Source organism: Planotetraspora sp. A-T 1434 (genome assembly GCF_025420585.1).
In the GTDB taxonomy this organism is placed as follows: domain Bacteria; phylum Actinomycetota; class Actinomycetes; order Streptosporangiales; family Streptosporangiaceae; genus JAOEGB01.
On record NZ_JAOEGB010000013.1, the window covers coordinates 172,292 to 214,790 of the forward strand.

The 42,499-nt window shown below is 69.8% G+C and carries 38 protein-coding genes (1 of these 38 only partly in view); 21 read left to right on the forward strand and 17 right to left on the reverse strand.

Translation table 11 applies throughout. The annotated features are described in order from the left end of the window. The 6 genes from N5079_RS18815 to N5079_RS18840 all read right to left on the reverse strand — a co-directional run. On the reverse strand, nt 1-747 hold the 5' portion of the coding sequence (locus N5079_RS18815) for a Cof-type HAD-IIB family hydrolase (RefSeq protein WP_261585227.1). The gene continues 66 nt to the left of window position 1, outside the view; 747 of the gene's 813 nt are visible here — the first part of the coding sequence; its start codon is at nt 745-747; its stop codon lies beyond the left edge, outside the window. Nucleotides 748-761: 14 nt separating this feature from the next. Then, nucleotides 762-2,084 (reverse strand): UDP-galactopyranose mutase, encoded by a 1,323-nt coding sequence (glf, locus tag N5079_RS18820; RefSeq protein WP_261585228.1) that lies wholly within the window; start codon nt 2,082-2,084, stop codon nt 762-764. Next, complete coding sequence (locus N5079_RS18825; RefSeq protein ID WP_261585229.1) at nt 2,084-4,165, reverse strand: glycosyltransferase; 2,082 nt, start codon at nt 4,163-4,165, stop codon at nt 2,084-2,086. The genes glf and N5079_RS18825 overlap by 1 nt, the downstream gene beginning before the upstream one ends. Before the next feature lie 100 nt (nt 4,166-4,265). Then, nucleotides 4,266-5,666 (reverse strand): MFS transporter, encoded by a 1,401-nt coding sequence (locus tag N5079_RS18830; protein ID WP_261585230.1) that lies wholly within the window; start codon nt 5,664-5,666, stop codon nt 4,266-4,268. A 185-nt stretch (nt 5,667-5,851) separates the two neighbouring features. Beyond that, the gene (locus N5079_RS18835; protein ID WP_410007807.1) at nt 5,852-6,241 is read right to left on the reverse strand and encodes a nitroreductase family protein; all 390 of its coding nucleotides are present in this window, start codon (nt 6,239-6,241) and stop codon (nt 5,852-5,854) included. A 386-nt stretch (nt 6,242-6,627) separates the two neighbouring features. Continuing rightward, a complete protein-coding gene (locus tag N5079_RS18840) occupies nt 6,628-7,245 on the reverse strand; it encodes a TetR/AcrR family transcriptional regulator (protein WP_261585232.1) in 618 nt (205 codons plus the stop codon). 124 nt (nt 7,246-7,369) lie between these two features. Between N5079_RS18840 and N5079_RS18845 the strand changes: the two genes are divergently transcribed. Continuing rightward, nucleotides 7,370-8,215 carry an enoyl-CoA hydratase/isomerase family protein gene (locus N5079_RS18845; protein ID WP_261585233.1) on the forward strand — a complete coding sequence of 282 codons (846 nt, stop codon included), beginning with the start codon at nt 7,370-7,372 and terminating at the stop codon, nt 8,213-8,215. 270 nt (nt 8,216-8,485) lie between these two features. Here the strand turns inward: N5079_RS18845 and N5079_RS18850 are convergent, their stop codons facing one another. From N5079_RS18850 to N5079_RS18860, 3 genes are all read right to left on the reverse strand, one after another. Beyond that, the gene (locus N5079_RS18850; protein ID WP_261585234.1) at nt 8,486-9,493 is read right to left on the reverse strand and encodes a tyrosine-type recombinase/integrase; all 1,008 of its coding nucleotides are present in this window, start codon (nt 9,491-9,493) and stop codon (nt 8,486-8,488) included. A gap of 187 nt (nt 9,494-9,680) precedes the next feature. Continuing rightward, nucleotides 9,681-10,157 carry a hypothetical protein gene (locus N5079_RS18855; protein WP_261585235.1) on the reverse strand — a complete coding sequence of 159 codons (477 nt, stop codon included), beginning with the start codon at nt 10,155-10,157 and terminating at the stop codon, nt 9,681-9,683. Nucleotides 10,158-10,287: 130 nt separating this feature from the next. Continuing rightward, the gene (locus N5079_RS18860) at nt 10,288-10,665 is read right to left on the reverse strand and encodes a hypothetical protein (RefSeq protein WP_261585236.1); all 378 of its coding nucleotides are present in this window, start codon (nt 10,663-10,665) and stop codon (nt 10,288-10,290) included. Between the two features lie 238 nt (nt 10,666-10,903). On the opposite strand from N5079_RS18860, the gene N5079_RS18865 reads away from it, so the two are divergent. The 13 genes from N5079_RS18865 to N5079_RS18925 all read left to right on the forward strand — a co-directional run bounded on the left by N5079_RS18865 (nt 10,904) and on the right by N5079_RS18925 (nt 23,001). Next, on the forward strand, nt 10,904-11,098 hold the full coding sequence (locus N5079_RS18865; RefSeq protein ID WP_261585237.1) for a hypothetical protein: 195 nt from the start codon (nt 10,904-10,906) through the stop codon (nt 11,096-11,098). Nucleotides 11,099-11,327: 229 nt separating this feature from the next. Further along, nucleotides 11,328-12,215, forward strand: a complete 888-nt coding sequence (locus N5079_RS18870) for an alkaline phosphatase family protein (protein WP_261585238.1) — start codon at nt 11,328-11,330, stop codon at nt 12,213-12,215. A 2-nt stretch (nt 12,216-12,217) separates the two neighbouring features. Then, complete coding sequence (locus tag N5079_RS18875; protein WP_261585239.1) at nt 12,218-12,664, forward strand: hypothetical protein; 447 nt, start codon at nt 12,218-12,220, stop codon at nt 12,662-12,664. Further along, nucleotides 12,661-13,677 carry a hypothetical protein gene (locus N5079_RS18880; protein WP_261585240.1) on the forward strand — a complete coding sequence of 339 codons (1,017 nt, stop codon included), beginning with the start codon at nt 12,661-12,663 and terminating at the stop codon, nt 13,675-13,677. The genes N5079_RS18875 and N5079_RS18880 overlap by 4 nt, the downstream gene beginning before the upstream one ends. An 81-nt stretch (nt 13,678-13,758) precedes the next feature. Next, nucleotides 13,759-14,046 (forward strand): Sec-independent protein translocase subunit TatA, encoded by a 288-nt coding sequence (gene tatA / locus N5079_RS18885; RefSeq protein WP_261585241.1) that lies wholly within the window; start codon nt 13,759-13,761, stop codon nt 14,044-14,046. Nucleotides 14,047-14,183: 137 nt separating this feature from the next. After that, nucleotides 14,184-15,560 carry a sensor histidine kinase gene (locus N5079_RS18890; RefSeq protein ID WP_261585242.1) on the forward strand — a complete coding sequence of 459 codons (1,377 nt, stop codon included), beginning with the start codon at nt 14,184-14,186 and terminating at the stop codon, nt 15,558-15,560. A 212-nt stretch (nt 15,561-15,772) separates the two neighbouring features. Then, nucleotides 15,773-16,948 carry an ROK family protein gene (locus N5079_RS18895; protein WP_261585243.1) on the forward strand — a complete coding sequence of 392 codons (1,176 nt, stop codon included), beginning with the start codon at nt 15,773-15,775 and terminating at the stop codon, nt 16,946-16,948. 67 nt (nt 16,949-17,015) lie between these two features. Continuing rightward, nucleotides 17,016-18,338, forward strand: coding sequence for an ABC transporter substrate-binding protein (locus N5079_RS18900; protein ID WP_261585244.1), 1,323 nt, complete (start codon nt 17,016-17,018; stop codon nt 18,336-18,338). A 6-nt stretch (nt 18,339-18,344) separates the two neighbouring features. Continuing rightward, entirely contained in the window at nt 18,345-19,322 is a 978-nt protein-coding gene (locus tag N5079_RS18905) for a carbohydrate ABC transporter permease (protein WP_261585245.1), read from the forward strand. Next, nucleotides 19,322-20,185, forward strand: a complete 864-nt coding sequence (locus tag N5079_RS18910) for a carbohydrate ABC transporter permease (protein ID WP_261585246.1) — start codon at nt 19,322-19,324, stop codon at nt 20,183-20,185. The genes N5079_RS18905 and N5079_RS18910 overlap by 1 nt, the downstream gene beginning before the upstream one ends. Next, a complete protein-coding gene (locus tag N5079_RS18915; RefSeq protein WP_261585247.1) occupies nt 20,182-21,444 on the forward strand; it encodes a 6-phospho-beta-glucosidase in 1,263 nt (420 codons plus the stop codon). The genes N5079_RS18910 and N5079_RS18915 overlap by 4 nt, the downstream gene beginning before the upstream one ends. Beyond that, on the forward strand, nt 21,441-22,451 hold the full coding sequence (locus N5079_RS18920; RefSeq protein ID WP_261585248.1) for an N-acetylglucosamine kinase: 1,011 nt from the start codon (nt 21,441-21,443) through the stop codon (nt 22,449-22,451). Before N5079_RS18915 ends, N5079_RS18920 begins: the two co-directional genes overlap by 4 nt. Nucleotides 22,452-22,662: 211 nt before the next feature. After that, the gene (locus tag N5079_RS18925; RefSeq protein ID WP_261585249.1) at nt 22,663-23,001 is read left to right on the forward strand and encodes a hypothetical protein; all 339 of its coding nucleotides are present in this window, start codon (nt 22,663-22,665) and stop codon (nt 22,999-23,001) included. Nucleotides 23,002-23,092: 91 nt separating this feature from the next. Here N5079_RS18925 and N5079_RS18930 read toward each other — a convergent pair whose 3' ends face one another. Together N5079_RS18930 and N5079_RS18935 are read right to left on the reverse strand one after the other, a co-directional pair. Next, a complete protein-coding gene (locus N5079_RS18930) occupies nt 23,093-24,766 on the reverse strand; it encodes a PHP domain-containing protein (RefSeq protein ID WP_261585250.1) in 1,674 nt (557 codons plus the stop codon). An 81-nt stretch (nt 24,767-24,847) separates the two neighbouring features. After that, on the reverse strand, nt 24,848-25,600 hold the full coding sequence (locus N5079_RS18935) for a DeoR/GlpR family DNA-binding transcription regulator (protein WP_261585251.1): 753 nt from the start codon (nt 25,598-25,600) through the stop codon (nt 24,848-24,850). A 622-nt stretch (nt 25,601-26,222) separates the two neighbouring features. Here N5079_RS18935 and N5079_RS18940 point away from each other — a divergent pair. Further along, nucleotides 26,223-29,501, forward strand: a complete 3,279-nt coding sequence (locus N5079_RS18940) for an AAA domain-containing protein (RefSeq protein WP_261585252.1) — start codon at nt 26,223-26,225, stop codon at nt 29,499-29,501. Between the two features lie 222 nt (nt 29,502-29,723). On the opposite strand, the gene N5079_RS18945 is transcribed toward N5079_RS18940, so the two are convergent. Next, the gene (locus N5079_RS18945) at nt 29,724-30,251 is read right to left on the reverse strand and encodes a hypothetical protein (protein ID WP_261585253.1); all 528 of its coding nucleotides are present in this window, start codon (nt 30,249-30,251) and stop codon (nt 29,724-29,726) included. A 175-nt stretch (nt 30,252-30,426) separates the two neighbouring features. Here N5079_RS18945 and N5079_RS18950 point away from each other — a divergent pair, with 175 nt between their 5' ends. Further along, nucleotides 30,427-31,035, forward strand: a complete 609-nt coding sequence (locus tag N5079_RS18950; RefSeq protein ID WP_261585254.1) for a flavin reductase family protein — start codon at nt 30,427-30,429, stop codon at nt 31,033-31,035. Nucleotides 31,036-31,059: 24 nt separating this feature from the next. On the opposite strand, the gene N5079_RS18955 is transcribed toward N5079_RS18950, so the two are convergent. Together N5079_RS18955 and N5079_RS18960 are read right to left on the reverse strand one after the other, a co-directional pair. Further along, nucleotides 31,060-33,150 (reverse strand): hypothetical protein, encoded by a 2,091-nt coding sequence (locus tag N5079_RS18955; protein WP_261585255.1) that lies wholly within the window; start codon nt 33,148-33,150, stop codon nt 31,060-31,062. 112 nt (nt 33,151-33,262) lie between these two features. Further along, entirely contained in the window at nt 33,263-34,036 is a 774-nt protein-coding gene (locus tag N5079_RS18960; RefSeq protein ID WP_261585256.1) for a hypothetical protein, read from the reverse strand. 400 nt (nt 34,037-34,436) lie between these two features. On the opposite strand from N5079_RS18960, the gene N5079_RS18965 reads away from it, so the two are divergent. Beyond that, on the forward strand, nt 34,437-35,291 hold the full coding sequence (locus tag N5079_RS18965) for a DUF4232 domain-containing protein (RefSeq protein ID WP_261585257.1): 855 nt from the start codon (nt 34,437-34,439) through the stop codon (nt 35,289-35,291). 161 nt (nt 35,292-35,452) lie between these two features. Then, nucleotides 35,453-36,358, forward strand: coding sequence for a helix-turn-helix domain-containing protein (locus tag N5079_RS18970; protein ID WP_261585258.1), 906 nt, complete (start codon nt 35,453-35,455; stop codon nt 36,356-36,358). Nucleotides 36,359-36,407: 49 nt separating this feature from the next. On the opposite strand, the gene N5079_RS18975 is transcribed toward N5079_RS18970, so the two are convergent. Continuing rightward, the gene (locus N5079_RS18975; RefSeq protein ID WP_261585259.1) at nt 36,408-37,220 is read right to left on the reverse strand and encodes an SAM-dependent methyltransferase; all 813 of its coding nucleotides are present in this window, start codon (nt 37,218-37,220) and stop codon (nt 36,408-36,410) included. Nucleotides 37,221-37,320: 100 nt separating this feature from the next. Further along, a complete protein-coding gene (locus tag N5079_RS18980; protein ID WP_261585260.1) occupies nt 37,321-38,028 on the reverse strand; it encodes an FkbM family methyltransferase in 708 nt (235 codons plus the stop codon). Nucleotides 38,029-38,384: 356 nt separating this feature from the next. On the opposite strand from N5079_RS18980, the gene N5079_RS18985 reads away from it, so the two are divergent. The 3 genes from N5079_RS18985 to N5079_RS18995 are packed head-to-tail and all read left to right on the forward strand — an operon-like array spanning nt 38,385 to nt 41,428. Beyond that, nucleotides 38,385-39,113, forward strand: a complete 729-nt coding sequence (locus N5079_RS18985; RefSeq protein ID WP_261585261.1) for a class I SAM-dependent methyltransferase — start codon at nt 38,385-38,387, stop codon at nt 39,111-39,113. Next, complete coding sequence (locus N5079_RS18990) at nt 38,995-40,227, forward strand: glycosyltransferase (protein ID WP_261585269.1); 1,233 nt, start codon at nt 38,995-38,997, stop codon at nt 40,225-40,227. The genes N5079_RS18985 and N5079_RS18990 overlap by 119 nt, the downstream gene beginning before the upstream one ends. Nucleotides 40,228-40,240: 13 nt before the next feature. Further along, nucleotides 40,241-41,428 (forward strand): glycosyltransferase, encoded by a 1,188-nt coding sequence (locus N5079_RS18995; protein ID WP_261585262.1) that lies wholly within the window; start codon nt 40,241-40,243, stop codon nt 41,426-41,428. Here N5079_RS18995 and N5079_RS19000 read toward each other — a convergent pair. Then, the coding region (locus tag N5079_RS19000; protein ID WP_261585263.1) for a tetratricopeptide repeat protein at nt 41,397-42,499 on the reverse strand (1,103 nt) is incomplete at its 5' end. The two genes, N5079_RS18995 and N5079_RS19000, sit on opposite strands and share 32 nt — an antisense overlap.

Genomic DNA, 42,499 nt, shown 5'->3' on the forward strand with positions numbered 1-42,499 from the left:
ACCCACCGCGTCCAGGACGGTCGGATGCGCGTTGGCGACGGCGTACGAGGTCCCGGCCCAGGCGAGCATGGGCAGGTCGTTGGGCATGTCCCCGAACGCGACGACCTCGTCGGGCGTGATGCCCAGGTCGGCGGCGAACCGGGTCAGCGCGTGGGCCTTGCTGACATCGGGGGCGATGGCCTCGACCAGGCGCAGGCCGTTCGAGTGGTAGACGGTGACCAGGTCGCCGATGGCGGGGGCGGCGAGCGCCAGCAGGTCGTCGGCGGAGAGAGTCGGGTGGCGGCCGACGAGCTTGGGGGCCGGGCGGCTCCACAGCTTGTCCTCGCCGGGCCGCTGGACGGTGATGTCGGCCTCCCAGTCCCATGGCTCGTACAGCTCGTCACCGGCCATCTCATGGGCGTACTCGACGGCCAGGCCGATGCCGGGGATCGCCTCGCGCAGGCGGCGGGCGGCCTCGGCGAGGGTGGCGGTGCCGATGGCGTACTCGTCGATGACGCTGTGGGTGTGCATGTCGTAGACGAAGGCCCCGTTGGAGCAGATCGCGGTGCCGTGCGAGCCGACCGCGTCCGCGACCGAGCCCATCAGACGGGGCGGGCGTCCGGTGACGAAGACGAACTGGGCGCCGGCCGGTTCGATCCGGGCGAAGGCCGCGGTGGTGCGCGCGGAGATGGTGCCGTCGCTGCGGACGACCGTGCCGTCCAGATCGGTCGCGATGAGGCGGGGGCGGGGATGCGTTCCAGCGGTCATATGCGGCGGTGTCCTCAGGGTCGTGGTCCGGTGGCGATGGTGGCGGGGTCCGGCAGCGCGGGGGCGGGGTCCGGCAGCGTGGGGGCGGTAAGAGACGCAGTCACTGGGCCGACCGGGGAATCGTATTCGGCTCCCGTCCGGCCGTGGTCCGCCGGGTCGGCCAGGTCGGCGGGATCGGGGCAGACGCCCCAGCGCGGGGCCAGGCGGTTCGCGTACAGCGACAGCGCGGAGGCGATGGCCATGTGCATGTCGAGATAGCGGTAGCTGCCGAGCCGGCCGCCGAAGTACACGTCCTTCTCCCCCTCGGCCAGGGCGCGGTAGCGCAGCAACCGGGCCCGGTCCTCCGCCGTGGCCACCGGATAGTACGGCTCGTCCTCGCGGCCGGCGAAGCGGGAGTATTCCCGGACGATGACCGTACGGTCCTCCGGATAGTGGCGCTCGGGGTGCAGATGGCGATACTCGTGGATCCGGGTGTACGGCACCGACTCGTCGGCGTAGTTCAGCACGGCGGTGCCCTGGTGGTCTCCCACGTCGAGCACCTCGGTGTCGAAGTCCAGAGTCCGCCAGCCCAGCACGCCCTCGCGGTAGCCGAAGTAGCGGTCGATCGGACCGCTGTAGACCACGGGGACGCCGGGCGGGACGCGGTCGTGGACGGCGGCGAAGTCGGTGTCCAGCCGCACGTCGATACGCGGGTGGTCGGCCATCCGGGTCAGCCAGGCGGTGTAGCCGTCCCGGGGCAGCCCCTGGTAGCGGTCGTCGAAGTAGCGGTTGTCGAACGTGTACCGCACCGGCAGCCGGGTGATCACGTCGGCCGGAAGCCGGTCCGGGTCGGTCTGCCACTGCTTGCGCGTGTAGCCGCGCACGAAGGCCTCGTAGAGCGGCCGCCCGATGAGGGAGATGGCCTTGTGCTCCAGGTTGTCGGCCGTCCGCGGGTCATACTCGGTGGCCTGCTCGGCGATCAGCGCCCTGGCCTCCTGCGGGCTGAGCTGCCGGTCGAAGAATCCGCAGATGGTGGCGAGGTTGAAGGGCATCGGATAGACGCGGCCCCGGTGCACCGTCCAGACCTGGTGGCGGTAGTCGGTGAACTGGGTGAAGCGGCGGGCGTAACGCCACACCCGCGTGTTCGACGTGTGGAAGAGATGCGAGCCGTACCGGTGGACTTCGATGCCGGTGCGCGGCTCGATCTCCGAGTAGGCGTTGCCCCCGATGTGATCGCGCCGCTCCAGCACCACGACCCTGCGGCCCAGTTCCTCGGCGACCCGCTCGGCGACGGTGAGGCCGAAGAACCCGGCCCCGACGACCACCAGATCCGCTCCGGCGAAGGGCCCGCGGCGCATCAGCGGGCTCCTTCCGGGGACGACCCGAACAGGCGGGCCCAGTTCTCCCGGCTGCTCAGCGCGGGCAACGCGGCCCGGTAGCGCTCGCGCACGCTCGGCCCCTCGCGCAGCAGCCGCCAGAGGACGGCGGCGGCCGCCCTGGTCAGCCGGGTCTGGCGGGCCGAGTCGTAGCGCCGCAGCCGGACCCCGCGCTGCGAGGCGTCGGTCACCACGGCCGCGCCCAGCGCAGCGACGTGCCACCAGTGGGCGTCGGCGTGCCGCACCGCCGCGTACACCCGCCCGCCCCGCCCCTCTCCCCCATCGCTCGGCAGGCCCGTCACACCGCGGGCCCGGCGTGCGGGCGTACGGCCCGGCGCCCCCAGCGCGGCGAGGAGCGGGGCGAGCAGACCCTTCAGGAGCGCGAGGTCGCGCAGGCGGGGGCCGGGAGCGGGGTCGGCGATGACGATCGCGTTGGAGGGCAGCCCCGGCACGTCGGTGGCCGGATGGCACTGGGTCTCGGGGTGCTCGGCGCGCAGCCGCCGCAGCCGGGTCAGCGCCTCCTGGCCGCCGTCGGCGAGCACCTCCGGCCCGGCCAGGAAGTCCTCCATGGCGGCGATGACGGTGGCGGCCGCGCCGTACTGCATGCCCAGCAGGTACGGCACGAGCTCGGCAACGAGCGTGCGGATCAGGGTGGGCAGCGGGAACCGGCCGTGCAGCGCCGAGATGATGGTGTAGTTGCGGACGATGAAATAGCGGTTGACCTCGTCGCGGTCCTTCCAGGCGAAGTCGGTGTGCCACAGCCCGGCTCCCGGCAGGGTGAGGGTCGGGAAACCGTGGGCGCGGGCCCGGTAGGAGTACTCGGCGTCGTCGCCCTGGAAGAACAGCGGCAGCGGGTAGCCGATGGCGGCCGTCACCTCGGCCGGGATCAGGCAGGCCCACCAGCCGTTGTAGCCCGCGTCCAGCCGCAGCTCCTGGCGCTCGGGGTGGCCCGTGCGCGGGTCGGGGGCGATCAGGTCGGCCTCGTGCGGGCTGTGCGGCATCAGGGCGCCGGGCCTGGCGCGGTCGAGGTCGGTGTACTCGGCCCCGGCGTGGAGCCTGCTCGGGTGCAGCAGGGTGAGCATCTGGCCGCCGATGATGAGCGGCTGCGCGGCGCTGGCGGCGAAGGCCGTCATGCGCACCAGCAGGTCGGGCTCCAGCAGCACGTCGTCGTCCATGAACAGCACGTCCGGCGGGAGTTGGCCGTCCGCCGCGATCCCCGCCACCTCGTACAGGCCCCGGCTGAAGCCGCCCGCGCCGCCGAGGTTGGGCTGGGTGAGGTAGCGCAACCGGCCGCCGAGGGCGAGCTCGGCCTCGGGAAACCCGGCCCGGTCGCGGACCCGGTCGCCGCCCTGGTCGACGACGTACACGGCCTCCAGCGTGGACAGCGCGGTGTGGTCGTCCGCGAGGGCGACGAGGTTGCCCAGACAGGCGTCGGGGCGGTCCATGGTGCAGATGGCCGCAGCCGTACGGCGCGGCCGGGCTGGGGCGGGGACGGTCCACCGGACGTCCGCCACGGTGAGCCGCTCTCCGGGGCCGGTGCTGACGTCCAGCCAGAGGGCTCCGCCGTCGAGGAACCGGTCGAGCTGGGTGGTCAGCGTTATCTCGGTGTCCGCGGCCTCGTTCACGGTGTGCGCGTCCACCGTCCGGGTGCCGCCGTGGGAGTCGGACGCGCCGAGCAGCAACCGGCCCGAGCCGGTGGCGGTCAGCCGTACGGTGACCTCGGGGATCCTGGTCCACCGCTGCCAGTGGGACGCGGGGAAGCGCCCGAAGTAGGTGTTGCCGCTCACCGTCGTGGCGGGCTCCAGCCGCATCCGGGTGCGCCCGAGCGTGGCCGCCCCCGGGCCGACCTGGGCGTACAGCGCGGGGTCGACCAGGTCGGAGGGGCCGCGGAACAGGCCCCGCATGGCCAGCAGGGCGGTGCCGGGTGAGCCTGCCGGGAGCGTCGCGGAATCGAGAGCGATGTCGGCGGGGATGTCGGCCGGGATGTCGGCCGGGATGTCGGCCGGGATGTCGGCCGGGATGTCGGCGGGGATGACTGGGACAGCCGGGCGGGTGTGGTTCAAAGAGACTCCCGTTCGGACTCGGGTCGGGTCGGCGTGACCAGGGCGTCGGCGGCGGTGGCGGTCTCAGTGACGTCTGTGCGGCGTGCCGGCGTCGGCGCGACTACGGCCCGGAGGTCGCCACGGGCGGCGAAGCGGCGGCGCTTGCCGGATCGGTGCTCATCGGACTTGTGCTCGCCGGACTTGTACTCGCCGGACTTGTACTCGCCGGACCGGTGCTCGCCGGACCGGTGTTCGCCAGATCGGCGGTGCCGGTCGGCTGGGCGGTGCTTGCGTGATCGGCCGGGGACGGGCCGTCACCGGCCGCCCGGCCCACCACGGAGGGACCGAGAAGACCGATGGCCAGCGCGAGGGCGGCGGGCAGCAGTAGAGCCGTGGTGAGCGAGGTCCGATCGGCGAGCAAGCCGACCAGACCGGGCCCGGCGAGCGCCCCGACGTAGGCGAGGGTGGTGACCCGGGACAGGGCGCGGCCGACCTCGCCGCCCGACCCGGCCGCGCTGAACAGGGTCGGCACGACGGTGGCCAGGCCGACGCCCACCACCGCCCATCCGGCGAACTCGACGGCCAGGCCCCCGGTCCGAAGGTGGGACGCGAGCAGCACCAGCACGTAGCCGGCGCTCGCGGTCGCCCCGGCCAGGGCGATGCCCCGGCGTGAACCCAGCCGGGCGCGGACGCGGTCGCCGACCAGGCGCGAGCAGGTGAGAGCGGCGGCGAAGACGGCGTAGACGAGGGAAGCCGTCGCGGGGCTCGCGTGCACGTCTCGAGTGGCGTGCAGAACGGCCCAGCTGTAGCCGGCGCCCTCCGTGATGAAGCCCGCCATGGCGAGCAGTCCCAGCATGAGGATGAGCCCTGACGCGAGCGGGGGCCGGCCCGCGGCTCGGGACGCCGACGGCTCCGCGTGCCCGGTCGCCCCGCTCCCGACTGCCGCGACGCCGCTCCCGCCGGCGACGGCCGCTCCGGCGGGGAGGCGGATGAGCAGCAGCGGTCCGGCGAACATCACGGCGCACAGAGCCCCGGCCGCGCCGAGCAGCACTCGAAGGTCGAGACCGGCGGCGAGCCCGGCGGCCACCGCCGCCCCGCCCGCGACCGCGCCCAGGCTCCACACTCCGTGGAACCCGGACATCAGCGGCCGGCCCTCCGCCGTCTCGACGACGACCGCCTGAGCGTTCATGGAAACGTCCAGCGCCCCGAGCCCGGCGCCAACCAGCAGCCCGGCGGCCAGCAGCGCCGGGTAGCCGCCCGCCGTCGCGGGGGCCAGCAGGCACAGCGCCGCCACCGGGGCGCACACTGTGACTACGGCGCGGCTGGAGAGGCGGTCGCACAGCCGTCCCGCGAGGGGCATCACCAGGATCGAGCCGAGACCGCCCAGCAGGAGGACCGTGCCCATGCGCCCCGGGCTCAGGTGAAGGTGCCCGATGAGCGTGGGCAACGCGGCGCTCCACAGTGCGCAGCACACCCCGGACAGCGCGAAGACACCCGTCACGCCCCACCGCGGCCTGGACACCGGCCCACCTCCCCAAGTGCCCTTGCCGGGCGCCGAATCGCTGTCGCCAGTGCCACCAGGCTAGTTAATAAACTTTTCTAACTAGTGACACGGAAAGGATCTCTTGGTGCTGGGCGACCGTCAAGGGGCTTTCGGATCCGCCGATAATGACGGGGTAGGTGGCGGCGTCAACCGGCTTCAGCGGGTCACCAGTGGTCCCAGTGCGTCACCGACTCCACCGGTTGCCGGGGCGCCCGGCGGAAGTCGACGCCGATCGTGTGCGCCACGGGGATCAGCGCCACCTGGGTCGTCTTCTCGTACGGATCGCCGATGATCTCGGCCATCTCCCGCTCGTACGGCAGATGCATGGTCGTCCAGGCCGCACCAAGCCCGCGCGCACGGGCGGCGAGCATGAAGCTCCAGGTCGCGGGCAGGATTCCGGCCCAGTAGGCGGCCTGCTCGCCCGCGGTGCGCTCGCACCGTACCTTCGCAATCGGGATCAACAGGTAGGGGACCCGATGCAGGTCTCCGCCAGGTGTTCGGCCGAACCGAAGACCCAGCAGCGGTTGGTGAAACGTCGGCGACGACGTCTCGATCTACCACTTGGGGGGCTTCTACCGAAAGGGACCGGGCTATGTCCATGCCGACCGTGATCCGAATCGTCTCGGACGAGGAGTACCGTCCCGAGTGGCATAAGACCAGCTCGGCCCCCCGCCGTGGCAGTTGCAGCTGGCACGGCGAACCGCATGAGATCACTCGATCCATGCGGCTCGAGGAACAGCGCGCGAACGGCGTACGGGTAACGCTGTACGGGGTGTGCGACGCGGCCCGCGCCGAGATCACCGAGCAGGTACGGCGGAACTCCGGCGGCTGAGCGGACGAGGGGCGATTTCCCACGGACGGAGCGAGCTGCGGATAGGTCCCGCTACGGGCTTCACCGGCAGTGGTACACCTGAAACGACGCGCGGAACGCCGTGTGGGATCAGCACTCGTCAGCCTTTGCGGTTGGCTGGAGGGGGCGGGCCGTCAGGCCTTCGATGAGGAGTGACAGGAACCGGTCCCCGGCGTCGGCTGTCCAGGATGCCTGGCGTGTTGCCCAGGCCATGGCGTTGACCGCGGCGAGCAGTTGGTCGGCGTCAAGGTCGGCACGTATGTGGCCGGAGCGCTGGGCGTGGGCCAGCAGGTCGCTGGCTGCGGCGCGGAGGCCGGCGCAGGAGGCGTGCAGGGTTGATTCCGGATCGTGCAGCGCGGCCATGACCGAGGCGGGAAGGCCGTCGTAGCGGGCCGATGCCACGGCCAGTTCCCGTATCCAGGCGGCAAGGGCCTGGCCGGGGTCGGGGGAGGCGATGAGGTCGGCCGCCCGGGCGCGCAGGGTGTCGAACCCGTGCCGCAGCAGCGTCTCGAGCAGCGCCTCCCGGGTGCGGAAATGCCGGTACAGGGTCGCGATGCTGACCCCCGCCCGGCGCGCTACCTCTCGGAGGGATGCGTCGGTCCCCTGCTCCGCGAAGGTCGCCTGGGCTGCGGCCAGGAGGTGCTCGTGGGTGCGCCGGCCGTCAGCGCGGACGGGAAGGCCGGCCGGCCAGGGGTTCACGTCGTTCATCTCAGGCTCTTTCCGGTTGCGGTGTTGCTAACCGAAGCGGTGCTACGGATAATAGGAGCACTGCTTCGGTTACGGTCGGAGCTTACCTGTGGACACGTCCATGAGCCAGCGAGGAGATGTGCAGATGCCCCAGGAACTCGATGAGTGGCATGCCCGGGCCGGAGGCTACGTGGCACGGCCGAGGTTTGAGACCTACGCCGAGAAGTATTCGCGCTACTTCGTCATGCGCCGCCGTGACGGGATCATCGAACTGCGCATGCACACCGACGGCGGTTCGGCCCACTTCGACTTCGCGGTGCACAACGCCTGGGCCCAGGCCTGGCAGGAGGTCGGCAACGACCCCGAAAACGAAGTGCTGATCCTCACGGGCACCGGCGACCTGTGGTTGGGCACCCCCGAGACCATTGCCGCCGATCCAGCAGAGGTGGCGAGCGGGCTGAGGAACAACCCGCGTCCCAAGGACTTCGCCTACGAGCACGCCTACTACGACGCCACCAAGCTGCTGGAGAACTTCGTCTTCGGCATCGACATCCCCACCATCGCGGCGATCAACGGGCCTAGCCTGGCGCACACCGAATTCGCGCTGCTGTGCGACATCACCCTGGCCGCCGAGACCGCGACCATCATCGACCCGCACCTGCTGGCCGGCACCGCGCCCGGTGACGGGCAGCAGCTCACCCTCCAGGAACTCATAGGCACCAAGCGCGCCGCCTATCACCTCTACACCGGCCAGCCCATCGGCGCACGGCAAGCACTCGAACTCGGCCTGGTCAACGAGGTGCTGCCCGCGGATCGTCTCCTGCCCCGCGCCTGGGAACTGGCCGAGGCCATCATGAAGGCCCCCCGCACCGCCCGCCGCTTCACCCACGCCATCGCCCAGCGGCCCTGGAAACGGCGCCTCGTTCAGGATCTCGGCTTCGGCATCGCCCATGAGATGTACGGCATTCACGCCGACCGACTCCTCGGCTAGTGACTGGTGTCCGTGTGACAACACGGTGGGGACGGCGCCAAGGCGTGTTGGACATTTCTCTCGTGCGCCAAGGTGATGCCTGTCCCAGGGTGCTGCACCGGGAGCGGCGTGATGCCGCCGCCCGCTGCCCCCACAACCGCCCCAACACCAGACATACTGCCTGAGATGATCGGTGTCATGACCGCGCCGCGCCCCGCGAAGGATCCGTACCGACCTATCGGTGTCGACGAAACGGCTATGACCAGCACGCAGGGTCGGACGGCGCACGGCTCATTTGGTGGTAGCGAGGTCTTCGGGGCGGGGCAGGGTCAAGGTGTCGATCGCGGCACGGCGCTGGCGGCCGGGCCGCCGGTCGTAGCCGGAGGTGGTGACGGGGGACGCGTGGCCCATGAGCTGCTGGACACGAGCGAGGTCGACGCCGTTGTCGAGCAGGTCCCCTGCGAACGTCCGCCGCAGATCGTGCGGTGACAGCCGGGGCAGCTCGGCCTCCCGGCGGCGGCGTTCCAGGGCCGCGGCGATGGCGTCCGATGACAGATGCCGTGCCCTGGCGTCGCCCCAGCGGTTCACCGGGGCGATCAGCGGCCCGCGAATGTGCTCGGTCGCGGCGAGCCACCGGCCCAGGTAGACCGCGGCGACCTCGTGGAGATAGACCTCGCGCGACTTTCCCCCCTTGCCGGTGATCGCCAAAGATCGGTCGCCGGGGTCGTAGTTCGCCCTGGTCGCCTTCGCCAGCTCGTCCCGGCGCATGCCCGTGGACTGCAGTACGGCGATCACCGCGGCGTCTCGGATGCCGATCAGGCCGCCGGCGGCCAGGCATGCCTTCAGCATCGCCGCGACTTCGTATTCGGCGATGTTTCGTCCGGCCTTGGCGCGGGTGCCGCCCTTGACGTTCTTCACGGCCTTTGCCCGCTGATAGTCCTCCGCGGTCATCTGCCCGAGCATCCAGGCGTGGTAGAGGACTTGGCGCAGCGCGCTCAGGTGCTTGTTCACAGTCGAGGGCGACCAGGGCGCTGCCTCGCCGTCGGCATCGATGCGGACCTGGTTCATCAGTTCGCTCCGCAGGGCCGTCGTGTGCTGGTAGCGGAGCAGCCCCCATGGGACGGCCTCGCCGGTCGGGTAGCCGAGGATCCGTGCGGTGCCGTCGAGACACGCGCCCATGGTCCGGCGCGACTGCTGACCCCCCAGGGATTTCAGATACACGAGGTAGGGATTCTGCGCCGGCGGGCGCGGTGCCACGTCGGGAAGGAAGGACGCCGCCGCCGGGATGATCTCTGACACGGCGACCATTCTAGTGATCAACTAGCGAGAATTTCCATTCTCGTAGGTTGAAGCTAGCTATCGCAGATCCGCTGGCTCGTGATCTCAGGGATCACAACGCAGTTGTTGTCCGGTGTCATGACAACTGGCGTGGTCTCACCGGAGTTGGCGCCGCCCTCGAATCCGTCTTCACTCGGTTGACGCGCTGTCAGGAGCCCGGCGCTGGATTAATGACGATATTCACCTGGGTGGCTTCCCTTGGTGGATCAAGAACTACCTCAATAACATATCGACCTGGGGAAATATTGAACTTCCGCGATTGGTCCCCGGTTGCATCGCCCACCCGTAGGATGCCGGTAGGGACTTCGATCATCCCGGAGTAGACAGGTTGACCGACGGCGATTTCCTCGCCGCGCCAAACGCGAACAGAGGTTGAGCCTTCTGCGGCGTGCATGGTGCGAACCACAAGAGCGGTAGCACTTGCCGTCACCAGCTCATCTTCTGAACTCAAATCCGGTATTTCGTCATCAGACCCTTCGTCAGTTACCAGTAGCAGCCCCCAAGGAAGGCCTGCAATGATTTCACCAAGCAGCATAACTAGAACGTCGCCTTCCCTAAATTTAATTAAGAAATGTAGCCTTTTCGGATGAGTTGAATTATATAAAGCCCTTGCTTGTTGCTGCACGGTAGACAGTGAGGATAGAGCCGTTGCGATGTTCCGTCAGGAACCGTCCGAGAGACAGGCTGGTGATCGGGAATGTAGTTGCCACTCTTGGTTCCGCGCGCCCATGACAACCACGCCGGCGAGCGTCGTGTCACGGCCCATGACATTCGACAGCGCCAGCAGCCGGACCACGGAGCAGCCGTATGCCCTCCGGCGACGGCTTCGGGATCCGGCCGTAGGCGTTGCGGGCGGCTCGGTCGTACTCCTCGGCCGCCCTCGCCAGGACCGGGTTGCCAAGCGCGGCGGCGGCAACGCGCAGGACGTCCGCGGCGGCCCGCGCGGCGTCGGCGGCCGAGGCCGGGTCCTGTCTGATCCGGGCTGCCGCGGCCGACGCCGCATGCGCGGCCTCGCCGTACAACGCCTCCCGCTCGGCCCGCGTCCATCCTTCCTCGGCGGTACGCCACAAGCGGCGCAGCTGGGGCAGGCTGAGCCAGGCGGCGGAAGAACTCCTCCTCGCCGCGCGCGTCACGAGCCGCAGCCGCGACCTTCTCCCGGAGTTCGTCCCGGGGCGTACGGCGCCAGCGGGCGTACAGCTTGGGCCAGGTCAGGTCGGCGGCCAGCGCCCCTCCCCTGTACCAGACGAGGGCGCCTCTCCAGAGTCTGCTGAGACTGACCACCCCGCTGCGGCGCCGACGGCGCCTACGCCACACCGCCGTCCCCCGCCACTACAGTCCATCACCCCGGGAAGCAGACCCGCAGGAGGTCATGTGAGCACGAACGACGGCGGCTCCACAAGCCGGAAGATGACGCCTGAGGCCGCCAGCCGGATCCAGAGCAGCGCCGACAAGCACCCGGTCGGCAAGACTGCGACCACCGGGTTCAAGCAGAGGGCGCAGTCGGCCGTCCATAAGTCCAAGAGCCAGTCGAAGCGCGGGCGGCGTTTATTTAGGAAACTTTCTTGATCGAAATTTAACCGCTGGGACAGTGGAGTCAAGACCCAATCGTCAGGGGCGCCTCGTAGGTCGCGCCCGTCGCGCCCTCGCTTCCGACGACCGGCGTAGGTCGCGCGGCGTCCGGACGCCTGCGGAAAGGGAACCTACTGTTCCGCCGCCATTAACCTCAGCTCACTGGAAGGTCAGTAATCGCGATCTACCCTGACGGAGCCTCTCAACCCCCTTACGGAGGACATCCATGGTCGTGTCCGCTGCGAAGTCCCGCATCCGCAGGAAGCTCGTCCCGATCGCGTCCGCCCTCGGCGTCACCGCCGCGCTCGCCCTGTGGACCGGGACCGGGGCGAGCTCAGCCGCCACTGTGCCGTCGCCGAGCCACGTCGTCGTGGTGATCCTGGAGAACCACGCCTACTCGCAGATCATCGGCAGCTCCAGCGCGCCGTACATCAACTCACTGGCCACCGGCGGGGCAAACCTCACCCAGTTCTACGCGGAGACCCACCCCAGCCAGCCGAACTACTACGCCTTCTTCTCGGGCAAGACCCAGGGCATCACCGACGACAGCTGCGTCACGATCGGATTCAGCTCCGCCGCCAACCTCGGCTCCGAGCTGATCGCGGCCGGGAAGACCTGGGGCAGCTACAACGAGGGCCTGCCCAGCCAGGGCTCGACGGTCTGCACCAACAGTGCCGGGAAGTACGCGCAGAAGCACAACCCCTGGTTCGGCTTCAGCAACGTCCCGACCTCCACGGCCTACACCTTCACGCAGTTCCCGACGGACTTCACCACGCTGCCGAAGGTCTCCTTCGTGGTCCCGAACCTCTGCAACGACATGCACGACTGCTCGGTCTCGACCGGCGACACGTGGGTGAAGAACAAGCTCGGCGCGTACGCCACCTGGGCCAAGTCCAACAACAGCCTGCTCATCGTCACCTTCGACGAGGACAACAAGCTCAGCGGCAACCGCATCGCCGCCGTCGTGTACGGCCAGCCGGTCATCCCGGGCAGCTCGTCGTCCACCACCTACAACCACTACAACCTGCTCCGGACGCTTGAGGACATGGCCGGGCTGACCACTCACGCGGGCAACGCGGCGACGGCCTCGGACATCACCGGAATCTGGAGCTGAGCTTGTACCTGGCTGAACGCGGCCCGGCCTCCGGGGCCACGTCCGCGGACGCGCCGCAGGACCGGGCCGGTCAGCCGGGCCGCGCCACGCGATCGATCCCCGGCACGGTCATCGCGCTGGGGACGGTCAGCCTCATCACGGACGTCTCCTCCGAGATGGTCACCGCGGTGCTGCCGCTCTATGTGGTGGCCGGGCTGGGGCTCAGGCGGCCCGAGGTCACCGTGCGGTCGGCGATGGCGCTGCTGCGGCGCCCTGACGTCCGGCGGCTGGCCGTCTGCGCGGCGCTGATCGGCACCGGACAGGCGCTCGCCCGGTTCTGCTGCTCGCCGGCCTTCGGCGCGGCGTGGACCGCGATCGGCGACCGGGCCGCGCTCATGGTCGCCGCGGGCGCTCTCGCGATCTGCGCGGCCCGGGCGGCGTACGCTCTGCGCGGCCCGGAGGTCCGATGACGCCGCGGGCGCGCGTGGTCACGCTGCTGGTCGCGGTAGCGGTGCTGGGCTCCGTCGCGTTCGCCTCGGTGCTGCACGCGGCGGACCGGGTGGGTGAGCGGAACCGGCCACAGCCGGGTGGGCCGGGCATCGCGCCCGGCGTCGTGACGCTCGGCGGCGGAAGGCACATGATCTTCCGCAACATGGCCTGGGGGCCGTACCGGGACGAGCTGGTCTCGGTGGCGGCCTCCGCCCCCGGCGGCGCCCGGACCGCCGCTCCGGTCCGCTGCCTGCGCTTCCACGCGGCGGCCCGGACCGGCGTCTGCCTGCGCAAGGTGGACGGCCCTACTGGGGAGAGCTACTTCGCGTCCGTCCTCGACGGCCAGTTGCGGACGCTGCGCGACTACCCGATCGGGGGCGTCCCGTCCCGGGCCAGGGTCGCGCCGTCCGGCCACCTGGTCGCCTGGACGGTCTTCGTGGGCGGGGACTCCTACGCGGGCGGCGACTTCTCCACGCGGACCTCGATCGTCGACACGCGGACGTGGGCGCTCACCACGAGCCTGGAGAAGTACGAGATCGTCAAGGACGGGCGGCCATACCGCGCTCCCGACGTGAACTTCTGGGGCGTCACCTTCGCGGACGACGGGCATTTCTACGCCACCCTGGCGACCAAGGGGCAGACCTACCTCGTCCGCGGCGACATCGCCGCGCGCACGGTGACCACGCTGCGCCCCAACGTCGAATGCCCGTCTCTGTCGCCCGACGGGACCCGCCTGGTCTTCAAGAAGCGCGTCCCCGGCCTCAGCCCGGACGCGCCGTGGCGGCTGTACGCGCTGGACCTGCGGACCATGCGCGAGACGCCGCTGGCCGAGACTCGGAGCGTCGACGACCAGGTCGTCTGGGCCGGTGCGCAGACGGTGCTGTACGGCCTGCCGGGCGACTTCGGCGCCGACCTGTGGTCCGTCCCCGCCGACGGGACCGGGGCCCCCAAGCGGGTCGCCGTCTCCGCGCTCAACCCCGCCTTCACCGGCTGAGGCCGACCGGCGGCCGCTGCTGTCCCCGCAGGTCAGGGGCCGTAAGGTGGGCTCTGGGCACCATGAGAAGGGGGAAGGCGCATGGGAGAGTTTTCTGTCTGGCACTGGCTGATCGTGGCGCTGGTGCTGGTGATGTTGTTCGGTGCGAAGAGGCTTCCCGACACCGCCAGATCTCTGGGGCAGGCGCTGCGGCTGTTTAAGAAGGAGACGAGCAGGCTCGGGGATGACGACGCGGAGACCGTGACCGGGGACCGGCCGTCCACCCCCGCTCCCGCCCTCTCGATCGAGGAGCAGGCGCGGCAACTGGAGGAGCAGGCCGCCCGGCTCCGCGCTCAGGCCGGCTCGCGGCCCGACCAGCAGCCCGGCTGAGCGCCCGCGGTGACGGGCAGCCCATTGGGTATAGGCGATATGTTCGGCTATGGCCGGTTTGGTCTGGCACACACGCCAGCGACCGTCCCGGCGAGATCCGGGGGGATCTCATGCGGTACTGGTCGATCCGGGCTCGCTTGACCCTCATAGGGGGCGTGCTGGTGGCCGTGCTGTGCCTGGTGTTCGCCGTGCTCCTCCTCCTCGGCATCCATCGCCTGGCGACCGAATACCTCACCGAGCAGGTGGCCGCCGCGGGAAGCCGGACCGCCTACTCCATCGAGAAGGGCGCGCTTCGCGACCCTATCCAGGGCACCCACGACCGGGACGTGCAGGTGGTCGATCACCAGGGGAAGGTGGTCATGGCCACGAAGAACCTGCGAGGCGCGCCCCCCATGGCGAATTTCGGCGCCAGGAACGTTCTCCAGCCCGCCGTCTCCGTCGTCTGCGACCGGGTCTTCGGCGCGTCGAACTGCGACATCGTGGCCGCGGTGCCCGTCTACTACCAGGGGCAGAGCTGGACGGTCTACAGCGCCGCACCGGTGATCCCGCTTTATGTCCATCCGTGGCTGGCCGTGCTCGTGTTCGGTGGTTCGCTACTCCTCGTGGTCGCCATCACCTATATCGGCTACCAGCTCCTCGGCAGGGTCCTCCTGCCGGTGCAGGCGATCCGTACCGAACTCGACGAGATCGAGGCCGCCGACCTCAGCCGCAGGGTGCCGGTGCCGCTCGGGCGGGACGAGATCCACGACCTGGCCGTCAGCGTCAACCACACGCTGACGCGACTGGAGGCCGCGATGGAGCAGCACCGCCGGTTCACCTCGGACGCCTCCCATGAGTTGCGAACGCCCATCACGGCCATGCGCACCCAGGTGGAGGACGCGCTATGCGCCGCCCATGACACCGACGTGGCCGCGGTCGCCCGCTCCCTGCTCCCCAGTCTCGACCGGCTGCAGGACATCGTGACCGATCTGCTCACGCTGTCCCGGCTGGAGGCGGGCGCGTCACTCCGCCGGGAGCCCGTGGATCTCGCCGAGCTCGTCACCTCCGAGCTCGGGCGCCGCCCTCCGTTGAGGGGCGCCGGGGAGACCAAGGAGATCGTGTGCGAACTCGCGGCCGGGGTAGTGGCGAGGGGCGACAAGCTGGAACTCTCCCGCTTGATGACCAACCTGGTCGACAACGCCGAACGGCACGCCGAGCGCACGATCGTCATCACCGTAGGACGCCGGCCGGGCGATCCGCGCGATCCCCGCTTCGCGACAGGCGCCGCCGTACTGGAGGTCGCGGACGACGGGGCCGGAATCCCCCCTGGCCAGCGCGAGCTCGTCTTCCAGCGGTTCGCCCGGCTGGACACCGCCCGGAGCAGGGACGCCGGCGGCACCGGGCTCGGCCTCCCCATCGCACGGCAGATCGCCGAGAGCCACGGCGGCAGCCTGATGATCGAGAACGGCCGGCCGGGGGCGCGGTTCGTCCTCAGGCTGCCGCTCGCGGTCCCCACCACAGGTGCGGACGCGTGATCGCCGCCCCTACACGTGGTGAACGCCGGTTCGTCCGGCACGCGCCCGCTGAACGACAGCGCGTGATCACCAAGCGGCGGCGAACTGGTCAGTCGCACCAGGGCGGAATCCGTGCATGATCGCACCCGAAGCCCCCTTGACGTGGATTGATGTGCGCAAGTACATTTCCACGAAATTGTCTGGGAAGTTCCCAGACAGTAAGGGAGACGACCGTGGAACACCGCGCGGGAAGCCCTCAGTTGCTGCGGCAGATCAACGATCGCGCGGCGCTGCTGGCTCTGCTCGAGCGAGGGCCACTCACCCGGCTGGAGCTGGAGTCGCAGATCGGGCTGTCCAAGCCGGCGACCGCCGACCTGCTGCTTCGCCTGGAGAGGGACGGCCAGCTGCGGCGCGCGGGGTTCCGTGAGGGCGGCAAGGGGCCGCGTGCGCAGCTCTGGTCGGTCAACGGCGCCCTGGCCCACGTGGCGGCCGTCGACCTCACCCCCCAGGGTCTCGACGTCGCGGTGTCCGACCTCCGCGGCGAGGTCGTCGCCGAGCATCGGCACCGCGCCAGGAAGAACGTGGACCTCGGCGTGGAGGACCTCCGCCTGTCGGTGTCCGTCGCCGCCGCCGAGGTGGGCCTGACCGCCGGGCAGCTACGCCGGGTCGTGGTGGGGCTGCCCGGCTCCGTGGACAGGCGGACCGGCTATCTCGGCTTCGCCCCGCACCTGCCCGCGTGGCAGGGCTTCGACGTCCTGGAACGGCTGGCCGGGGCGCTCGGCACGTCGGTGGCGGTGGAGAACGACGTCAACCTGGTCGCTCTCGACGAGATGGCGGCCGGACAGGCGGCGGGGGTCGACGACTTCGCGCTGATCTGGATCGGACAGGGCACCGGCGCCGCCGTCGTCTCCGATGGGCGCCTCCTGCGTGGAGCGTCCGGCGGAGCCGGCGAGATCGACTGGATGCCCTCCCCCACTCCCCCGGCGACCGGCGCCCATGCCGTACCACCCCGGCAGCGGGTCGGCGACATGCTGAGCAACGACGCGCTGAAGGAGCTGGCCAGGGCGCACGGCCTGGCCGGAGACGATGTGGAGGGGATCGTCTCCGGGGATCTCGACGCGGACCCCGCCACCCGTGCCGCCTTCCTCCGGGAGGTGGCCCGGCGGGTGGCGCTGGCGGTGGCCGGGGTGGTGTCCGTCGTCGATCCCGAGCTCGTGGTCCTCGCGGGCGATGTGGGCCGGGCCGGCGGTAGCGCCCTGTGCGACCTGGTCGCCGGGGAGCTGGCCGAGCTCGTCCTCCCCCGGCCGCGGATCCAACCAAGCCTGGTGACCGGCAACCCGGTCCGCTCAGGCGCGCTGCGGCTGGCCTTGGCCGGAGCGCGTGAAGAGGTGTTCGCCATCCCCTCCTGATGGCGGCCTCGCCCCTTTGACCCGGCCACGGTGGCGGGTCGGCAGTTTCACCCCCTTGGAGGGTTCAATGCGACGAATCGGTGTCGCGACGGCCTGTCTGGCGCTCGCCCTGGCCGCGGGTGCGTGTGGCGGCGTGGAGACAGGCTCATCGGGTACGGCTCAGGCGCCGGCCGCGAACGAGAAGGTGTCCCTCAGCGTCTGGAGCAAGTTCAGCGGTCGTGAGCTGGGGCTGCTCCAGAAGGCGCTGGACGGCTTCCACGGAAAGCATCCCAACATCACTGTCGACAACCGCGGAGGCCAGGACGACGACAAGGTCGCTCAGGCGATCCGAGGGGGCAACCCGCCCGACGTCGCCATCTCCTTCTCCACCGACAACATCGGCCAGTTCTGCTCCAGCGGAGCCTGGCAGGACCTCAAGCCCTACATCACGCGCGACAAGCTCGACCTGAACCAGATCCCCGCGGCCACGCGCACGTACACGGAGTTCAAGGGGACGCGGTGCGCGATGCCGCTGCTCGCCGACGTGTACGGCCTCTACTACAACAAGGCGATGTTCGCCAAGGCCGGCATCACCGCGCCTCCGAAGACGATGTCGGAGCTGTTCGAGTACGCCAAGAAGCTGACGGTCTTCAACCCCGACGGGTCCATCAAGGTCGCCGGGTTCGTCCCCACGATCGGCTTCTACTCCAACCACGTGCAGATGTGGGCGGCCAACTGGGGCGTGCAGTGGAAGGGCCAGGACGGCAAGTCCGCCCTCGGCACCGACCCGCAGTGGCAGGCCATGCTCGAATGGGCGAAGAAGTTCACCGACTTCTACGGCAAGGACAAGCTGGCCAAGTTCACGGCCGGTCTCGGCCAGGAGTACTCGCCGGACCAGGCCTTCGAGAAGGGCCAGATCGCCATGGCGATGGACGGTGAGTACCGCACCGCGTTCATCACGGCCGAGGCGCCGGACCTCGACTACGCCACCGCGCCGTTCCCGGTCGCGGACAACAAGCCCGACCTGTACGGCGGGGGCTACACCACCGGCACGATCATCGGGATTCCGAAGGGCGCCAAGAACGCCGGCGCCGCCTGGGAACTGGTCAAGTACATGTCCACGGACACCGGCGCACTGCAGGGCCTCGCCCAGGGTCTCAAGAACGTCCCGTCCACGGTTCCCTCACTGCAGGACCCGACGCTCCAGCAGGACGAGCACTTCAAGACCTTCCTCGACATCTTCGCCAACCCGAACCTGTCCACGAACCCGGCCAGCTCGAACGGCGGGGCCTACCTCAAGACCGCGGAGGACTTCGCCACCTCCTACCAGAGCGGCGGCGTGCCGGACCTGAAGGCCGGCCTCGCGAAGACCGCCGCGCAGATCGACGCCGACGCGCAACTCGGCGGCTGACCACCGATGTCTGCCAAGCCAAACGCCGTGCCCGCGGCCGGGTCCCTCAGCTGGATCCGGCCGCGGCCGGGGCACTGGATCCGGCCGCTGGCCTTCATGGCGCCCGCTCTGGTCGGCTTCGCGGTGTTCTTCGCCTACCCCCTCGGCGCGCTCCTCTACTACTCGTTCACCCGCTACGACCTGCTCAACACGCCCGTGTGGGTGGGCCTGCGCAACTATGCCTTCCTCCTCACGCAGGATCCGCTCGCCCGGAAGGCGGCCTACAACACCGTGTGGCTGGTGGTGGTCATCACCGTCCTCCGCCTGATCTTCGCGACCGGGGTCGCCGCCGTGCTGGCCCGCATCAGGAACGGGGCGGGGCTGTTCCGGACGCTCATCTACCTTCCGGCGCTGGCGCCGCCGGTGGCGGCCACCCTGGTCTTCACCTTCCTGTTCAACCCCGGCACCGGACCGGTGAACACGGTGCTGGGCTGGGTCGGCGTCAAAGGGCCGCTGTGGTTCAGCGACCCCGCGTGGGCCAAGCCCGCGCTGACCCTGCTCACGCTGTGGGTCTCCGGAGAGCTGATCATCATTCTGCTGGCCGGGATGCTCGACGTGCCGGCTGAGCTGTACGAGGCGGCGGGCCTGGACGGCGCGGGCTCGATCAGGCGGTTCTGGCACATCACGCTTCCGTCGATCGCGCCGGTGCTCTTCTTCGGAGTGATCAACTCCATCATCCTGGGGCTGCAGTACTTCACGCAGGCCGTGGTGGCGGCGTCGGTGGCCTCCGGGTCGGCCGACATCGCCGGCAGCCAGCGGGTCATCGGCTACCCGGACAACTCGACGCTGACCTTCCCCGTCTGGCTCTACCAGCAGGGGTTCCACTACTACAACATGGGTTACGCATCGGCCATGTCAATCGCCCTGTTCGTCGTCTCGACGGTGTTCACCGTGTTCTTCGTCTACCGGCTGCGCCGGGGGTCCCACGGCGAGGAGGCGGCGTGATGGCGGCTGCTCTCACCGGCGTCACCCCGGGCCCCCGCTCACGGCGTGGCGTCCTGCGCTGGATCGCGACGCACAGCATCGCGCTGGCGATCGGGCTCATGTTCGTCCTGCCGCTGGTCTTCGTCGCGCTCACCGCGTTCATGTCCGACCGGCAGGCCCTGACGTCCGACCTGTGGCCGCGCTCCTGGCACCCGGAGAACTTCGCCGAGGTGTTCCACACCGCCCCGCTGCTGCGGTATTTCGGCAACAGCCTGATGTACTCGCTGCTGGCCACGGCCGGGATGCTGCTGTCCAGCGTGCCCGCGGCGTACGCCCTGGCCCGGATGCGCTGGCGGGGCCGCCAGGCGGTGTTCCTCATCGTGATCGCCGCCATGATGATCCCGCCGCAGGTGCTGTCCGTCCCGCTCTACGTGCTGTGGGCCCGGCTGCATCTCACCGGGACCCTGTGGCCGCTCATCGTGCCGTACTTCCTGGTCGACGCGTTCAGCATCTTCCTGCTGCGGCAGTTCTTCCTGACGATCCCCCAGTCCTACCTGGACGCGGCCCGCGTGGACGGCTGCGGCGACCTGCGGGCCCTGCTCCGCGTGCTGCTCCCCATGACGCGGCCGGGCATCGCCGCGGTGTCCCTGTTCTGCTTCATGTACACGTGGAACGACTACTTCGGGCCGCTGCTGTACGCCGGGGAGAATCCGGACAAGTGGACGCTGTCGCTCGCATTGGCGTCCTTCCGCGGCGCGCACCAGGTCCAGTGGAACCTGACCATGGCCGCGACCGTGCTCGTCATGCTGCCCGTCATCCTCCTTTTCGTCATCGCGCAGAAGTCCTTCGTCCGAGGGATCACCTTCACAGGAGTCAAAGGTTGAAACTCACCGTCATCGGGGGCGGCTCCACCTACACCCCGGAACTCGTCAGCGGCATCGCCGACCGCCACGCCGGCCTCGACATCGAGGAGATCGCGCTGGTCGACCCGGACAAGGAGCGTCTCGAGGTCGTCGGCGGCTTCGCCCGCCGTCTCCTCGACCACGCGGGTCACCCGGCCAAGCTGCGGCTCACCTCGGATCTCGAAGCCGGCGTCGACGGAGCGTCCGCCGTGCTGCTCCAGCTGCGCGTCGGCGGCCAGGCCGCCCGCGCCACCGACGAGACCGTGCCCCTGGAGTGCGGCTGCCTCGGCCAGGAGACCACCGGCGCGGGCGGCCTCGCCAAGGCGCTGCGCACGGTGCCCGTGGTCCTCGACGTCGCCGAGCGGGTGCGGCGGATCGCCGGGGAGGACACCTGGATCGTCGACTTCACCAACCCCGTCGGCATCGTCACCCGGGCCCTGCTCGACGCCGGTCACCGCGCGGTGGGACTCTGCAACGTCGCCATCACCTTCCAGCGCTGGGTCGCCGGGCTGCTCGGCGTCGCCCCGGACGCGGTCGCCCTGGAGCACGTGGGGCTCAACCACCTGACCTGGGTGCGAGCCGTACGCGTCGACGGGGTGGACGTGCTCCCCCGGCTGCTCGCCGACCACGGCGACCAGCTGGCCGAGCACGTCGGGCTGCCCGCCATGGTGATGCGCCGGCTCGGCGCGGTGCCGTCCTACTACCTGAAGTACTACTACCGCCACGACGCGATCGTGGCCGAGGAGCTCACCCGCCCATCGCGGGCCGAGACCGTGGCCGAGCTGGAGCGCGGCCTCCTCGACCTCTACCGCGACCCGAGCCTGGTCACCAAACCGGAGCTGCTGGAGAAGCGGGGCGGCGCCTACTACTCGGAGGCGGCGGTGCAGCTCGTGGCGTCCCTCCTGAACGACCGGGGAGACGTGCAGGTAGTGAACGCCCGCAACGGCTCCACCCTGCCTTTCCTGCCCGCCGACGCCGTGGTCGAGGTCCCCGCGCGAATCACCGGCGCCGGCGCCGAGCCGCTGCCGGTGGCCCCCCTGCCACCGGCGATCGCGGGACTCGTCGCCCACGTCACCGCATACGAGAACCTGGCTCTGGAGGCGGCCGTCCACGGCGGCCGTGACCGGGTGTTCGACGCGCTGCTGGCGCACCCGCTCATCGGCCAGATCGACCAGGCCTCAGCCCTGGCGGACCGGCTGGTCGCGGTCAACCGCGCCTTCCTGCCGTGGGCGGAAGCGTGATCGACGGGATACTGGCGCTCGACGGCGGCAACTCCAAGACCGATGTGCTCCTCGTCGCCTCCGACGGCACGGTGTTGTCCCAGGTCCGCGGCCCCGGGGCGTCCGCGCAGCGGGAGGGCCTCGCCGTCGGCGTCGCCACCCTCGACGCCCTGGTCCGCCAGGCCGTGCGGCAGGCCGATCCGCACGCGCGGCCCCCGTACGCCCGGCACACGGCGGCGTACATGGCCGGGGTGGACTTCGGCCGGGAGCAGGAGGCGCTGACGCGGGCGCTGACCGAGCTGGGCTGGTCCGAGACGATCACAGTGGACAACGACACCTTCGCGCTGCTGCGGGCGGGGACCCGGCGCGAGCATGGGGTCGCGGTGGTCTGCGGGGCCGGCATCAACTGCGTCGGCGTGGCGCCGGACGGCAGGACCCTGCGGTTCCCGGCGATCGGCCGGCTGTCCGGCGACTGGGGCGGCGGCCTGTTCCTGGGCGACGAAACGCTGTGGCGGGCGGTGCGGGCGGAAGACGGCCGCGGTCCCGACACGGCGCTGCTCCCCGCGGTGACCGCGCACTTCGGCGTGTCCCGTGCCGAGGAGCTCGTCGAGCGGCTCCACTTCGGCGAGGTCAGCCGGTCCCGGCTCGTCGAGCTGACCCCGCTGCTGTTCGCCACCGCGCGGGCCGGGGACGCCGTCGCCAGAAAGGTCGTCGACCGGCTCGCCAGAGAGGTGGTCCTGCTCGCGTCGGCGGCGCTCCGCCGGTTGGATCTGCTCGACGTCCCGGTCGACATCGTGCTCGGGGGCGGCGTCCTCGCGTCCGGCGACGAGCGCCTGCTCGACGGCATCCGCGCCGGATGCCGGGACGTGGCTCCGAAGGCCGAGATCCTGGTGGTGGACGTCCCTCCGGCCGTCGGCGCCGCACTGCTCGGCCTCCAGGAGATCGGCGCTCACGCCGAGGCGGAAGACCGCCTGCGCGACAGCTACCGCACCGCCCCCCTCATCCGATCCGCCGTCTCCGCTCCGTAGCCATCGGTTCATCCTCCGGAAGGGGCGTCGCCGGCGGTCATCGGCATCGGCCGGCGGTCTTCGACGCGGTTGAGACAACTGCCAGACCAGGAGCCGGCCTGGTCCGCCGCCGGCGGCCACGTCCGGCAGGTGACGGCGCGGCGCGGCCAGGCTGCGCCGTCCGGATATGCGAGCATGATCGCCGGGGGCTCCAGAGCTTTCGGGGGAGAAAATGCTTCGCACGTTCGTAGTGGCGGCGGCCATGGCCGCGGGGGTGTCCACAGGGATGGCCGTGCCGTCGGCGGCCTCGGCCGCCGACGGCGTCATACCGTCCATGCCCGCCCATTCCGCCTGGGCCGCCGACCGGCCGATCTCCGCCGGTTGCACTCCCGGTGACCCGGCCTCGGCGTGCGCCGCGGTGCTGTGCCCGGCGGGCACCATGTGCGTGCCGTCGCCGAAGCAGTGCTTCACCACTCCGTGCCCCCAGGTCGACTGCGTCCCGGTGACCCGGCCCGCCACCGTGACCTCGCGGGCGCTCGTTCTCCTGCGTCTGCACCTGCGGCTTCTCTGACCCGCCGGGGCGCCGCACTGGCACCTGGGGCGTAACGGCCGTCCGGACGGCCGGCGTTCGACGCCGGCCGTCCCGGGGATGTCGGCCCTACTCAGACCACATCGACGAAGATCGGGTTCGCGTAGAACCAGAGGTCGTTCCACGGGGTCTCGTTGGGGCCCGTGTCGGCGGCCGGCTCCAGGCCGCCGGCCGCGCTGCGCTTGCCGTCGGTGCCGCGCAGCCGGAAGTAGAACGGCTCGCGGACGTCGCGGAACTTGTAGTGGAACTCCGCGACCCGGGCCCTGCCGTTCGGCGTGAACGACTCCACGACTCGCACGTCCGGGGCGGTGAAGGTGTCGGGGTCCTTGGCAGGACCCGTGACCGCGCCCCGGATCAGGTCCAGGCGGGCCAGCCTGGGCACGTCTTCGTTGGCGTTGGGGCGCCCGGCCAGGTCGACGGAGATGGTGACGGTGACGTCGTCGCCGCGCCGCACCGACAACCGGCCGCCGAGGGAGACCGGGGCGTTGCCGGGGGCGTGCGCGTCGACGTACAGGTCGTCGATGAGGCCGCCCATCGACACCCAGACACGGCCGGACTTGATGGCCTCCATGACGGCGCCGTAGCTGCGTGAGGCAGCTCCGACGACGGTCCGGCTGAACTGGCCGGGCCAGAAGTCGGCGTGCCGCCGCGGGACGCCGCTGTCGATCGGGTCCGGGTATTTGCCGTGCAGGTCGTACCAGTCGCCGGGTCGCGCGGGCTCGACGATCGTGTCGTTGTTGTAGAAGTGGCCGTCGGAGTTGGTGGTGATCCACCAGCCCTTGCCCTCGGCGAGCATCGAGTCCCACATGCCGCCCAGGATGCCGGTCATCGAGTCGAAGCCGCCGTAGGTCGGGTAGTGCTTCTGCTGCCACCCGGGCCAGGAGTTCGCCTCCGGGGTGGTGTTGTAGTCACCGCGGGCCCGGGGCTCGTTCTGGGCGCCGGGCGCGCCCTCCATGCCCACCGCGATGTGCGGGGCCGCGTCGCGGTAGGCCCGGATCTCGCGCGGGGAGTATCGGCCGTGCCGCATCGGGTGGTTGATCAGGAAGAGCGCGGAGTTGGCCGAGCCCGTGCGCAGTGCGGTCTCGAGCCAGCCGAGCGCCTCCAGAGCCTTAGCCTCGTTCGCCGGGGAGCTCGCGCCGGTGTTGTTGACCCTCGAGTCGAAGAGCCGCTCGAACGCGCGCAACAGCTGGATCTCGTCGCGGGCGCCGTCGAAGAACAACGTGGCGTGCTCGCCGCTGGGGACGTTCCACTCCAGGCCCTGCCACAGCAGCAGTTCCGGATGCCTGGCGCGGGACGCGACGACGTCGGCGTAGGTGGACTCGACCGCGAACTTCTCGTGCGCGGCGTGCCCGTGGTCGGTGATGACCAGCCAGTCCAGGCGGCCGTGCTTGATGGCGCCGGCGGCCTGCTGCTCAATGGTGTACATGCCGTCATAGCTGTACTGGGTGTGGGTGTGGTGGTCACCGGCGAGCCACTTGTAACCGCGGGAGCCGCCGGTGGCGGCGGCCGCCGGACGCGCGGCGGTCACCCCGCCCAGGGCCGTCACGCCGACGGTGGCGGCGCCGAGCAGGCCGCTGTTCAGCAGAAAGCGGCGCCGGCTCATGTCGCCGGGGGACAGCTCACGCTCCGGCACCGACAGGTCCGCGAAGGCGGCCGTCCCTTCCGGCGCCTCATGGGAGTGACCGTGATGATCATGGTTGCGGCACATGGGGATTTCCTTCCAGTAGTGCTTCATCCGGAGATGCATCCGGAGATGCTGGGCGCGCCGTTCTCGATGTGGCCCATGAGCCGGCGCACGAAAGGGGTCGTCGGGGCAGGTCACCGTCACTCATGCTTCGATCACCGTGACCCCCTCGTCGCGGAACGCGCTGAGGGTGTTCGCATCGGCCCCGCCGTTGGTGACGAGGACGTCGAGGTCGGCGGCTCCGCAGACCCGAGCCATGCCGGTTCCGGGGAACTTGCCGATGTCCGCGATGAGCACCACCTGGTTGCTCGCCGCGATCATCGCGCGTTTGATGGGAACCTCCACCACGGTGGTGTCCATGACATGCCCTCCGGGACGCACCCCGCTGGTGCTGAGGAACAGCCGGTCGGCACGGATCTGCCGGAGGTTGTCCTCGGTGAGGAAGCCGACGAGGGACCGGTAGTCGCGCCGCACCATGCCGCCGAGCAGGATCAGCTGGATGTCCTCGCTGTCCTGCAGCTCCTGCGCCACCGCGAGCGAACTGGTCACGACGGTGAGGCACCGCCCGCGCAGCGCTCTGGCCACCCGGGCGGCGGTGGTGCCGATGTCCAGCAGGACGGTCTCGCCGTCCCTGACGAGGCCTGCACAGGTTTGCGCGATCTTGTCCTTCTCCTCGGCATGGACGGCCGCCACGTCGACGAAGGGGTCGTCCTTGTCGTCGATAGACATCGCTCCGCCGTACACGCGGCGCAACTGCCCAGCCTGATCGAGTTGCAGCAGGTCACGGCGGATCGTGGCGGTACTCGTGCCGAGGCGGTCGGCGAGCGCCTCCACTGTGGTCGAACCCTCGGCGCGCAGAATCCGCACGATGAGTTCGTGCCGGCTGTCCCTGAGCATGCACGGACACTAGCGCGCGCGATCGCTCATGTGAATAGATCGAGTAGAGCTTATTTCTGCAAACTCTTGCACACATCGTCAAGGATGTGGCCCGTCGAGGAGCACGCCCAGGCGGAGCACCTGCTCAAGCTGGAGGCGTCCGCGTGCGACCGGCACGGCCGGCTGCCCTGAGCTGTGAGCCCCAGTTCCGGCCGTCAGCCCGGGCCGGGGCGCCTTCGCGCCCAGGAGCACCGGGCCAGGTGAGGTACTTGCCGTAGGAGAACAACGAGGCTGGGATCGGTAAGGCTGCCAGGACGGCGATCTCCACCGCGACCAAGGAGTACGGCACGCTGCCGAAGGCGCTCAGCGCGCCCAACAAGAGAGCGGAAGTTTGGGGGCACGTACTCGTATCAGCCCGACATGCAGACGAAGGAGGATCCCTATCGCCATTCGCTCTGGTTTACGAATAGAGAGTTCTCAAGAGCCCCAATTGCCATTAACTACCGGCCACATATCACAAGTCTTATCCATACACCCACCAGGAGAATCAGTGCCGTTCGGCAGATGATTTAGCATCGGCTATTGGAAGTGGGCCAGAACGTCCGTTTCCGTGACGTCCCATGTCGCTGCTGCGGAGGGCTGCTTGGACTGGCGCGATGAGGTGGCCACGGCACTGAGCGAGTGGATCGGGTCGCGGGCAGGGAGTGGGCGGAGGGAAGGCTGGCAGCGCATCGGTGCGGCGCGGGCCACCGCCGAACCCGGCGTCTTTGTGGTCGATATTCGGGGATTCGACTTCAACCCCGACCTACTCGACAAATTACGCCTGTCGGGTGCCGAGAACGACACCATACGCAACGGCTTCCCGGTGATGGACGCGGTGGTGGAAGGACAGTTACTGCGGGTGCGTGTGGCTGAGTTCGCCGATCCAGCCGACCCCCATGTCTGGCGCCGGCGGGAGTCGCCCACGTTCCTGCTCACGTCGCTGCGGGACGGCATCGCCAATCTCACCGACGCGGGGCTGGCGAACCTGCTGGCCCGCGGCGAGATCGGCGGTAATCAGGCGGCGGTTTCGGCTCCCCCCGGGCTTCTCCCGGCACAGGCGCAGGCGTACCGAGCCTGTCTCGGCACCGGAGTCTGGCTCGTGTGGGGACCTCCGGGGACGGGAAAGACGCGGCTGCTCCAAGCCGCGCTCGAAGATCTCATGGCAGCCGGCAAGCGAATCTTGCTGGTCTCGGCGACCAATATCGCCGTCGACAACGCGCTGCGCGGCGTCCTCAAGAAGCGCCGCCACCAACCCGGGCAGATCGTACGGGTAGGACCGCCTCAGCTACGGGAGGTCGCCGAAGACCACCACGCCTCCTTGCCACTGCTGGTGCGAGCGCGACTCACCGAACTGGAGAAAGAGCGCGGGGCCGTGGCGGCGACGCTGCTGGAGATGCGCCGGGACGAAGAGCGGCTGCGCCATCTGGAGGCCCGTCTGGTGCGCTTCGACGTTACGGCCTACCAAAGGGCTAGGGCCCGCCTGCGTACGCTCGGCCGCGACGTGGCGTCCTTGACACGAGCCCGGCGGGACTGTGAGCAGGCTGTCGAGGCCGGCGCCATGGCGGTCGCCCACGCGCAGCGGTGGTCGGATGCGGCCGAGGCGGCGGTGACCGAGGCGTTGCCGTACAAGCAGCGGTGGCGGCAGGTCGAGGTGCAACGCGGGAAGGGGGCGCAGGTCGAGGAGGCCGCCACGCAGGCAGAAGCCGACGCGCTCCTGGCGGAGGGCGCCTGCACGCGTATTGAGCGGGAACGGAAGGAGCTGAGGCGGCCGTCGGGGAAGGTCAGGTGGTGGGACCGGCGCAAACTGGCGGAGATCGAGGAACGGCTTGCCGACGCGCGGGCCGTTCTCGACGAACGCCGGTCGCATGCCGCGGCCGCACGCGCCACTGCTGAGAGGTTCCGTCGGGACACGGAGAGGGCGATCGCGGACTTCGTCCGCGACATCCCGCTCAGCCCCGACGAGATCCGGCAGCGGGAGGACGCCGCCCGCCGGGAGGCAGACCGGTTGAGCGACCTTCAGGCGCAGCAGCTGAAGATATTGGAGCGACTCGAGAGCGTACGGCGTGACGAGGCCGCATCCCAGGCCGCTCAAGAACTGGTCGCGGAGTCAGACCGGCATGAGTGGCCGGCGCAGCATGCCGAGGCCGAGGAACTACGCAGACTTGCGGTTCAGAACGAGACACGCCGCGCTGCTCTGGAGAAACGGCACGGTGAGCTGCAGGAGCAGTACGAGAGGCTGGCCCGTGACGCCGAGGGCGAGATAGTCAGTGCTGCCAGCCTGGTGGCCACCACACTGGCCCGGTCCCGCACCAACAAGGCCGTGTGCAAGGCTTCCTACGACGTGGTGCTGATCGACGAGGTGGGCGCGGCGGCTCTGCCTGAGGTGCTTCTGGCCACGGCCAACGCCGCGCAGTGCGCAGTGCTCCTGGGGGACTTCCTGCAGCTCGGGCCTGTGCTTCCCAAGGAGATCAAGGAAAGCGCTCGGCCGGATGTCCAGCGCTGGCTGGTGCCCGATGTCTTCGAGCACTGCGGCATCACATCACCGGAGACCGCCAGCGGCCACCCCGGTTGCCTGGTGATGGACACGCAGCACCGGTTCGGCCCGCATGTCATGGACCTGGCGAACCGCCTCGCGTACGGGGGAGTTCTCAAGGCGGGAAGCGGGGTACGCGCCCGTCCCGAAGACGACCCGGAGATTGTCTTCGTCAACACGGACGGCCTTCACGAACTGGCCGAAGTCCGCCGCATGGATGGCGGCGGTGGATGGTGGCCCGCCGGCCTGCTGCTTGCCCGCGCGCTTCTTGACCTCCATCAGGATGACGGCGAAACCACCGGGGTCGTCACCCCTTACAGAGCGCAGGCAGAGGCCACCTTGGAGGCCCTGCGTGACGTCGAGCAGACCGGGCGGCCGCTGGCCGAGGTAGGCACGGCCCACCGCTTCCAGGGCCGGGAGTTCGGCGTGGTCGTTTTTGACACAGTGGAAGGGCAGGACGGCCCGGGTATGTGGATGGCTCAGGCGTCCCTGCTGCCCGGCGCTGGGCGGTCGAGCCGTGAAGGCCTGCGCCTGTTCAACGTGGCCGTCACCCGGGTGCAGACCCGTCTCTACATCATCGGCAGCCGCCATCGCCTCGCAAGCGCCCGTGCTGGGACCGCGCTCGGCCACGTCGCCGACCTGCGCCGCGAAAGGAAGCTTCGATTTCTGGAGGCGACCGATCTGATCGCACCTCCTGCGGAGGCAGCCGCGAATCTGGGCCCCGTCGGCGCCCGACTGGCCGACGTTCTCTCCCGGCACGTCGAAATCACGGCCGTCGACGACGAGCGATCCTTCTACGAGACCTTCAAAAGCCGCCTCGACGAGGCGCGGGCCTCCATCTGGCTCTGGTCTCCCTGGGTGGCCAAGCGCGTACGGAGCATCCTCCCCGCGCTGCGCGATGCCGTGGCACGAGGGGTTCGCGTCACAGTCTTCGTCAGGGACCCCAGCGACACCCTCCAGCAGAAGGAGAGCTTCGCCGACTGCCTCGCAGATCTGCGCGCGATCGTCCCCACGGTCGTCGAGGTCAATGACATGCATCAGAAAATCGTCGTCATCGACGAACGAACGGTCATGCTGGGCAGCCTCAACACGCTCTCCCAGAGCCGAACGCGTGAGGTGATGCTGACCCTGCGCGGTGGCTATTTCGCTCGCAAGATACTCGACCACGAGCACGCCCAGGATTTCAGCCGACCACAAAACTGCGGTGCGTGCCACCAATTCCAGGTCGACCTGAGGCGTCGCAAGAACGGCACCTGGTACTGGCGCTGTTACAACAAGGATTGCCCGGGCCGTTCGGGCAATCGCGCGTGGACGGCCGATGTGCGCTTTCGCACGCACAAGCCCTGAGCAGCGTTGCTGACATCCTCGAAGAGTTGCACTCAAGCGAGTTCGGACTTGGCCTTCGGTAGCAGCCCGTACTCCCAGCGGGGATCGTTCCGACAGTATTTGAACTCGATGAACGCAGGCGGGGCGGCATCGGCCACCAGATCGATGCGTGAGCCCTTGAGGACGGGGTGGGGCCATTCGACCCGGAGTAAAAGGCCCGGACGGCGATGGCCGCCGCCGCTGTCAGGGGGTGTAGATCTCCTGGAACTTTACGATCTTTCCCTGGTACACCGTGATCAGGGCCGGGCGCTTGTCCGCCAGGCGGGAGATGAGGACCTTACGGGAGCAGCGCTTCGTGCCGAGGCTCTTGTTGTCGGCGGTCACGTCCGTGCCCTTGCAGCCGGTGGCGCTGTAGAACGCGACCTTCGCCGAGATGGGCGAGGCGTACGCGGTGACGTCACCCTCCGGCGGGCCGGCGAAATGCCCCTCCGTGTTGCCGGTCTTGTCCTTCACCCACTTGATGGGCGTGTACTCGGCCACCCCGCCGCTGTAATGGGTGACCCAGCCACGCAGGATGCCGTCGTGCCGCGGGCTGATCCCCTTGGTGAAGTCGTGCTTCGGGTCGGTCTGGAAGGACGTCCCGAAGACCTTGGGCTGCTTGAACTTCGGCATGGCGGCCGCGGGCGACGCTCCGGCGGCGAGCGTCGCGGCAACGGCCGTGGCGGAGAGAACGGCGGTGAGGGATGCGGTGAGGGATGTCGAGAGCTTCACACCCGTATATGAGTGCCGGACTCGGCATTTGGTTGGCCGCCTCACGTGTGATCGTGCTCACCACCGGAGGACCCCGCGCACTCTTCGGCGCGCACCCGCCCGGCTGCGGCTGAGCGTACCCCGGCCTCCGCGCGGCGATCAGTACGCAGGGTGTAAGTGCTGGATACTGAGCGTCATGCGCGTCGACTTCGATCCCGAGGCCATGGGCGGGGCCGCCTTCTACAGGTTCCTGACCTCAGTCGTCGTCCCTCGTCCGATCGCGTGGATCTCCACCGTCACGCCGGACGGATCCATCGAGAACCTCGCCCCCCACTCCTTCTTCAGCATCGCCAGCACCGATCCGCCGATCGTGCAGTTCACCTCGATCGGCCGTAAGGACTCCCTGCGCAATGTCGAGGACACCGGCGAGTTCGTCGTGAACTTCTCCTCCGAACCGCTGCTGAACCTGATCAACGCCACCGCGACCGATTTCCCGCGGACCGTCAGCGAATTCGACTTCGCGGGGATCGAGCGCGAGGCCAGCCGGCACGTCCGGCCTCCGAGGGTCGCCGCGTCCCCTGTCGTCATGGAGTGCCGTTCGCACACCACTCTCCGTATGGGCAACTCCACCCTCGTCTTCGGACGAGTGTTTCTCGCCGCGGTGCGTGAGGAGTACATCGTCGAGAGCCGGCCCAACGCCGAACTTCTGCGCCCGCTCACCAAGCTCGGCGCCGACGAATGGGGCACCCTCGGCGCCATCCTGCACCTGAGCCGCATCCCCTACGAGGAGCCGCAGGCCGAATAGCGTCGGACCGGACCACCGTTACCATCAGCCGGCATCCGTACGGAACACCCGGTCGGCGAAATGATCGACGAAGATCATGTGAAGAAAGCGGTACTCGTGCGGGTGGGAGCCGACTGGGACCAGAAGCCCCGCCGACGCGGCGAACCCGCAGAACCTGTTCGCTCTGACGGGAAGCAGCCGTGCCGCGATGAGGATGGCCACGGGAAGCCAGGTCCCGATCGCACTGATTCCACAGACCGTGCCGACTCCCGTGCCCAGCAGGGTGCCGAGGTAGAGCCCGCCCAAGACGGCGGGGAAGGGACCCGTCCAGTTCACCGCACCGAAGACGGCGAGTGGCAGGACTACGGCCGCCACCACGGCCATCCCGACGAAGGAGGCGGAGAAGAAGAACTTGATCTCCAAGTCGGAAACCTCGGCGCCTTTCTCAAAGAACAGCGCCCCGAACAGGGCCGCGGCCACGCCCATCCCCAAGGCGCCGACGAAAGCGGAGGAGGCGCCGACACCGAGGGCCGAACCGAACACGGAGGCGTCGGGGAACGGATCGGACAAGGATGTCCGCAGCAGGAACGCGCCTGCGGCGACGGGCAGGGCCGCGAGCGCTCCCCCGATCGACGCGCGCGGTGTGGGAGGCCACGGCACGTGCCCGTCGACGACCGCAGTGGCGGCGAGCATGGACGTCACGATGCCCGGTACCCAGCACAGCGCCACCGCCACGAGCGCCCCGTGCTCCCTCACCAGCGGCACCGCCGTCGAGAGCAGGGACGCGGCCCACAGGGCGATGCCTAGCGCGGGCAGGACGGGAGTGAACAACCGGCCCGGCACCGTCCCAAGGAAAGTGGAGGGCGCCATCATCGGAGACCTGATCGTGGTCGATCCTTGCCGTCTCGCACTGCGGGCGAACTGGCCGAGCCATCTGACCGTCTGCTCGTGCGTGTATCCGCCTGCCTCCCGTCGCGGCTGCCGCAGCGCTTCGGCGACGAAGGCGTCCAAGATGTGACTCCTCCGCACGGCGTGGTCGGCGCTCGCCGCCAGTCCGCCGACGCCGGGAGCGCGGGCCACCGCCGCGAGGACCTGCAACCAGAACGGCGAGTCGATCACCTCCCACAGTGACTCGTCGGCCTCGAGCGCGCGCCCCAGGTCCGCGAAGGCGGGCCCCGCGGCGGCGAGGTACGCCGTCACCTCGGGGCGCCCCAGCGGAAGAATGGCCGCGGCGTCCCCCAGTTGAAGCCGCGGCGAGCGCTCGTACTCGGCGGTCCGGCTCGACACCACGATGACCATGCCGCCGTGCGCCTCGTAAAGCTCGTTGATGAGGTGGACGAGGCCCCCGCGCATCCCGTCGGGCACCTCGTCGAGGCCGTCCAGCAGTAGCGCGAGGTCGTCCTGCTCCAGCCAGGCCCGGCTGATTCTGGCACCGACGCCGTACCGTTCCTGCGCCTGGGCCAGCAGCCAGTCACGCAGGTCGTGGAGGGTGGGCTCACGCTTGAGGAAGGGCAGCAACGGCCGCTTGCGGCCCCACCCGCCGAGGTGGATGAGCATGGGGACCGGCCTGGACTTGGCCGCATCGTCCCGCGCCTCGTCGAGCAGTGCGGCGGTCAGTTCGAGGAGTTGGGTGGTCTTCCCGGCGCCGGGCGGCCCGAGCAGCAGCAGCGAGCGCCCGCTCTCCTCGAAAGCCTCACGCACGCCGAGCCGTGCGGCGTCGGCGGACGCGCCGAGGCGCCGCACGTGGTTGCTCAACGCCGGCGTGACGGCTCCAGGGCGCTGCTCGATCCGCGTGTCGGCACGGACCATGTCCCCCAGCCTGATCGTGAGCTGCTGTGTCACGTAGTGTCGGACGTTCTCCAGCGCCCATTCTCTGGCCGCCGGGCGGGTCTTGCCGTACCTGCGCGGCCCTGTCGCGACACCCGCCGGACGGCTCGCGGAGACAGCCAGGAACGCCGCCACCAGCCCCAGCGTCACCACAGCCGGCCACGCCCAGCTTCGGTACCGCTCCAGCCAGGACGGCAGCGGCTCGCTGGTGGCGAGGTTCGTCGCGACCGGCAGCAGCACCGAACCGACAGCGACGGCCGCGACGATCGCCCCGGCCCGCCACACCCCGCGCATCCCCACCGCCCTCACCCGATGCCCGAGGGTAATTATCTTGATATCCCCTTGACCGCGGAACGATTCGGAGCAAACCGCAGCTCATCGCGGCGGCGGCGTGGCCGGTTCGATCGCCGCGGCCGAGACCTCACTCGTGCGGGAGGAGATATCTCCAGGACAGGGCGAGCCGTGCGCCTGACGCGTCAACGAACACCGGCCAGTTGAAGGGCTGCGCCTTGTCGTGCGGCACCAGCCGGATGACCGCGTTCGCCGCCTGCCCCGAGAGGTCCTGGGTGCGGACCGGTGACTGCGGATCCGGCTGCGGGGGGACCGGCACGTCCTTCGGCCAGTCGCGGACCTTGCCCGTGCGACCCGTCGCGTCTTCGGCCACCAGCCGGACACGGTCGGCGGTGTACTCCTGTCCCTCGGCTGTCACGCGCTGCGCGAGCCGGGCCAGGCGGTCCCGTGCCTCGTAGAGCTGCTTGTCATAGGCTCCGCCGATCTCGTCCAGGGCCGGCACGCGGACCTCTCGCATCTTCCCGGCGCCCGCCCGCACACCGAGCATCGTGGTGGGGACGTCCGCCACGGCGGGCGCACCGGGATGGGGCGTGGCGGTCGGAGGCTGTCCGGTCAGGTCCTTGTCCAGGGCGGAGACGACATCGCTCACCTCGGAGGGGGACAGACGCAGTTGCCTGGCGGCGTCCACCACCACCCGCCCGTCGGCGTACACCACGACATGCGGAGGCCGGATGGCCAGCCACCCCGGCGGGACGAACCCGTCTTCCAACTGCCAAAGGGCGACCGGCTCATCGTCGCCCACCACAGGCGACGCCGCGGTCGCCTGAGCGGTGTCGTCAGCACGCCCGCAGGCCGTCCCGAGGAGGAGCACCGCGATGACCAGCGCAAAAGCTCTTATCGTCATACCACCATGACGATAGCCGGGGATCCGCGGTTCAGCCTCAGCCGGAAGATCTCAGCCGTCCTGCGTCGTTGGGCCACCCGGCCGGCACAAGGTCGCACGACCTCGTCCGCGCCCTGTCGCCTCCGACCTCAACCTGGCCTGCGGCGGCGCGGGACCGAAACGGCCGATCTCTTCACGGTCGAATGACTGATGCCCCGGGGCGCGGAAGGTGCGAGCGTCAATTGCCATGAGGGAGCACAGCCAGGAGGCCGCACCGGCTGAAAGCGGCACGTCGAGCGGATCGTCCGCTCCGGCGAGGGAACTCGGAGGCCCGGTGCCGTGTTTCTACGTGACGCTTCACTGGCGCTTACGCATGGAGCGCCGGACCGTCATGCGACGACTACCAGAGGGGGGAGCAGACGTGACGAACCAGCAGGGATTCCACTCCGGACGACATGATCAGGAGGTAGTCGGCGGCCAGGCCGGGGACGGAGAGGCGGCCGGCGGCCGGGCAGAGCGACGTGAGCGGGAGGAGGTCCGCCGCCAGGGCCGGCCTGCGCGATCGGCCGCCGGCATGAGCGCGGTGCTCGCAGGCGGGGCCGTCCTGCTCTCGGTGCTGACCGGTTGCGCCGACGGCGGAGGCACGGGCGCCGCCGCCCCGCCCGAATCGGCGAGCCCGGGCAGCGCAAACCAAGCGAGCGGGGGCCACACGAGCGGAGGCGAAGCGAGCGGGGGCCAGACGAACTCACCGGCTGCTCCGGCGACGTCCCCGACGACCGGCGGGGGCGGCGCCCCAGCCGTGACCCGGACGCCCGCTCCGACCGGCGGCGGCACTCAGCCCAGCGGTGCGCCGGGCGGCCGTTGCCAGACCTCGGACCTGCGCGCCTCGGTCGGCCCGAACCATCCCGGCGCGGGCCAGGAGAACTTCGCGATCGTGCTGACCAACAAGTCGGGTCGCACCTGCACCGTGTACGGCTTCCCGGGGGCCGCGTTCGTCAACGCCACCGGGCAGGCCGTCACGGTGAACCCGGAGCGCTTGACCGGAGTGGAGAAGCGGCGCGTGCCGGTGGCCCCGGGTCACAGCGCGTGGGCCGCCTTGACGTATACCAATCCCCAGGTCACCGGGGTGACAACAGTGACTCCGGCCGCGCTGCTGATCACACCTCCCGATGAGACCGCACCGCTCAGGGTGCGGTGGACCGGCGGTCCGGTCTCGAACACCGGCAAAGCCTCCGTTCCTCGAGTCGGCCCCTTCCAGGCAGGCGACGGCGCCTGACCGCTGAGCCGGTCTCCGACGGGACGGCGCCTGCCCGAGCACGGCCGGCGCGCTCACGGACCTCGCTCGCGGAACGCTGCGTTAAGGCGTCGGCGCCTCCCTTTGATGTGAAAAGGTGGAGTAAGTCCGTGGCCGATTGGGCCGCTGCTGAGGGAGAAAGAATGGAAATAGTCGAGGCGGCGGGCCACCAGCGCGACGGCCGTGTGCCGGACTCCGCGCATATCGGGCCCACGGTGCCGCGAATGGTGCTGGGTGCGCAGCTCCGGCGACTCCGTGAGGCACGGGGCATCACGGCCGAAGAGGCGAGCGAGACGATCCGGGCGTCACACTCCAAGATCAGTCGCCTCGAACGTGGCCGCACCGGCTTCAAACAGCGTGATGTGGCCGATCTCCTCACCTTGTACGGCGTCACCGACGAAGCCGAACGGGCGACGCTGCTGGCGATGGCCAAGCAGGCCGGCATGCCCGGCTGGTGGCAGCCGTACCAGGACGTGGTTTCCCCCTGGTGGCAGGCGTATCTCGAGCTTGAGCAGGCGGCCGGTGTCATCCGTAGTTATGAGCCCACGTTCGTCCCGGAGCTGCTGCAGACACCCGACTACGCCCGTGCGGTCATCCGATCCCTTCACCATGAGGCCCCGAAGACGGAGATCGCCCGCCGTGTCGAGCTCAGGATGAAACGGCAGCGCATCTTGCGCCGGCCGGACGCCCCCAGGCTCTGGACCGTCATCGACGAGGCGGCGTTGCATCGCTCGGTGGGCGGCGCCGCGACGATGCGCGACCAGCTACGGCACCTCATCGACATCGCCGAGCTCCCTCACGTCACCGTGCAGGTGATGCCGTTCAGCCGCGGCGGCCACGCCGCCACGGCTGGGCCCATCACCTTCCTGCGGTTCTCTGAGGACGCGTTGCCCGACGTCGTCTTCCTGGAGCAGCTCACTGGCGGGCATTATCTCGATAAGGCCGCCGATATCGCGTATTACTGGCACGTTCTCAACCGCCTGGGTGTCGAAGCGCAGCCACAGGCCGAGAGTCGGGCCCTTCTCAACGACCTTCTCAAGGACATGTGACGACGCGACGCCTCGCCGACACAGCGACGAGGGACGAGTCGTGACGGCCCTATGGCTTCCGCCCGACCCCTCCGAAGGTCTCCGCGGCGGTCGCGGTTTCGAACGGGTTGTGCTCCGGGCGCCAGAGCGATGTCGAGACCACGCCGGGCTCCAGAAGCTCCAGACCGTCGAAGAACTGAGTGATCTTCTCGGGACTGCGCAGATGATAGGGCACGGCGCCCCCCTCGTTGTAGTGGCGCTGCGCCTCGACGAATGACTCGTCGACATCGCTGCCGTCATACAGCACGAGGTAACCACCCGACGGCAGGGACTCCACTAGGCGCTTGACGATCGCCTGCGCCTCGCCGTCCGCGACGTGACCCATGATGCCCATCAGCATGAGGGCGACCGGCCGGCCGAAGTCCAGGGTCCTGGCCGCCGCTTCGAGGATCTTGTCAGGCTCGTACAGGTCGGCGTCGATGTAGGTGGTGACCCCCTGCGGGGTGCTGGTCAGCAGGGCCCGGGCGTGGGTCAGCACGAGTGGGTCGTTGTCCACGTAGACGATCCGGGACTCCGGCACGACCCGCTGGGCGACCTCATGTGTGTTGTCCACCGTCGGCAGTCCTGTGCCGATGTCGAGGAACTGGCGGACCCCGGCTTCGCCGGCCAGGTGCCGGACAGCACGGACGAGGAAGTAACGCGAGGCACGGGCCATGTCGGCGATACGCGGGAAGACCTCGCGGTACTGATCACCCGCTTCACGGTCGACGGGATAGTTGTCCTTGCCGCCGAGCCAGTAGTTCCAGATCCGGGCCGAGTGCGGCACGGTGGTGTCTATCGCCGCCGGGGCCTGATCGCCCGCGGTGGGCACCTCTTCTTTCACCGGGAAGCCTTCCTGTCGTGTCCCGCATAGGTTGGCGTCAGTCACATTCTGCCGAAGTCCCGCCCCTGGGCACCGCCCCCGCGGCGTCGACGACCCGCGGTCAGGGGTGTGCCACGTAGTTGATCAGACGGCGGGCGTGGAAGGCCTTCCGCAGTTCCTCCCTTCCGAAGGGGCCCTCGCCGAACACGTCGAACAGGCGCATTCCGGCCTCCCGGCAGATGAGGTCGTATAGGTCGGCCGGGCCTACCTCGAAGGCGCCGGCGCCGTCTCGCTGGAACTCGATGATGAGGATGGGCCGGTGCCGGGTGATGGTCCGCATGGCGCCCCGCAGGACATCGATCTCCGCGCCCTCGACGTCGATCTTGATGACCCGGGGCGTATATGAGTCCGGCAGCGAGGAGTCCAGATCGACCACGTCGACCTCGATGCGCTCGAAGCTGTGCCCTTGAAAATAGGGAAGCACGCGCAAACTGCTGAGCGCGGGCTCCTCGATGACGTGGAAGAAGGACATCCTGCCCCCGCGGTCGGCGATCGCACATTGACGAACGTCGACACCGGGAAAGTCCCGGACCAGCCTTTCCGCCAGAGCCGGGATGGGTTCGAAGGCGAGATGGCGGCCCAACGGCGCCAGGCCGACCATCTCTCGCAGGATGTCGCCGCTATTCGCGCCGATGTCGACGCAGTTGTCCTCTGGCCGCAGGACCTGTGACAGCAACGTGCGGATGGCCGAATGCTCCAAGTGATCCCGCTCGCGCAGGAAGCGCGCATGCCGCTCGCGCACGCCCTCTCCTTGGCTGGTAATGGTCACTGGCGACTCCATTGAAGCACCTGGTGACGCCGGGAACCATCGCCTCCTTATGCTGCCGGATGGCCGGGAAACCGGTTATATACATGATCCGTCTCGTCTGAGACACTGATCGTGTTCTGGGGTCCACGAGCGGAGCGTGCATGCTGGCTCGTAAAACGATGGCCGGGGAATTCCAGCATTGGAATCGCCGATGGGGAGCGCCGTTCGGATTTCACGGATATGCCGAACTGTGCCGCCCGGGCGCATTACAGGAAAGCGTCGTCCGTCGCGTCGGCATGTTCGGAGCACAACCCAACAGCAGCACCCGGCGGGTCGAGTTCCCTTGGGCGTTCCACGCGTCGCCGGTTCGTCCCGGCATGCGTGCCGTGGAAATCGGCGGCGGCATGTCCGGGTTCCAGTTCGCCCTGGACCGGTCCGGCGCGCGGGTGATCAATGTCGATCCCTTCGTCGGGTACGGCGAAGCCGGCGTCCCTTGGCCCGATCCGGTCGAGTCCCACCAGGCGCTGAACCGTCTCCTCGGAACCCGGGTGGAGTTGCGCAGGAGCAGGCTGGGCGCTGCGGGACTGCCGAGTGACTCGGCCGACGCCGTCTACTGCATCTCGACTTTGGAGCACCTCGCGGCGGCGGAGGTGGATGAGGTGCTCGCTGAGGCACGCCGGATACTGCGTCCGGGTGGCGACCTCGTGCTAACGGTGGATCTCTTCCTCGACATCCACCCGTTCACCGGGACCTCGCGCAACCAGTGGGGGCGCAATGTCCGCCTGGCCGAACTCGTGGCGGCGTCCGGCCTGCGCCTGATCACCGGTGACCGGCGGGAGCTCCTGGGGTTCCCCGAGTTCAGCCCGGAGCGGGTGCTGGCCGAGCTGGATCGGTACGAGGTGAACGATTTCTACCCCCAGCTCGCCCAACTCCTCGTGCTGCGCAAGCCGGACACGGAACCGCCCCTGGAGAGCGCCCATGAACCTCATCCTCGTGATCGCGACCATCCCTCTGATCTGGCTGTGCCGCACGACCCTCGGCCGGATGCGGGCGCTCACCCGATCAGTACGGCTGCGCCTGCGGAACCCACCCCGCGCCGCCGCTGAGGAAGCCGAACCCGCGCTGAGCTTCTCCCTCCTGGTCACGGCGCGAAGGGAGGCGGCTGTGCTGGAGGACAACCTGCTGCGCCTGTCCCTGTCCGACCACCCGGCCTTCGAGATTTTCGCGGTCGTGGACGCCGACGACGACGCCACCGTGGCCGCGGCGCGGCGAGCGGCGGCCATCAGGCCCGACCTGATCACGGTGCTCGTGGACGAGGGGGGAGACATGAAATCCGGCGCGCTCAACCGGGCCCTGGCCCATTGCCGCCACGACGTCATCGGGGTCTTCGACGCGGACGGCTGGACACACCCGGGTCTCCTCCGCGCCGTGGACGCCCATCTGCGGCGAACCGGGGCCGACGCGATCCAGGCGCAGAACCAGCCGCTCAGGAACTCGCCTCGCTGGTACCAGTCGCAGCACATGGTGGAGACGTACTTCATGTTCCTGAACGAGCCGCGCGCGGTGGAGATCGGGTTGCTGGACGTCAGGCTCAGCGGAAACTCCTGCTTCATCCGCCGCGACGCGCTGACCGAAATCGGCGGCTGGAAACCCGATCAGCTCGCCGAGGACTGCGACCTCACGATACGGCTCATGCTCGCCGGGAAGAAGCTGAGCTTCCTGCCCGAGGCGACGCTCGCCACCATCGAGGAGACCCCCTCGGGCATCACGGCCTTCGTCCGTCAGCGGGCCCGATGGAACCAGGGCTTCCTCCAGGTCCTGCTGGACGGGGAGTGGCGCCTGCTCCCCCGGCCGGAGCGCCGCAAGATGCGCAATGTCCTGCTCGCGAACCTCTTCCGGGCCGCCTACCTTCCAGTCCTGCCGCTGTCGGTGTTCGCGGCCCTGGCGCTGGGACCGCCGGGAATCGTCCTGCTCTCCTCACTGACCGCGGCCGGCGTCGTCAATACCTTCCTGACGACGGCCCTGGTACACCCGCTCCAGGACGACTTCCCCTTCACCATGCCGAAATGGGCGAGACTCCGGTTGGCCGTCACCGTTCCCCTCTTCCACGCCGCGCTGATGGCGGCGGCCATGGTCGCGGTGCTGCGAGAGCTGCGGGGCGATCGCTCCTGGGCCAAAACCGCGCACTTCGGACTTGAACTCCCGCGCGGCGCGGCGTAGGACGCCAGTGCGCGTGCTGGTGGTTTCCAACGAGACGCCGTCGGAACGGGCTACCGGGTTGCGCAGGCGGCTGTACCACACACTCAACGCCCTGGCCCAGATCGCGCGGGTGGACCTCTTCTCGGTGGTGGACCCCGAGTGGGCCACTCCCGCGCCGGCGGCGGAGGATCTCCGGCTCCTGCGGACGCGCGTCATCCAGCTCCCCCGGAGCCGCCGACGCCGGCGCGTCCTGCGGACGATCCCGGGAGAGCTCGCCGCGGCGCGGGACGAGGCGGTGCGCCAGGCGTTCCTGACGTGGGCCGCGCCGCCGTACGACCTTGTCTGGTTCAGCCGCGTCAACGGCTATGTCATGCTCGCCGACCTGCTCTCCGCGCCGCACGTGGTCGACCTCGACGACCTCGAACACCGCAAGCTGATGGCCCAGCGCCGGGCCCGCGCCACCGGTCCGGAGCGACCGAGGCTGGCGGAGACACTTCGCTGGCTCATGCTGGAGCGCCGGGTCGCCCGTACCGCGGACGCCGTGGTCCTGTGCAGCACGCTGGACCGGGACCGGCTGGGGATGGGCAACATCTGGGTGGTACCCAACGGGTATGAGGACACGGTCCCGATGGGCCGGGCCACCGGTCCGGCCGCCAGAGGACGGCCCCCGACGATCGCACTCGTCGGGTTGCTGCGCTACGGCCCCAACGCCGACGGCGCGCGGCTCCTGGTACGCGAGATCCTCCCGCTGATCCACCAGGTGATCCCGGACGCCCGGGTCCGGCTGGTGGGCCAGGCCGGGCCGGATGTGACGGGTCTGCACCTGCCCCCGGCCGTCACCGTGACCGGGTGGGTTTCCGACGTCGCCTCCGAACTGGAGCGGGCGGACGTCATCGTCGCGCCACTGCGCTATGGCAGCGGGACCCGTACCAAGATCATCGAAGCGTTCGCGCACAGGATCCCCGTGGTGTCGACGGCGCTGGGCGCCGAGGGACTCGACGCGATCCACGGCCGGCACCTGCTGATCGGGGAGACCGCGGCCGAGCTGGCGGACGCCTGCGTGGCGCTGCTCCGGGACCAGGCCCTGCGCCCCCGGCTCGTCCGTGAGGCCCACCGGCTGTACCGGGACCGGTTTCGATGGGTGGACATCGCCGAGAAGGTCAAGCAGGTGGCGCTGACCACGGCGGCGGTCAGCCGGGAAGGCTTTCCAACCAGGTCGTGACCTCCGCGCCGCGATGGCTGCCGAGCGCGGTCAGCTCCCGCAGGGCGGCCTCGCCCAGCCGCCGGGCCTCGCCGGCGTCGCGGTCCGCCAGAGCGGCCTGCGCCTGGCAGTACAGGCCGACCGCGGCCTGCTCGTCGTTGCCCGCGTCGCGCGCCGTGCGGGTCATGTCCGTGAACCACTCCAGGGCCGCGTGCGCGTGGCCGAGGTCCAGTTCCACCTCGCCCATCGCGTGGAGGAAGAGCGCGCGCGTGTTGGCGTTCTCCGCCGCCCGCGAGCCGAGGCCCTCGGCCAGCACGTCGCGCGCTTCGTCTGTACGGCCCGCCTCCCTCACCGTACGCCCGAGGGCCAGTAGTGCCCCCGCCTCCAGGTCCACGATGCCCAGCTGGCGTCCGGCCGCCAGGGCTTCCCGAATCCTGATCTCGGCCGTCGCGTGATCGTGTCGCTGCAGGGCGAGCTGCCCGAGCTCCAGGCGCACCCGCGCCAGCCGCTCGTTGGCGCCCGACCGCTCCGCGATCTCCGCCGCCTCCTTCAGGTGCGTCTCGGCGGCGTCCAGGTCACCGACGGCCCTCGTCGCCCATCCCAGGGCGACCAGGATGGGCACGCGTTCCTGATGATCCACCTCGCGGGCCAGGGCCAGCGCCTCGCCGAGCGGCCCCCGCGCCTGCGCGAACGCGCCGCGCATGGCGGCGACCCAGCCGAGGCCCTGCAGCGCCGAGATGGTCTGGTCACGGCGCGAGAAGCGCCTGGCGATGGACAGCGCCTCCGTGAAGTGCGCCTCCGCGGTGGCGAAGTCACCGCCCCCGCCGGCTGACCAGGCGAGAACGTGGAGCACGTCACCGACGAGGTTCTGGTCGTCGAGGCCACGGGCGAGCTCCAGGCTCTCGGCGAGATGAGCCCGTGCCTGTTCGTGGGCTCCGCGCTGACCGGCCACCCAGCCGAGACCCTGCAGCGACCGGCTTCGCTGGTAGCCGCTGCCGGCCGAGCCGACCTCGGTGAACAGCGAGGCGGACTCCTCGAGGTCTCCCCGTATGCCGACCAGCCAGGCCAGCTTGGTCAGGACCGCGCCCTCCT

Bases quoted from the DNA above. Each gene is read 5' to 3' on its own strand.
- N5079_RS18930 (WP_261585250.1), bottom strand. From the start codon at position 24,766: ATGCATCTCCGGATGAAGCACTACTGGAAGGAAATCCCCATGTGCCGC.
- N5079_RS18870 (WP_261585238.1), top strand. From the start codon at position 11,328: ATGGTCGTGTCCGCTGCGAAGTCCCGCATCCGCAGGAAGCTCGTCCCG.
- N5079_RS18880 (WP_261585240.1), top strand. From the start codon at position 12,661: ATGACGCCGCGGGCGCGCGTGGTCACGCTGCTGGTCGCGGTAGCGGTG.
- glf (WP_261585228.1), bottom strand. From the start codon at position 2,084: ATGCGCCGCGGGCCCTTCGCCGGAGCGGATCTGGTGGTCGTCGGGGCC.
- N5079_RS18960 (WP_261585256.1), bottom strand. From the start codon at position 34,036: ATGACGATAAGAGCTTTTGCGCTGGTCATCGCGGTGCTCCTCCTCGGG.
- N5079_RS18905 (WP_261585245.1), top strand. From the start codon at position 18,345: ATGTCTGCCAAGCCAAACGCCGTGCCCGCGGCCGGGTCCCTCAGCTGG.
- N5079_RS18925 (WP_261585249.1), top strand. From the start codon at position 22,663: ATGCTTCGCACGTTCGTAGTGGCGGCGGCCATGGCCGCGGGGGTGTCC.
- N5079_RS18950 (WP_261585254.1), top strand. From the start codon at position 30,427: ATGCGCGTCGACTTCGATCCCGAGGCCATGGGCGGGGCCGCCTTCTAC.
- N5079_RS18845 (WP_261585233.1), top strand. From the start codon at position 7,370: ATGCCCCAGGAACTCGATGAGTGGCATGCCCGGGCCGGAGGCTACGTG.
- N5079_RS18910 (WP_261585246.1), top strand. From the start codon at position 19,322: ATGGCGGCTGCTCTCACCGGCGTCACCCCGGGCCCCCGCTCACGGCGT.
- N5079_RS18985 (WP_261585261.1), top strand. From the start codon at position 38,385: ATGCGTGCCGTGGAAATCGGCGGCGGCATGTCCGGGTTCCAGTTCGCC.
- N5079_RS18935 (WP_261585251.1), bottom strand. From the start codon at position 25,600: ATGCTCAGGGACAGCCGGCACGAACTCATCGTGCGGATTCTGCGCGCC.
- tatA (WP_261585241.1), top strand. From the start codon at position 13,759: ATGGGAGAGTTTTCTGTCTGGCACTGGCTGATCGTGGCGCTGGTGCTG.
- N5079_RS18970 (WP_261585258.1), top strand. From the start codon at position 35,453: ATGGAAATAGTCGAGGCGGCGGGCCACCAGCGCGACGGCCGTGTGCCG.
- N5079_RS18900 (WP_261585244.1), top strand. From the start codon at position 17,016: ATGCGACGAATCGGTGTCGCGACGGCCTGTCTGGCGCTCGCCCTGGCC.
- N5079_RS18840 (WP_261585232.1), bottom strand. From the start codon at position 7,245: ATGAACGACGTGAACCCCTGGCCGGCCGGCCTTCCCGTCCGCGCTGAC.